The following is a 55387-nucleotide window of genomic DNA, read 5'->3' on the forward strand; positions in this document are numbered from 1 at the left end:
CGGGGCAGCAGCAGGAAGAGGAGGGGCACGGGCCCGGGGCGATCATCGTGGGGCCGGAGGGCGCCGCCAAGGCGATGGACCGGCTCCTCTCCCGGGACGAGGAGCGCGTCCACTGGTGCCACGGGACGGTCCTGCCGTCGGACGGGCTGAACGTCCGTACCGGGCCGGGCCTCGGGTACGTGAAGGTCGGTGCCCTGGCGCACGGGACCCACGTCCGGACGGACTGGGACACCATCCAGCGCCGGGACGGGTACCTGTGGGTCCGGATGAGCCCGCAGCGCTGGATCGCCGACTACAAGCTCGGCAACGGCAACGGCAACGGCAAGTGGTACGTCCGGTACTCGGACTGCTGACCGGGCGGGGCCGCCGCCCTACGGGACGGCGGCCCGCTCGCATGTCGCGCAGTTGTAGCGTTGCCGGATGGAACAGGTGCCGTACACCGGCGGGGAGAAGGAGAGCCTGAAGTCGGCTCTCGATCGGCATCGTGATGTGGTGCTGTGGAAGCTTCAGGGGTTGGACGAGGAGCAGGCGCGGCGGGCCATGACGCCGTCCGGGACGAGTCTGCTCGGGTTGACGAAGCATCTGGCGGCCGTCGAGTACTCGTGGTTCTGCGAGACGTTCGGGCGAGAGACCGAGCCGCTGCCGTTCGACGACGACGATCCGGACACCGATCTGCGGGTCAAGCCCGGTGAGACGACGGACGGGATCGTCGCGTTCTACGGGCGGGCGAGGGCGGCGGCGGACGAGGTCATCGAGGAGCTGGACCTCGAGGCGCGCGGGACGGCCTGGCACGGGGCGACGGTGACGCTGCGGTGGGTGCTCATCCACATGGTCGAGGAGACCGCGCGGCATGCCGGGCACATGGACGTCGTCCGGGAGCTGATCGACGGTGCGACCGGTGACCACGCGCGGGACTAGGGGCCGCTAGTACGAGCTGGGCGCCGTCGGGATGTTGCCGCCGGCGAGGACGCCTGCGACGGCGATGGCGGCGGCGATGAGCAGGCCCACGACGGCGATCGCGGCGGCGGCGGCGTACTGGGAGCGGCGCGGCGCGTACGGGGAGCGCGGGGGCTTCATGCCGGTCACGTTAGGGCCGCCCGGCGGCGGGAGCCGCGTGGTTAAGGCGGATTTAAGGCCGCGTTAGGTGCGGGAGTGGCGGCGGCGGCCGACGAGGCGGCGGGAGCGGCGGGCGGGCGGGAGCCAGCGGGTCCGGAACCACATCTGCACCTGGGCGCCGCCGAGGACGCTGCGGTGGATGCGCAGGTAGCCGCCGGTGGACTCGGCGGCGCGGCGGGCGATGTCGAGGCCGAGGCCGGTGGAGCCGCCGCCGCTGCTGCCGCGCTTCAGCGCGGCGTCCGGGTCGGCGATGCCGGGGCCGCCGTCGGCGACGAGGATGCCGGTGACGCCCTGCCCCTGGTGGAGGGTGACGACGAAGCCGGTGCCCTCGGCGGTGTGCCGGAAGATGTTGCCGAGCAGGGCGTCGACGGCGGCGGCGAGCTCGGTGCCGGGGATCGGCAGCGGCGCGGGGCCCTCGGCGCCGATCAGCTCGCAGGAGCGGCCCTCGTCCTCGGCGAGGACGGACCAGAACGCGACGCGGTCGCGCAGCACCTTGGACGCGTCGCAGCTGCCGCGCCCGGTGGGCCGCCGGACGGTCCGGATGATCTGGTCGACCTCGCGCTCGATGCGGTCGACGGCCTCGCGGGTCTGCTCGGCGACGGGGCCGTCCCCGAGGGCCTCGGCGTTGAGGCGGAGCGCGGCGAGCGGGGTGCGCAGGCGGTGCGACAGGTCGGCGGCCATCTCGCGTTCGGCGGACAGCAGCTGGACGACGTGGTCGGCCATCGCGTTGAACGCCAGGCCCGCCTCGACGAGTTCGGGCGGCCCGTCCGGTTCGATGCGGACCGACAGCTCGCCGTCGCCGAACGCGCCCGCGGCCTCGGCGAGCCGCCGGGTGGAGCGGATCATGCGGTTGCCGAGCCGGTCGGCGACGGCGACGGACCCGGCGACGAGCGCGCAGGCGACCGTCGTCATGACGAGCCACGCCTTCCAGACACCGCGCGACAGGTCGTCGTCGGGGAGGAACACCTCGACGACGGCGGTGCGGCCGGCGTCCAGCGACACCGGCTGGAGCAGGGCGTACCCGCCGTTGACGCGGGCGGTGTAGGAGCGGCCGCGGCGCCCGGCCTCGGTGAGCTGCTCGGGACGGGCGCTGAAGTCGCCGTGGGCGTCGCGCGGGACGAGCCCGCCGTCCGGCAGGTGCACGGTCATCCGCCCGGCGGCGCCGGCCTGGGTGCTGGCGACGGCGCGTTCGAGGGCGGCGGGGTCCTCGGTGACGACGAGGACGGGCCCGAGCGCGCTCGCCTGGCGCTCGGCGGTGGTGAGGGCGCGGTCCCGGGCGATCTCCCGGACGGTCAGCGCGAGCGGGATCAGGAACGCCAGCGCGACCATGGAGGTGACCGCCAGGGACACCAGGACGAGCGTCTTCCTCATGACCGCGGGTCGGGCTCGGCCAGCCGCACGCCGACGCCGCGGACCGTGTGCAGGTAGCGGGGCGCGGCGGCGGTCTCGCCGAGCTTGCGGCGCAGCCAGGACAGGTGGACGTCGATGGTCTGGTCGTCGCCGTACGCCTGCCGCCACACCTCGGCGAGCAGTTCGCGCCGGGCGACGACCCGGCCGGGGCGGGCCGCGAGGTAGGCGAGGAGGTCGAATTCGCGGCGGGTGAGTTCGAGCTGCTGGCCGTCCAGCATCGCCTCGCGCCGGTCGAGGTCGATGTGCAGGCCGCCGACGCTCAGCTCCGCGGCCGGCCCGGAGCGCGCCGACCGGCGCAGCACGGCGGCGAGGCGGGCGCTGAGGTGCTCGATGGAGAACGGTTTGATCAGGTAGTCGTCGGCGCCCGCGTTGAGTAACCGGACGATCTCCGGTTCGTCGTCGCGGGCGGTCGCGATGATGACCGGGACGTCGGAGATGCCGCGCAGCATCTTCAGCACCTCCGCGCCGTCGAGGTCGGGGAGCCCGAGGTCGAGGACGACGACGTCGGGCGGCGACTGCGTGACCTCGCGCAGCGCGTCCATCGCGGTGCCGACGCTGCGCACGACATGCGACCGCACGCTCAGTTCCCGAATTAGGGCGGTCCGGACATTCGCGTCATCCTCGACCACCAAAACACTCGCCATGGCGGAACCGTATGCCACCATGTGCCCATGCGTCGCGCGATGTCGTATGTTGCCCCGTGGGCCGGGGTGACCGCGCTCGCGGTCGCCTTATCGTGGCTCGGGGTGCGCGACGTCGTGCGCGGCGCGGTGTCGGAGCGCTCGGCGCCGCCGCCGATCGCCGGGCCGGTGATCCACTCCAGCCCGGCGGCGCCGCCGGGGCCGCCGGCGATCGGATCGCCGACCGCGCGGCCGAAGCCGCCGGACGGCGCGGACCGGGCGCCCACGCCGACGAAGTCCGCGAAACCGCCGCCGCCCGGCAAGCCCTCCAAGACCCCGCCGAAGACGCCCGACAACGTGCGCAGCTACGCGACCCGGGGCGGGCGCGCCGCGATGTCGATCGAGAAGGACCGGGTGCGGCTCGTCTCGGCGACGCCGAACCCCGGCTACGAGACGCGCGTGACGCAGGCCGAGGGCTGGCTCCGCGTCGACTTCCTGGACGACGAGCACACTTCGTCGGTCATCGCGTCCTGGTACGAGCACGAACCGATGGTGAAGGTGTACGAATATTGAGCCGAGCCGGGGAAGGACGACGCCATGCCCATCATTTCGCGAGGTTTCCGCGGACGGCGTCCCTCCGGGGACCACGAGCTCCCGCCCGGCCAGTACGAGACGTCCGATTTCCCGGTGCTGTCGGCGGGTCCGACCCCGCAGGTCCCGCTGGACGAGTGGGAGTTCACCATCAGTACGGAGAGCGGCACCGACCACCGGTGGAGCTGGGACGACCTGATGGCGCTGCCCGCGGAGACGCCCACCGTCGACCTGCACTGCGTCACCAAATGGTCAAAATTCGACACGGAATGGCGAGGCGTTTCTTTGGACGTCCTTTTCGAGGACGTGGAGAGCGCCGCCGATTTCACTCTCGTCCACTCCTACGGCGGCTACACGACGAATCTGCCGCTGGAGGATCTGCTCGACGGCAAGGCATGGATCGCCTACGGCTATGACGGCGGAGAACTGCCTCCGGAGCACGGCGGCCCGGCCCGCCTCCTCGTCCCGCACCTGTACTTCTGGAAGTCGGCGAAGTGGGTGCGCGGAATCCAGCTCGGTCTAGAGGACGAGCCGGGGTTCTGGGAAAGCGCCGGCTACCACGACTACGGAGACCCATGGCGGGAGCAGCGGTACCAGGGCGACTAGGCGGGCGGCTGCGCTGGCACACCGCCGAGCTGGTGGAGCGGCGCGCCGAGTCGGCGACGGCCGCGACGCTGGTGTTCGACGTCGCCGGGTGGCCGGGCCATCTGGCGGGCCAGCACGTCGACGTCCGGCTCACCGCCGAGGACGGCTACAGCGCGCAGCGCAGCTACTCGATCGCGTCCGCGTCCGGCGGCGGGCGGGTCGAGCTGACCGTGCAGCAGGTCGCGGACGGCGAGGTGTCGCCGTACCTCGCCGAGGAGATGGCGCCGGGCGACCTCGCGGAGTTCCGCGGGCCCGTCGGCGGCTGGTTCGTGTGGCGGACCGAGCAGACCGAGCCGGTGCTGCTGGTGGCGGGCGGGTCGGGCCTCGTCCCGCTGATGTCCATGGTCCGGACGCGGCGGGCCGCCGGGAGCCGCGTCCCGTTCCGGCTGCTGTACTCGGTGCGCGGCCCCGACGACCGGCTCTACGCGCGCGAGCTGGCGCACACCGACCCCGGCCTGGACGTGACGCTCCTCTACACGCGCACGTCACCGGACGGCCAGCCGCGCAAGCCCGGCCGGATAACCCCGGAAGACCTCGTCCAGTACGGATGGCCCGCCGACTTCGAGCCGTCCTGCTACGTGTGCGGCCCGACCGGCTTCGTCGAGAAGGCCGCCACGTACCTGGTCATGCTCGGCCACGCCCCCGAAAGAGTCCGGACCGAACGCTTCGGCCCCACCGGCGGATGACCCGCCGGCGGACGGCCTGGCGGGCGGACGACCCAGCGGAGGATGACATGACCGCCCTCGACGACCAGGACGACGCCTTCACCGACGGCAACGCCCTCGCGGGCGCGCTGTCGGAGGTCTTCGCGGTCGACCTGACCGCCGCCGAGAGCCGCTGCGCCAACTGCGGGCGCACCGGGCCGGTCGGCGCGCTGCGCGTCTATGCACGCGCGCCCGGGTTCGTGGCCCGCTGCCCGGGATGCGGCCACGTCGTGCTGCGCCTGGTGCGCGGCCCCGGCACCGTCTGGCTCGACCTGCGCGGGGCGGTCGCGCTCGCCGTCCCGGTGGACGACTGACCGCGACGCTTCGGCGATTTCTACCGTTTCGGCGGCGACCCCGGCGGGAAACAGCAGATCACAACTCCTGGGGCCGGCGGGGGCGGTCGGAAAGGTCAGAGCTCCCATGGTCCTGGATCCCGGAGAGGCCGGCCGCGCCCGCGCGGCGGACGCCGGCGAGCGGCGCGCGCAGGTGCGCAAGGCCGCCGCCGCGAGCGTCATCGGCACGTCTATCGAGTGGTACGACTTCTTCCTCTACAACACGGCCGCGGCGATCGTCTTCAAGGACGTGTTCTTCCCCGAGTCGAGCGACTACGCGGGGACGCTGTCGGCGTTCGCGACCTACGCGGTCGGGTTCGCGGCCCGCCCGATCGGCGCGGCGATCTTCGGGCACTGGGGCGACCGGCTCGGCCGCAAGGCGACGCTGATCGTCACGCTGGTGCTGATGGGGGTGTCGAGCGCGCTGATCGGCGTCCTGCCCGGCACGGAGACGATCGGCTGGGCGGCGCCCGTGCTGCTCGTCGTGCTGCGCATCCTGCAGGGCATCGCGGTCGGCGGCGAGTGGAGCGGCTCGGTGCTGCTGTCCATGGAGTGGGGAGACCGTAAGCGGCGCGGGCTGATGGCGAGCCTGCCGCAGCTCGGCGTCCCGATCGGGCTCATCCTCGGCACCGGCATGATGACGGCGATCGCGCTGTCGGCGGAGGACGCCTTCAAGGACTGGGCGTGGCGCATCCCGTTCCTGTTCAGCCTGGTGCTCGTCGCGATCGGGCTGTGGGTGCGGGTCCGGGTGATGGAGACGCCGCTGTTCGCCGAGGTCGTCGCGCGGAACGAGGTCTCCCGCGTCCCGGTGGCCGAGGTCGTGAAGCGGCACCCGCGGGAGATCGTCCTCAGCGCGCTGCTGCGCTGCTCCGAGCAGATGCCGTTCTACCTGTTCACCTCGTTCGCCCTCACCTACGTGGACGACCACCTGGAGATGGCGGAGGGCCTCGCGCTCAGCGCGGTGACGGCCGCGGCGGTGCTGGAGCTGTTCACGATCCCGGCGGCCGGGCACCTCGGCGACCGGATCGGCCCGCGCCGGGTGTACGCGGCGGGGTCGCTGCTCGTCGCGGTGTTCGCGTTCCCGTACTTCCTGCTGCTGAACACCGGGATCGCGGCGCTGATCGTCGTCGCGGTGGTGGTGGCGCAGATCCCGCACGCCGTGCAGTACGGGCCGCAGGCGTCGCTGATCGCCTCGGTGTTCCCGACCCGGCTGCGGTACGGCGGCGCGGGCATGGGGTACCAGCTCGCGTCGGTGTTCGCGGGCGGTCCGGCGCCGCTGCTGGCGACCTGGCTGCTGCACGACTACGGCTGGCAGGCGATCTCGATCAGCATGATCGTGGCGTCCGCGCTGACGCTGACGGCGCTGAGCCTGCTGCCCGCGCCCGCCGCCGACCACGCCGCACCGGCGACCGCGAAGGCGTGACCCCCGCCGCCCGGGCGGCCCGCGCCGCCCGGGCGGCCCGGGCGGGCCGGGTCAGGAGTGCGGGACGAACCGCTGCGGCATGATGAACATCGCGGTGGCCTCCACCGTGACCCGGCCGTCCGGGCCGCAGATCGTCCCGGACGCGTAGACCTTGCGCCCCTCCACCCGGCTCGCCTTCGCCTCCACCGAGAGCGGGACGCCGAGCGGCGTCGGCCGCCGGTAGCGGGTCTCCAGGGTCGCGGTCATGCCGGGCGTGCCGGACGCGGCCGCCGCCATGCCGAGGACCTGGTCGAGCACCATCGCGGACACGCCGCCGTGCACGTAGGACGGCGGCCCCTCGTAGACGGTGCTCAGGGTGAACTCCCCGCGGACGATGCCGTCCGAGCTCACGGTCAGCTCGACCGGCGGCGCGAGCGGGTTCAGGGCGCCGGTGACCGGGTTGCCGATCTGCCGGTCCATCCGGCGCTCGCCGGACGGGACGAACGGCGGCGCGTCCCGGCGCGCGGCGGCCAGCCGCGCGGTCAGGGCCTCGACCTCGGCGGCGACGGCCGCGGCCTCCGCGGCGCCGACGCTCGTCAGGACGGTGGCCTCGGCCAGCGCGCGGACGCGGGCGGCGAGGCCGCTCAGGGCCGCCGCCTCGTCCTCCGCCAGTACCGGCCGCTCCATCGGGATCCCGCTCATTCAGCCTCCTCGCGGGGCGGTCCCCCGTGCCGCCGCCCCATAGCCGAACGAAATTCTAAAATAGCGCGCCGACCGCCGCGGACGCGGGTCCCGCTCAGCGGTGCGGCGGCCGCGCCCGCTCAGGACCGCGAGACCGGGCCGGCGACCGTCCAGCGGCCTCCCGCCCCGCAGAGACCCGCGTCGGCGAGCCCGATTGAGATAGATTCCTGCAGTATCTCCCATCGAGGCACCGCAGAGCGCGAGGACAGTACGTGACGGACCAGCCCCCGCCGCCACCTCCCGAGCAGCCGCCGCCCGGTCAGCCACCCCCCGGCCAGCCGCCGCCGTACGGGCAGCCGTACGGGCAGCCGCCGGGCGGCTACGACCCGCGGTGGGGCTACGGCCCGCCTGGCTCCCCCTACGGCGTGCCGATGCAGGGCCCGTCCGAGGAGACGACCTGGGCGATCTTCGCCTACATCGGGAACGCGATCATCGGGTTCCTGCCCGCGCTGATCATCTACCTGGTGAAGAAGGACACCTCGCCGTTCACCAGGTTCCACGCGGCGCAGTCGATGAACATGCAGCTCACCATGCTGATCCATCTCCTGGCGGTGCTGGCGGTGTGCGTGCCGCCGGCGATCGTCATGGAGGCGCCGGCCTTCCTCGCCCTGCTGCTCTTCCCGTACCTGGAGCTGCTGATCGCCGGATGGACGTTCATCATCCTCGGCGCGGTGAAGGCGGGGAAGGGGCAGTACTACCGCTTCCCGACCTTCTTCTGCTACCGCATGATCCGCTAGCTCACAGGTAGGCGCGGGCGTACCCGTCCAGCACCGGCAGGACGGCCTCGCGGTCGCCGGCGGGGACGCGCAGCACGACCTCCTCGATCCCGAGCGAGCCGTAGTAGCCGAGCTTCTCCGGGGTCGGCAGCGTCCCGAACGGGATCACGGGGACCATGGCGCGTCCGGCGTCCGCGCAGGCGCGCCGCAGGCCGGGCAGCGCCTCGCGGATGCCCGCCCCGCCGATCGGCAGCCACCCGTCCCCGTACTCGGCGATGTGCGCGAACAGCGTCGGGCCCGGCGCGCCGCCGAGCAGCACCGGCACCCTGCCGGCCGGCTTGGGCCACGACCAGGACGCCTCGAAGCTCACGAACTCGCCCTTGAAGGACGCCTCCTCGTCCGTCCACAGGGCCCGCATCGCGAGGACGTGCTCGCGCGCCACGGCCCGCCGCCGCTTCCACGGCACCCCGTGGCCGGCGCCCTCCTCGGCGTTCCAGCCGTACCCGACGCCGAGCGCGACCCGTCCGCCCGCGAGCCGGTCGAGCGTCGCGACGGCCTTCGCGGTGACGATCGGGTCGCGCTGCGCGGGCAGCAGGATGCCGGTCCCGAGCGTGATCCGCTCGGTCGTCACGGCCGCCGCGGCGAGCGCCACCAGCGGGTCGAGGGTCCGCGCGTACTCCTCGGCGAGGGTGTCGTCCCCGGTCGGCGGGGGCGTCTCGCGGGCCACCGGGATGTGGGTGTGCTCGGGGACGTAGAGGGAGGCGAAGCCGCGCTCCTCGGCCGCCCGCGCCAGCTCGTGCGGCGCCATCGTCCGGTCGGTGGCGAACATCGTGACCCCGAGCCGCATGCGGGCCCTCCTTCTCCCGGTTCCCCGGCACCCTACAGAGGCGGGGTCAGACGAGGACGGCCCGGTCGTCCACGCGGGCGACGGCGCGGACGGGCGCGCCGTCGGCGCCGGCCAGCGCGATGGGGAACAGCGAGACCTCGATCGCGCAGCCCGCGTCCTGGGCCGCGACGAGCCGGTCCAGCCCGGTGAGGTTCTCGGCGATCACGGCGCCCGCGCCGCACAGGACGCGGTGCGCCGCCAGCGAGAACTCCTCGGACCCGGGCGGCGGGGTGCGGTCCACGCTGAGCGCGTCGACGGCGACCGTGCGGACGCCCGCGGCGACGATCGCCTCGGCCGTCTCGGGCGCCGGGTACGGATGGGCGAGGTAGCCGCCGGTGCCCCAGTGCTCCGACCAGCCGGTCGCGATGACCAGGACATCGTCGGGTTCGAGGCCGGGCGGGAGCGCGTCCGGCGGGATGGGCACGCGGGGCGGCAGGCCGCGGACGTCCATGACCACGGCCGGGCCGGTGAAGCGGGTCAGCGGCAGCTCGTCCAGGCGGGGCAGCGCGTCGTCGACGTGGAACGGGGCGTCCACGTGCGTGCCCGTCTGCGAGCCCATGTGCAGGCGCAGGACGTTCACCCCGTCGCGGGCCGCGGTCAGCGCCGGCACCGCCTCCATCTCGGGGTCGCCCGGGTAGACCGGCATGCCCGTGGTGATCGGCACGGACAGGTCCAGCAGCTCAACGCCCATGTAATGGATTATCCCGCGCGGACCGCCAGCCGATAGCGTTGCGACGTGTTGCCACATGTGACGGCCATCCGATACGTGACGCCGCTCCGCGAGGGCGGCTCCCTGCCGGGCGTCGTCGAGGCCGACGACCTCGGCACCTACGTCATGAAGTTCCACGGCGCGGGGCAGGGGCGCAAGGCGCTGATCGCCGAGGTGATCGCGGGCGAGCTGGCCCGCCGGCTCGGCCTCCGGGTGCCCGAGCAGGTGCTGATCGACCTGGACCCGGCGATCGGCCGCCACGAGCCCGACCCCGACGTCCAGGACCTCCTCAAGGCCAGCCCCGGCTGGAACCTCGGCGTCGACTTCCTGCCCGGGTCGCTCGGCTTCGACCCGCTCGGCTGGACCCCCGACCCGGACTTCGCGTCCCGGGTGCTGTGGTTCGACGCGTTCATCGGCAACGTGGACCGCAGCTGGCGCAACCCGAACATGCTCGTCTGGCACGGCGACGTGTGGCTCATCGACCACGGCGCGAGCCTGATCTTCCACCACGCGTGGGCGAACGCCGCCCGGCTGTTCGCCGGCGCGTACGACGTCGACGACCACGTCCTCACCCCGTACGCGTCCCGGCTGGAGGCGGCGGAGGCCGCGTTCGCCCCGAAGATCACCGAGGGCCTGCTGCGCGAGGTGGTCGCGCTGGTGCCCGACCGGTGGCTGGAGGGCGAGCCCGGCTTCGCCGGTCCGGAGGCGCTCCGCGACGCCTACGTCGAGATCCTGCTGCCGCGCGCCGGCAAGCCGCGCGACTGGCTGCCCGACCTCGACGTCGGCGGCCGCGCTCCGGACACCTCGGCGCGGCGGGGGGAGAACCGTCCCGGATGGCTGGGTGGTCCGGCATGAGCGAGGCGAACCGGGGGGCGCGGAGGGCCGTCCCCCCGCAGGACGCGCCCACGACGAACATCAGGGCGGCAGGTGAGCCGACGGTGTTCGAGTACGCGGCGCTGCGGGTCGTCCCGCGCGTCGAGCGGGGCGAGTCGATGAACGTGGGCGTCGTCGTGTACTGCCGGGCGCTCGACTACCTCGGCTGCCGGACGCACCTCGACGAGCGCCGCCTGCACGCGCTGGACCCCTCGCTCGACCTGGAGGGCGTCCGCGCCGCGCTGAAGGGCGTGGACGCGGTGTGCTGCGGCGGCGAGCGCGCCGGGCAGGCCGCGGCGGAGCCGCCGGGGCGGCGGTTCCGGTGGCTCACGGCGCCGCGCAGCACGATCGTCCAGCCGGGGCCGGTGCACGCCGGGCTCACCGCCGACCCGGCCGCCGAGCTGGACCGGCTGCTGCGCCTGCTCGTCCTGTGACCGCGCTCGCGCGCTAGTCCCACTCCCAGCGGATGCCGTGGTAGCCGGCGGCCATGCCGAACTCGATGAAGTGGACGCTGTGGTAGCTGGACAGCCGCAGGTCGGCGGAGTCCTTGAGCGCGGTGTGGCCGTCGGGCCGCCAGGTCCGGTGGCAGCGGGCCGGCAGCGCGGACGGGTGGAACCGCACCTCGATCAGGAACTCGTGCTGCGGGGTGCGGAAGCCGCGGCCCTCCTCGGTGATGGGCGGGCCGGTCTCGTCGAATCCGAAGCCGTACTCCAGCAGGTAGGTCTCGCCGCGGCCGAGCGCCCGGTCGAACAGCAGCTCGGCGGCGATGAGGCCGCTCGCCTCGTCCATCCGGACGCGGCCGAACCGGCAGCCGCGCACGGTCCGCGACGACGGCAGGACGCCCTGCGGGTGGTGGTACACCGCGATCCAGCGGTCGACGCCGCGCTGCTGGGCCTGGAACACCGCCCGGCAGCGGACCTCGCGCAGCTCCCGGCGGCGGCCGACGACGTACTGGTCGTGCAGGCTGAGCCCGGTGAGCAGCCGCTCGCCGCGGTCGCCGATCTCGTCCAGCAGGTCGCGGACGCCCGGCTCCGGGCACAGCTCCTCGACCGGCAGCCACGGCCCGGCGGTCCGCTCCGTGGTGGGCTTCAGCAGCGTCAGCAGCGAGTGGCGCGGCAGTTCGAGGATGACCTCCAGGCCGCGGACAGCGCGCAGCGAGTCGGCGCGCTCGGGCCTGGTCCGGCCGCGCTGCCAGTAGCTCAGCGTCGACAGGCTGACGGCGATGCCCTGCTCCTCCAGGCGGCGCCGCAGCGAGTCGAGGCTGAGGCCGCGCGCCTGGATGGCGGCGTGGAGGGCGACGTTGAACGGCCCGTACTGGAGGACCTGTAGGAGATCGTCCTCTGCGACACTCTGCACCTGCGGCCTCCGGATCTGCTCCGGCCGGCCCCCGTCCAACGGCCTTGACTCCTGCGATTGCAACTTCCGCGCTCACTGTAAAGCGGTTGGTCCCCGTTGCCAACAGGCAACTTGTCACAACCAGGGGTCCACGCGCTAGTGCCACTCCCATTCGATCCCGACTATTCCCCGCCTTACGGACCCGACCGCGATGTTAGCGCTGCCGGACGTGCCGACCCACAGCTCGCCGAGGCGGCGGCGCGGGGCCTGCGAGCTCTCGGCGGTGAACCCGTAGCAGCGGGCGGGCAGCCGGTCGCCGTCGAACTGGATGATCGCCACGTAGTCGTGGACGGGATGGGCGAAGCGGCGGTCGTAGCTGTCGGACGGGGACTCCGCCGCGGGCCCCAGCTCGTACTCGACGACCGCCGTGTCCCCCGCCGACAGCACCCGGTCGAAGACGAGCTCGAACGCCATCAGGCCGCCCTCGGCGCGGACCCGGCCGGGCCGGCAGTACCGCACGTCGGCGAGCCCGGCGGGGGCCGCCGGGGCGGGGCCGCCGGACACCTGGCCGCCGGACACCTGGTGGACGCAGACGATGCGGTCGATGTCGTCGCCGGCGGCGCGCACGACGGTGCGGACCGACAGCGTCCACGACCGGCGCACCTCGTCCAGGCGGTAGACGTCGTGGATGCTGAGCCGCTCCAGCCGGTGGTCGCCGGACCGGTCGAGCTGCCCGACGAGGAAGGCGTACCGCTCGGGATCGGGCCACAGGTCGCGCACGCTGCGGGCCCGGTCGCCCGCGCCGCCCGGCCCGGCCCCGGCCCCGCCGCGCCCGGCCGGTCCGCGCGGGGGCGCCGCGGTGGGCGCGGGGTCGTCCAGCAGTTCGGTGAGGGTGCCCGGCGGCACCTGGAGGATCTCCTCCAGCGCGACGACGACGGTGCGCGAGCGGGGCCTGCTGCGGCCCCGCTGCCAGTAGCTGAGCGTGGCGACGCTGACCGTCAGGCCGCGCCGCCCGAGCCGGTGGCGGATCCGCTCCAGCGTCAGCCCGCTCGCCTGGACGGCCTGCCGCAGTGCCCCGGCGAACTCCACGGCGGGATGGTACCCGCCGCGCAAGATCAAATCAGGGATCAGGGCAGATCAGTCACGCACCGACAAGCCGGACGCAGGTCAGAACAAGATCGACATGAAGGAGCCGAGCTCGCCGAACCCGACCCGGCGGTAGGCGGCCCGCGCCCGCGTGTTGTAGTCGTTGACGTACAGCGACACGGTCGGCGCGACGCTGCGCAGCGCCTCCCGCACCACCGCGGACATCCCCGTCTCCGACAGGCCCCGGCCGCGAAGGTCGGGCGGCACCCACACGCCCTGCACCTGGCAGGCGCGCGGGGTGACGGCGCCGATCTCCGCCTTGAACGTGACGCGGCCGTCCTCGATGCGGGCGAACGCGCGGCCGTCGCGGATCAGCTCGGCGACGCGGGCGCGGTAGAGCACTCCCCCGTCCCCGGCGTTCGGCGACACCCCGACCTCTTCGGTGAACATCGCCACGCAGGCCGGGTAGACGATGTCGAACTCCTCCATCCGCACGCGCCGGACGTGCGGGTCGGGCGGCACGTCCGGGACGGCGGAGGTGGCCATCACCGGCTGGGACGCGCGCACGGCCCGGGGCGGCCCCCAGTACGGCGCGAGGATCTCCCACAGCTCGCCGACCGCGTCGACCGGCCCGACGATGGACGAGCAGCGCCGCCCCTGCGCCTGCGCCCGCTCGGCGAACGCGCGGATCGCCTCCGGACCGGCCGCCACCGGGATCAGGTTGGCGCCCGAGTAGCACAGCGAGACGAGCCGCCCGTCGCGCAGGTACCCCCACATCTGCGCGCCGAGCCGCCGCGGGTCGAGGCCCGCGGCGTGCACGCGCGAGCTGACGAACACGTTGGACACCGGGTCGGCGTCCAGGATCGCGAGGGCCTCCGCCCGGTACCGGTCGTCCAGCACGCGCACGGGCATCGAGCCCAGCATGCGCATGGCTACCGGTCCCTCGACGGGAGGGGCCCCCGTTCGGCCCTCACCACTGAAAGCTCCACGTGGACAAGCCTATGCGGTCCGGTGCCCGCGCACCGCCGCGGCCCGCACACCGGCCCGGCCGCGAAAGGTCAGTGCCGCGCGGCGCCCTCGTCGTCGCGGTGCCGCTTCTTGCCCGCGCCGGGCTCGGGCGCCGCCGGGGCCTGGCACTTCGCGTCCGGTCCGGGCCTGCTCGCGGGCAGCCGGCCGTTGCCGAGGTAGGCGGCGACGGCCTTGTCGACGCAGTCGTCACCGGACAGGGCGACGCCGTGGTTGCGCCCGCCGGCCTGCACCAGAAGCCGGGACGTGGGCAGCGAGCGGTGCGTCTCCAGCGCGCCCGGGTACGGCGTGGCCGCGTCCTTCGAGGCTTGGACGAGCAGGATCGGCGGCAGCGTCGAACGCCCCTGCACGCGCGGCGGCGGGCCGCCCTGCACCGGCCAGAACGCGCAGGGCGCGTTGTACCAGGTGTTGCTCCAGGTCTCGAAGCGGTTGCCGGTGCGGTAGAGGCGCTCGCTGTCGGCGTGCCAGCGGGCCCAGTCGCGCGGCCAGGCGGCGTCGCGGCACTGGACGGCGTTGTAGACGGTGTAGTTGTTCTGGTCGAGCCGCGACGGCGGCTGCCACACCTTGCGCAGCGGGCCGGGGTCGTTCCGGACGGCGAACGCCGACAGGGCGCGCGCGTGCGCCGGCCAGGCGAGGTCGGCGTAACCGTCGGCGAGGAAGGCGTCGTCCAGTTCGGACGGGCCGATCTTCCCGTCGATCGGCTTCGCCTTGAGCGCGGCCCGCGCCCTCGCGTAGGCGGCGGCGACCTTCTGCTCGGTGTCACCGAGCTTGTAGACCGCGTGGTGGCGGGCGATCCAGGCGAAGTAGGCGCGGATGTTCTTCTCGAACGCCACGTTCTGGTCGAGGTTGTTCTGGTACCAGACGCCGCTGGGCCGCACGACGCTGTCGAGGACCATGCGGCGGACGTGGCCGGGGTACATCGTCGCGTACACGGCGCCGAGGTAGCTCCCGTACGAGTAGCCGAAGTAGCTGATCTTCCGCTGCCCGAGGGCGCGCCGGATCGCGTCCATGTCGCGGGCCCAGTCGGCCGTCCCCATGTACGGGAGGACCTCGCGGTACCGGCGGGCGCAGTCGTCGGCGAACCCCCGCGCCCTCGCCGTCCAGGCGCGCTCCTCGGCCGGACCGGCGGGGACCGTGTCGGGGCGCGCGCGGCCGGGGTCCTGGTAGGCGGGGTCGCAGATCAGCTCGGGCTTGCTGGCGCCGACGCCGCGCGGGTCGAAGCCGATCCAGTCGTAGGACGCGGCGACCTTCTCCGGCAGCGAGTCCCGGAAGAAGCCGGGCAGGTCGCGCCCGTGGGCGCCGGGACCGCCCCGGTTCAGCAGCACCGCGCCGTTCGACCGGGCCGCGGTGTGCCGGGCCCGGGTCAGCGCGAGCGTGATCTTCTTGCCGGCGGGCCGGGCGTGGTCGAGCGGCACCCGGAGGGTCGCGCACTCCAGGCCCTTGAGCTTCCCGCCCTCGACGGGGTCCTTGGCGGGGCACGGCTTCCAGGCGAGCCCGCGCGGCGCGGGCGCGGCCTGCGGCGCGGGGCTCGCGGCGGCGGCCGCGGGCACTCCCATGGCGGCGGCCCCGAGCGCGACCGCGGCGGCGGCCGTCCGGGCGGCCGCCCTCCTTCCAGCGTCGTTCAGCACCCCCGCTTTCTACCGGCCGGGCGGCGCGGAGCGCGGGACCCCGGATCGCGCGATTCCGGGGTAAGCAGGGGCACCGGCCCCGAAACGAACCGTGGCGTGCCCGCCCCCGGGGAGGAGGCGGGCACGCCACGGGACGGCGTGCTATCCGGGTCCTACGGGCGTCCGACCGGAAGGTCCTTGCCCGCGGTGGTGCGGGCGGCCTTCAGCGCCATGGCCGTCGGGTCCGGGTCGTTCAGCGCCGGGACGGCCTTGCAGTAGGCGTCCGGGCCGCGGTGGCTCGCCGGCAGCGCGCCGGTGTCGAGGTACGCCGCGACCTTGTCGTCCAGGCAGGCGTTGCCGTTGAGCGTGTTGGCGTGCGTCTTGCCGCCGACCTCGAACACCAGCCGCGAGGACGGGAAGACCTTGTGCATCTCCAGCCCGCCCGCGACCGGCGTGGCCGCGTCCTCGGTGGACTGGACGAGCAGCATGCCCGGCAGGTTCTTGGCGCCCTTGAGCCGGAACTCGGGCCCGCCCTTGAACGGCCAGAACGCGACCGGGGCGTTGAACCAGACGTTGCTCCAGGTGTTGAAGCGGTAGCCCTGCTGGTGGAGCTTCACCGCGTCCCGGTGCCACTTGCTCCAGTTGCGCGGCCAGCGGGCGTCGGCGGCCTGGACGGCGTTGTAGACGGCGAAGCCGTTGTCGTCGCCGCCCATGCTCATCCAGTCGAGGAGCCCGGAGGCGTCCTCGTCGTTGACCCAGGCGGAGAGCGCCTCAGCGAAGGGGATGTAGTAGCCGGTGTTGTAGCCGGCGGACAGGACCGTGTCGTCCAGCTCGTCCGGGCCCATCTGGCCGCCGATCGGCGACTTCTTCGCCGCCGCGCGGACGGCGTAGTACTTCGCCTCGACGGCCTTCTCGGTCTTGCCGAGGTGGTAGACCGAGTCGTACTTGGCGATCCAGGCCCACCAGGCCTTCATGTTGTGCTCGAACGCCTTGTCCTGTTCGAGCTGGGCGTCGTACCAGACCGTCTTCGGGTTGACGTTGCCGTCCAGCACCATCCGCTTCACCCGGTTGGGGAAGAGGGTGGCGTAGGTGGCGCCGAAGTAGGTGCCGTACGAGAAGCCGTACCAGCTGATCTTGTCCTGGCCGAGGGCGGCGCGGATCACCTCGACGTCGCGCGCGGCGTCGGTGGTGCGCATGTGGGGCAGCAGCCAGCCGAACTTGTCGGCGCAGTCCCGGGCGTACTTCTTGGACTTGGCGATCCAGGCCTGCTCCTCCTTCCACGAGCTCGGCACGTAGTCCGGGCGGATCGGGTCGGAGTAGTTCGGGTCGCAGGTCAGCGCCGGCTTGCTGGAGCCGACGCCGCGGGGGTCGAACCCGATGATGTCGTACTTGGCCGCGACGTCCGCGTGGCCCGTGCCGCCGATCCAGCGGGCGAGGGCGGGCGAGTAGGCGAGGCCGGAGCCGCCGGGGCCGCCCGGGTTGACGAACAGGACGCCCTGGTAGTTCTTCTCGTCGGTGTGCTTGAAGCGCGACACCGCGATGGAGATCTTGCGCCCGTTGGGCCGGCCGTGGTCGAGGGGCACCTCGACCTGCGCGCACTGGGCCTGGTTCATCGGGTCGTTCGGGCCGCTGACCTCGCACTTGCCCCAGTCGATGGACCGGACCGGGGCCGCGGCGGCGCCGGCCCGGCCGGTGTCCGCGCTCGCGGAGGCGGCGACCGCGGCGCCGCCCCCGGTCGCCACGACCACCGCGGTCGTGACGAGAACGATCTTTCTCACGTGACCCCCTCAGATCGGCGGGTCCGGCCGCCCGACTGGGCCGGAGGGGGAACCGCGCCGATACGTAGCGGATGCGGATTGCGTGGCGATTGTGGCGGTTATGTCGTTTATGACGGCAGTCCGCCGCACGACTGGATGCCGAATCGTGACAAGATCAACGGAACTTCGTGATATCGCCGCGCGTTTGCCGCGTTCCGCGCCCGGAACGCGCGCGGGCCCCGGGGATCGCTCCCCGGGGCCCTCATGAAGCCGGCCGATCGCCGGCCCTCCGGCGTCAGCGGATGACGTCGGCCTCCAGCCGGGCGGCCTTCGAGGCCGCCGAGCCGCTCAGCGTCCGGGCGGTCGCCTGCGACGGCGGGACCGGGTCACCGAGCTGCGGGACGTGCACGGTGCGCTTCGCCGGCCGCTCTCCCCGCAGGAAGTAGGCGTCGAAGTAGGCGTCCACCACGGCGGAGCCGCGGTGGACGATGCAGTGCGTGCGGTCGCCGTCCTGGACGACCAGGCGCGAGCCCTTGAGCCGGCGCTGCATGTCCAGCGCGCCCTCGTACGGGGTGGCCGCGTCGGCGGTCGACTGGAACATCAGGATGTTGTCCGGCAGGTCCCGGGTGTGCCCGATGTTCACCGGCGTGCCGGCCTTGGCGGGCCAGAACAGGCACGGCGCGTTGAACCAGGCGTTGCCCCAGGTCTCGAACGGGTGCTTGCGGTTGATCCGGGTGTTGTCGCGGTGCCACTTGGCCCAGCTCGTCGGCCACTGGACGTCGGTGCACTCGGTGGCGAGGTACATCGCGGTGCCGTTGTCGTCGGACTCGCCGGTCGTCGGGGCGCCGAACGTCCCGGCGAACGTGGCGGTGTCGCCGGTCTTGTAGGCGGCGAGCCCGGCGGCGTAGCCGTGCCAGATGGCCTGGCTGCGGCGGTAGCCGGCGTTCAGGATGACGTCGGTCAGCTCGCTCGGCCCGACGGCGAGGGTCTGCCCGCTGTCCTGGTCGGTGTAGTAGACCGGCTTGTCCTTGAGCTTGGCGCGCAGCCCGTAGAAGAAGTCGCGCACCTGGCGCTGGGTCGTGCCCAGGTGGTACACCGAGTCGTACTTGGCGATCCAGCCGAAGTAGTACTCGATGTTCTTGTCGAACGCGACGTCCTGGTTGAGGTTGGCGTCGTACCAGGCGTCCGACGGGCCGACGTTGCCGTCCAGCACCATCCGGTCGACCCTCTTCGGGTACATCGTGGCGTAGGCCGACCCGAGGTAGGTGCCGTACGAGGCGCCGTAGTAGTCGATCTTGTCGTTGCCGAGCGCCTTGCGGATCGACTCGATGTCGTTGACGGAGTCGATCGTCTTGACGTGGTTCAGCAGCCCGATCTCGTCGTTGCGGGCGCAGTCCTCGGCGTAGCCCTTGGACTTGCGCAGCCAGGTGGAGACCGACTGCCGGTCGCCGGTGCCGTAGTCCGGCCGCGGCGCGTTCGACCACGCCGGGTCGCACCGGAGGGCCGGGACGCTCATCCCGACGCCGCGCGGGTCGAACCCGATGACGTTGTAGGCGTCGCGCATCGGCGCGGAGTTCTGCGCGAACACCCGCGGCCCGAAGAGCGCGCCGCCGCCGCCCGGGCCGCCCGGGTTGACGATGATGTCGCCCTTGGCCGGGCCGTCGCCGGTGTGCGGCGTCTTCGTGAGCTGCACGGTGATCTTCGTGCCGTTCGGCTTGGCGTAGTCGAGCGGCACCTGGAGCTCCGCGCACTGCACGATCTTCGAGACCGGGTACAGGCCGTCGTAGAGATCGTGCACCGTCTGGACGAAGTCCGCGGGGCAGGCGTGCCACTGCGCCGCGGCGGGATTGAAGGCTCCGGCCGTTCCGGCGGAGGGGCCTGCGGCCTGCGCGCTTGTGGCGCCCACGCCGGTGAGGCCGAGCCCGGCCACCGCGGCCATGACAACGATCCTCTTCACATATCCCCCTATCGTGCTGACTCCGGTTGAGTCAGACATACGGGTAAAAGACAGGTGATTCTGGCGTCTTTGCGGCGAGCCTCGACAGGGCCCCTCATGAGTGGATGCCGAATCGTGACAAGATCAGCGGAACTCTGTGACAACCCCGGTCGTCTCCGCGCATGCGAAAGGCCCCGGGTTCGCACCCGGGGCCCTGTTCGGCGCTCATGCCGGACCGGCCGGCGGCGGCCTGGTCAGCCGACGAACATGCGGGTCAGCCGACGACGACCTCGGCGCCCGGCCCGCTGACCGAGCCGTCCTCGCCGATCTCGATGCCCATGTCGTCGGCGATGCGCATGGCCTCCTCGATGAGGGTCTCGACGATCTGCGCCTCGGGGACGGTCTTGATGACCTTGCCCTTGACGAAGATCTGGCCCTTGCCGTTGCCGGACGCCACGCCGAGGTCGGCCTCGCGGGCCTCGCCGGGACCGTTCACCACGCAGCCCATCACCGCGACGCGCAGCGGGACGGGGAAGTCCTTCAGACCGGCGGTGACCTGCTCGGCGAGCGTGTAGACGTCCACCTGCGCGCGCCCGCAGGACGGGCACGACACGATCTCCAGGCCGCGCTGGCGCAGCCCGAGCGACTCCAGGATCGCCGTGCCGACCTTGACCTCCTCGACCGGAGGCGCCGACAGCGACACCCGGATCGTGTCGCCGATCCCCTCCGCCAGCAGCGCGCCGAACGCCACCGCCGACTTGATCGTGCCCTGGAACGCCGGGCCCGCCTCGGTCACCCCGAGGTGCAGCGGGTAGTCGCAGGCCGCGGCCAGCCGCCGGTAGGCGTCGATCATCACGACCGGGTCGTTGTGCTTGACCGAGATCTTGATGTCGCGGAAGCCGTGCTCCTCGAACAGCGAGCACTCCCACAGCGCCGACTCGACCAGCGCCTCGGGGGTGGCCTTGCCGTGCTTCTCCAGCAGCCGCTTGTCGAGCGAGCCGGCGTTCACGCCGATGCGGATCGGCACGCCCGCGTCCGCGGCGGCGCGCGCGATCTCGCCGACCTTGTCGTCGAACTTCTTGATGTTGCCCGGGTTCACCCGGACGGCGGCGCAGCCCGCGTCGATCGCGGCGAACACGTACTTGGGCTGGAAGTGGATGTCGGCGATCACGGGGATCGGCGACTTGCGGGCGATCGCCGGCAGCGCGTCGGCGTCGTCCTGCGACGGCACCGCGACCCGGACGATCTGGCACCCGGACGCGGTCAGCTCCGCGATCTGCTGGAGCGTGGCGTTCACATCGGCGGTGAGGGTGGTGGTCATGGACTGCACCGAGACCGGCGCGTCGCCCCCGACCGGGACGCTCCCGACCATGATCTGCCGGGACTTGCGGCGGGGCGTGCTCAGGCCCTGCGCCCCCGGCCCGTCGCCCTCGCCGCGGACATTAGGCATTCCCAGTGAAACGCTCATCCCTCTCCTCTGACTTGCGGCCCCGTACAAAGCCTAAGCGCCCCGGGAGGCGGACATGACGCCGCCCGGTATCGAAGAGTGTGCCCATCCGGCTACTCTTCGTGAACATCCCGTGTCACTCCGGTAGCCGGAGCGGGTTGAACAGGTCGGCGAGGATCAGCAGCACCCCGAACCCCACCAGCAGCAGGACCGCCAGGTACGTCAGCGGCAGCAGCCTGGTCATGTCGACCGTGCCCGGATCGGGCCGCCCGCGGACGCGGTTGACGCCCGCCCGGACCCGCTCGTACGCGACGACGGCGAGGTGCCCTCCGTCCAGCGGCAGCAGCGGCAGGACGTTCAGCGCCCCGAGGAAGATGTTCACCGACACGACCAGCGACAGGAACAGCGCGACCTTGTCGCGGGCCGTGTCCTCGGAGGAGAAGATCTGGCCGGACACCTCGGTCGCGCCGACCACGCTGCCGACCTGGCCGCCGGGCGAGCTCTCCCGCTCGGGCGAGAACAGCCGCGGGATCGCGCTCGGCAGGTCCGCCGCGACCTTGCCGATCCCCTCGACGGTCCGGCCGATGCCGCGCCCGGCGAACACCGCCGCGTCCACCGGCCCGGCCCGGTCGTACCCGCCGCCCGCGATCCTCGCGGAGACGCCGACGAACGGCTCCCCGCCCACGTCCGCGAGCGTGACCGGCAGCGTGACCTGCCCGGCGCCCGGCCGCTGGACGGTCACCTTCACCGTCTCCCCCGGCCTCGCCTTCCCGATCGCGGCGGTGAGGTCGTTCCAGTCGGAGACCGGCGCGCCGTTGAACGCGACGACCCGGTCACCGGGCCGCAGCCCGGCCCGCGCCGCCGGCGAGGGCGGCCGGCCGTCGCCGCAGCCGCCGCGCATCGTGGCCGGGACGCAGGAGGTGACCCTCTCGACCGTGCTGGTCACCGTGCCGGGCCGCGGCTCGCCGATCGTCATGGCCATCGCCATCAGCAGCACGAACGCGAACACGAAGTTCGCGACGACGCCCGCCCCGATCACGATCGCGCGGCGCCCGGCGGGCTGCCGGTAGAACGCGCGGTCCCGGTCGGCGGCGTCGATCTCCTCCAGCGGCGTATAGCCGACGATCTTGACGAAGCCGCCGAGCGGGATCGCCTTCACCCCGTACTCGGTCTCGCCCCGGCGGGTGGACCACAGCGTCGGCCCGAAGCCGACGAAGTACTGGGTGGCCTTCATCCCGAACCGCTTGGCCGTGAGCAGGTGCCCGCCCTCGTGGAGCATCACCGATGCCAGCAGCGCGACGACGAACGCCGCCGCGCCGAGGAAGAAGGCCATCCGGGTCCCCTCGGGCTCGTGCCCGGGGTACCCGGGTCAGTCGGTTCCGGTCAGTTCCCTGCTCCTGGCGCGGGCCCACCCGTCGGCCGCGAGGACGTCGTCCAGCGTGAGGTCCCCGGGCGTGCCCGAACCGTGCTCCTCCACTACCCGCGCGACGGTGTCGACTATCCCGAGGAACGGGAGCCGTCCGGCGCGGAACGCGTCCACACATTCCTCGTTCGCGGCGTTGTAAACGGCCGGCACGGTCCCGCCCAGCTCACCGGCGTGCCGTGCCAGCGCGACGGCGGGGAACGCCTCGTCGTCGAGCGGGAACAGCTCCCAGGTGTGCGCGGCCGTCCAGTCGACGCCGGGCGCGGCGTCCGGGACGCGGTCGGGCCAGTCGATGCCGAGCGCGATCGGCAGCCGCATGTCGGGCGGGCTCGCCTGCGCGAGGGTGGCGCCGTCGGTGAACTCGACCATCGAGTGGATGACCGACTGCGGGTGCACCATGACCTCGATCCGGTCCATCGGGACGTCGAACAGCAGGTGCGCCTCGATGACCTCCAGCCCCTTGTTGATCAGGGTCGCGGAGTTGATCGTGACGACCGGGCCCATGTTCCACGTCGGGTGGTTCAGCGCCTGCTCGGGCGTGACGTCCCCGAGCTCGGCGCGGCTCCGCCCGCGGAAGGGGCCGCCGCTCGCGGTCAGCACGAGCCGCCGCACCTCGTCCGCGCGGCCGCCGCGCAGGCATTGGGCGAGCGCCGAGTGCTCGGAGTCGACCGGGACGATCTGCCCCGGCCGCGCCCGCTCCTTCACCAGCGGGCCGCCCATGATGAGCGACTCCTTGTTGGCGAGGGCGAGCGTCCGGCCGGCGTCCAGCGCGGCGAGCGTCGAGGCGAGGCCGAGCGCGCCGGTCACCCCGTTCAGCACCACGTCGCACCGCCAGGCGGCGACCTCGGCGACCGCGTCCGGCCCCGCGACGATCTTCGGGATGGCGAAGTCGCCGGAGGCGTAGCCGCGCCGCTTGGCCTCGGCGTAGAACGCGAGCTGCAGGTCCTGGGCGGCGGACGCCCTGGCGACCGCGACGATCTCGGGCCGGAACTCCAGCGCCTGCGCGGCGAGCAGCTCCACCCGCCCGCCGCCGGCGGCGAGCCCGGTCACCCGGAACCTGCCGGGGTTGCGGCGGACCACGTCCAGCGCCTGGGTGCCGATCGAACCGGTGGAGCCGAGGACGACGACCTCGCGCGCGGCCGCGCCGCCGCCGGAGGTGTCGGTGCTTGAGGGAGACATCACGGCTCCATTCTCGGGCACCGGCCCGCTCAGGTCTCCCCCGCGTCGTAGGCGCGGCGCGCCCGCTCCACCTTCTCCAGGTTCTCGGCGGACCATTCGGACAGCGAGGCGAACAGCGGCGCCAGGCTGCGCCCCAGCTCGCTGATCTCGTACTCGACGCGCGGCGGGACCTCGGGGTGGTAGGTGCGGACCACCAGCCCGTCGCGCTCCAGCTGGCGGAGCCGCTGCGTCAGCACCTTCGGCGTGATCGTCGCGATGCGGCGCTGCAGCTCCACGAACCGCTGCCGCCCGTACTCGTGGAGCGTCCACAGGATCGGGGTCGTCCAGCGGCTGAACACGATGTCGACGACGGGCGCGACCGGGCAGGCCAGCTCGGGGTCGACGATGTCCTGGGTGCGGGTGTCGGCCACTGGGTCCTCCGGGCGGTCGCCTTCTGCCGGGTTCCGACTGTATCCGCCGGATCAGCGGGCGCGCGGCAGCCGGAGGACGAGGCGCGCGCCGTAGGCGCCGTCGGCGACGTACAGGTCGCCGCCGTGGGCGACGGCGATCTGCCGCGCGATCGGGAGCCCGAGGCCGCTGCCGCCCTTGTCCCGGCTGCGCGCCGCGTCGAGCCGGGCGAAGCGCTCGAAGACCCGGTCCCGGTCGTCGAGCGGGATGCCGGGGCCGTCGTCGTGCACCTCGACGACCGCCTCCTCGCCGAGGCCGCGCGCCACCACCTCGATCCTCCCGGCGGCGTAGCGCTCGGCGTTGGTGAGCAGGTTGCCGAGGGCGCGGTCGAGCCGCGACCGGTTGCCCATCACCTCGATGCCCGGTTCCGCCTTCACGGTCACCGGCACGGCCGGGGACCGCCGGGCGACCAGCCGCTCCACCAGCGCGCCGAGGTCCAGGCGCTCCCGGGCGGGCAGGTCGCCGGAGTCGAGCCGGGCGAGGACGAAGAGGTCCTCGACGATGCGGTGCAGCCGGTCGACGTCGTCGAGGGCGTGCTGCAGCATGTCGCGGAGCTCGGCGTCCTCGGGGTCCCCCAGCGCCAGCTCGATGCTGGTCCGCAGGCCCGCGAGCGGGGTGCGCAGCTCGTGCGAGGCGTCGGCGATGAAGGCGCGCCGCTGCGCGGCCGAGGTCTCCAGCCGGTCGAGCAGCAGGTTGATCCGGCCGGCCAGCCGCTCGACGTCGTCGCCGGTGGCGGGCACGGCGACGCGGCACCCCGGCTCGGCGGCGGGGAGGTCGGCCAGTTCCTCGCGGAGCCGCCGCACCGGGCGCAGCGCCCGCGCGGCGGCGCGGCGGGCGCTCACCACGGTCAGCGCGGCCACGGCGAGGGCGAGCGGGCCCATGACGCCCGCGAGCACGCGGGTGCGGCCGGTGCGCAGGCGGTGCAGCACGGCGGCCGACACGCCCACCGCGACCACCGGCGGGATGCCGTGCATGGCGATCTCGAGCGTCCCCGCACGCTCCCGTGCGGTACCGGGGCCGCGCGGCCGGACGGGCGAAGCGGCGCCGTTCCGTGCCGACATGTCTCCTTTGTACTCACAAGAGCGCCAAACAACAGCAAAGCACCTGACCCGCGGACGCATAGCCCTGGTCTGCAAAGGCCCTGGCCGGACGGGTCGCGCCCCCCGCGCCGCGCATAACCCGCCCGATCTCCGTCGGGCGGGCGACACGGGCAGGCTTTGCCGCCCTTTTCACCTTCGGTAACAGTGGCAACACCCGTCCCGGCCTATAAAGGAAGGCACGTGAAGGCGACTCCCTCCAGGGGGATGGGACATGGGCCAGACAGGCGAGCCGACGATCGACCCGGATGGGCTGACCGCAGCCCAGCTCCTGGGCGACGCCTGCGTCGTCTGCCGGAAGAAATGGCCCCGGCCGCGCGTCCGCGTCGGCCGCCTGCCGGACTCGACCGGGGTGTTCGCGTGCGACGACTGCGCACCCGCCCCGCCGGCACCCCGCCCGCGGCGGGGCCCACGGGAGCCGCGCACGGACGCCGGACGGCCGGTCGGGGAGCCGGCGCCGGCGAAGGCGGCGGGCCTCGCGTCCGTCGTCGTGGAGGTCTCTCCAGGGAGAAGGGTGACCCGGGCGTTCGGGGGGAAGTCCGGGACCACCCCGCAGGCGCGTCCGGCTGGGGGCGGCCGGACGCGCCGGAGAGACCCCTAGCGCCGCGGGCCGCGGGCGCCCACGGGCCGGTCTAGGGCTTGGCCTGCGGCTTGGCGGCCTGCGGCCGCGTCGCCTCGATCCAGGTCCTGCGCCACTCCGCGTAGTCGGTGCAGTCGTTCTTCTCCGATTCGCCGCCGCACGCCTTCGACGGCGCGTGCGCGAAGAGGATGCCGTCGAGGTAGTCCCGGTCGCCGACGTGGTAGGCGGCGCAGAAGCCGGACCTGAGCCGGTCGCCCGAGCACGCCTGCGGGTTGGCGGGGGCGACGCCGGTCCACTCGGCGACCTGCTGCTGCACGTCCGGGGACGCCGTCCACTGCAGCCACTGGTACATGCAGTTCGGGTGCTGGACGCGGGCGCCGATCATCCAGGCGTCCATCCAGCCGGTCACGCCCTCCGCCGGGATGACGCCCCGCACCGCCCGGCCCGCGCGGTTCAGCACGTCCACCTGGTAGGGCCACGCCTGGCCCAGCACCGCGCGGCCGCCCGCGAACGCGCTCACCGCGTCGGCCGGGATCTCCCAGTACTCCCCGACGTGCGGGCGCTGCTTCGCCAGCACCCGGCCGGCGGCCGCGAGCTGCCGGGGCGTCAGCGAGTACGGGTCGCGGATCTTCAGCTTGCGCTCGGCGCCCTTGAGGTAGAGCGCGGCCTCGGCGATGGCGAGCGGGCTGTCGCGCATGACGATCCGGCCGGAGTGGCGGCGGGCCTGGTCGGGGGCGAAGAGCGCGGCCCAGCTCGCCGGCGGCGGGACGGTCCGGGTGTCGTACATGAGCAGGTTCGAGCCCCACACGTACGGGATGCCGTAGTGCTTGCCGTCGCGCTCCAGCAGCCCGCGCAGCTTCGGCTCCAGCTTCTTGTAGCCGTCGACCAGGTCGGTGTTGACGGGGGCGACCTGGTTCTCGGCGATCAGCCGGCCGGCGACCTCGGGCGGCGCCGCGACGCCGTCGTACCGGCGGTCCTTGTCGCGCATGAGGCCGGCCATCTCCTCGGGCGTGGCGGCGACCTTCAGGCCGACCTTGCAGCCGGTGCGCTCCTGGAAGGGGGTGACCCAGTCGACGCGCGGGTCGGTGCGGCCGCTCTCGATGGAGCCGGGCAGCGTGACGAGGTTGAGCATGCCCTCGCCCGGCCCCAGGGTGCTCGCCACCCTGGCGGCGCCGGCCGGCTCCTTCGGGCCGTCGTCGCTGCAGCCGGCGAGGCCCGCGGCGGCGACGGCGGCGGTTCCGAGCAGGGCCACCGCGGCCTTCGTGCGGGCCGTCCCGGCCCGTGCCACCCTCGCCCGTGCCGCCGTGACCCGTGCCGTGGCCGTCCGCCGCATGTCGCTCCCGATCCGTGCCCTGGGCCCTCCCCCTCGTGAGGCCCATCGGCGCAGCGTAGCGCCTCCGGCTCCGCGGGACGGCCCGCACTCGCCGGATCCGGGCGCCGCCGGACCGGCCGCGCCGCCATTCCGTCCGGCCCCGGCGGGTCCGCACGATTCGATCGCCGGTCTGCGCCGAATTTTCCGCCGGTGCGCGCCGGGGCAGCGGGAAATTACCGAAGATCACGACTCGGCCACGCGCCCCGGGGGTTTCTTATCGGTAAGAACTACCTGACCATTGCCGCACCATTATGTGCGGCATTCTGGACGGGGTATCGGCGGAGGGACCGCCGGGCCCCGGCGGACGGCGGGTGCTGGCGTCCGCGCCATACACGGAGGTTGCCGGAGAGGGGTATGGCGCGGGCTGCCGTCCGGACCGGGGCCGCGGCGGCACCGGCGTCGCGCGGCGTGGGTGGGGAACAGCGGATCACCGTGCGGTGCTGCCCGGCCACGCGATCACCGGTACCCGGCCGGACGGCGGCGGTGTGACGCCCTCGAGACGGAGGAGGTTCGAGGGACGCCGCACGTCCTGCCGGGTGTCGCGGGACGGCCGCCGAGGGCCGTCGTCGTGCTGGAGGGCCGGCCCGCGGGCCGGCGGCCGCCTCGGCGCGGCGCGGGTGACCACCTCGATCCGTGCGATGAGCCGCTGCGGGGTGTCGGCCTCCAGGAAGTCGCCGACGTCGCGGTCGCGGGGCGGCAGCGCCCACCAGTGCCCGGTGCTCGGGCCGAACCAAATGGTCCAGCCCGGAAATCGCCGTCCGAGCGCGTCCACCTCTGCTGCGTGGTCGCCTGCGGCCATGGCGCGACTCCCTTGACTGCCGACCCTGACTTTCAATTCCGGCTCAATTAATTGAGTCAGTGCGATTGTGTCGCCGGACACAGAGCACGTCAACGGATGTTGGCATTATTCATGCCGCCGGGCGCGGCGGAAATTAACGACGGGAGAGGCGGCCGGTGGGAAAGTCCCAAACGGCCGCCGGCCTGCGCGGACGTACGGCCGGCGCCCGGGGGCGGCCGGCCGTACGTCCGATATGTCACCCGTTGGTGGGGAATCCGAGGTTCACTCCGCCATGGGACGGATCGAGCCATCGCGCGGTGACGGCCTTCGTGCGGGTGTAGAAGTGCACGCCCTCCATGCCGTGGGCGTGGCTGTCGCCGAACAGCGAGTCCTTCCAGCCGCCGAAGGAGTAGTACGCCATCGGCACCGGGATCGGCACGTTCACGCCGACCATGCCGACCTCCACCTCGTTCTGGAAGCGGCGCGCCGCCCCGCCGTCGTTGGTGAAGATCGCCGTGCCGTTGCCGTACGGGTTGGCGGAGATCAGCTCCATGGCCGCGTCGTAGGAGCCGGCTCGCACGACCGCCAGCACCGGGCCGAAGATCTCGTCCTTGTAGGCGTTCATCTCCGGGGTGACGTGGTCGAGGACGCTCGGCCCGAGCCAGAACCCGCCGCCCGCGCCGCCGAGGACGTCCGCGTCGCGCCCGTCGATCGCGAGGACGGCGCCCTGTGCGACACCGGAGTCCAGGTAGGACGCCACCTTGTCGCGGTGCGCGCGCGTGACGAGCGGCCCCATCTCCGCGTCCGGGTGGTCACCGGGACCGACCTTCAGCCCGGCGACCCGCTCCCGGATCTTGGCCATCAGCTCGTCGCCGACCGGGTCGACGGCGACCACGACGGAGATCGCCATGCACCGCTCCCCCGCCGACCCGAACCCGGCGGACACGGCGGCGTCGGCGGCGAGGTCGAGGTCGGCGTCCGGCAGGACCAGCATGTGGTTCTTCGCGCCGCCGAGCGCCTGCACCCGCTTGCCGTTCGCGGCGGCCGTCGCGTAGATGGACCGGGCGATCGGGGTGGAGCCGACGAAGCTGACCGCCTTGACGTCGGGATGGCGCAGCAGCCCGTCCACCGCGGCCTTGTCGCCGTGGACGACGTTGAACACCCCGTCCGGCAGGCCCGCCTCGGCCCACAGCTCCGCCAGCCGGACCGACGCCGACGGGTCCTTCTCCGACGGCTTCAGCACGAACGTGTTCCCGCACGCGATCGCCACCGGGAACATCCACATCGGCACCATCGCCGGGAAGTTGAACGGGGTGATCCCGGCGGCCACGCCGAGCGGCTGCAGGATCGAGTACGCGTCCACCCGCGTGGAGACGTTCTCGGAGAACCCGCCCTTGAGCAGGTGCGGGATGCCGCAGGCGAACTCGACGACCTCCAGGCCGCGGGCCACCTCGCCCGCCGCGTCCAAGACCACCTTGCCGTGCTCGGCGGAGATCAGCCGGGCCAGCTCGTCCCGGTGCGCCGCGACCAGCTCGCGGAACCGGAACAGCACCCGGGTGCGCTGGGAGAGCGAGGCGTCCCGCCAGCCCGGGAACGCCGCCTTTGCGGCGGCCACGGCCGCGTCGACCTCGTCCCGGCCGGCGAAGTCGACCGTCCCGGCGAGGCGTCCCGACGCGGGCTCGTAGATCTCGCCGCGCCGTGCGGACTCCCCGATGAACGGCTTGCCGCCGATCCAGTGCGTGACGCGCTTGTCGGTCATGACGCGGCTTCCTCGTTGACGGCTTCCAGAGACGCGATCAGGATGCCGAGCCCCTCGGCCGCCTCGGCGTCGGTCAGGGTCATCGGCGGCGCCATGCGCACCACGTTGCCGTACAGGCCGCCCTTGCCGATCAGCAGCCCCCGCGCGCGGGCCGCCTCCATCAGCGCGGCGGCGAGCGGCGGGCTCGGCTCGCCGGTGCGCGGGTCGGCCAGCTCGACCGCGAACATCAGGCCCTTGCCCCGCACGTCCCGGACGACCGGCAGCCGCCCGGCGGCGCCGCGCAGCCCGCCGATGAGCGTCGCGCCCTGCCGCGCCGCGTTGGCCTGGAGGTCGTGGTCGAGCAGGTAGTCGAGCGTCGCGTTCGCCGCGGCCATCGAGACCGGGTTGCCGCCGAAGGTGGAGATGCCGAGCGCGGGCAGCGCGTCCATCAGGTCGCCGCGCGCGACGACGCCGCCGACCGCGAAGCCGTTCCCGAGGCCCTTGGCGAACGTCATCATGTCCGGGGTGACGCCGTGGTTCCCGATGCCCCAGAAGCTCTCGCCCGTCCGCCCCCACCCGGTCTGGACCTCGTCGGAGACGAACAGGATGCCGTACTCGTCCAGGACGCTCTTGTAGGCGGCGAACAGGCCGTCCGGCGGCATCGTGAACCCGCCGACGCCCTGGACCGGCTCGGCGATGAGCGCGGCGACGTCCCCGCCGGTCGCGGTCGCGAGCACGTGCCGCAGGTCCGCCGTGCACGCGTCGATGTACTGCGCGTCGGACATGCCGGCGAACTGCGGGAGGTGCCGGTCGGCGCCGTGCAGGAAGTGCACGTCCAGCGGCGAGAACGACAGGTTCCGCCAGGCGCGGTTGCCGGTGACGCCCGCCGCCGCGAACGACCGGCCGTGGTAGCTCTGCCGCATCGCCAGCACCTGGTCGCTGCGCCGCGCGTACGCGGCCAGCAGCAGCGCCGTCTCGTTGGCCTCCGTCCCGGAGTTGGCGAAGAACACCTTCGCGTCCGGGATGCCGGACAGCCGGGCGATCTTCTCGGCCAGCTCGACCTGGCCGCGCAGCAGGTAGGCGGTGGAGGTGTGCACGACGCCGGTGGCGAGCTGCCGCTCCACCGCGTCCCGCACCTCGGGGACGTCGTAGCCGAGCATGTTCGTGAGGATGCCGGTGAAGAAGTCGAGGTAGCCGTTCCCCTCGGCGTCGGTCACGCGGGCGCCCTTGCCGCCGACGATCTCGATGGGGTCCGTGTAGTTGAGCGCCATCCAGGACGGCATGACCGCCCTGTGGCGCCGGAGCAGGTTCGCGTGTTCCGACATGGCACAAGTCTCGGCGGCCCGCACCGTCCGGGCCACCCCCAGAGTGTCAGGACCGGGCGCCTCCCGTTAACGGTCTGCTGGCGGCCGGCACCCTGGGACGATGTGATCATCTCCGCCGGCAGGGCGCCGGATATCATGCGGCGATGCTGCCCACCGTCGACGACGTCCTCCAGCTCGACGCGGTGCGCCGCGGCCAGCCGCGCGTCGTCGCGGGCGCGGACCGCACCTCCAACCGCGTCCGGTGGGTGCACGTCGCCGAGGTCACCGACATCGCGCACCTGCTGCACGGCGGCGAACTGGTGCTCACCACCGGGATCGCGCTGCCGGACGAGCCGGAGCGGCTGCGCGCCTACATCGCCGACCTCGCCGAGGTCGGGGTCAGCGGGCTGATGATCGAGCTGGGCCGGCGCTACGCCACCGTGCTGCCGCCGGCGCTGACCGCCGCCGCCGAGGACCACGGACTCCCGGTGATCGTCCTCGCGCACGAGCCCGCGTTCGTGGACATCACCGAGGCGGTGCACGCGCGGATCGTCCGGGAGCAGTTCGCCGAGCTGCGCGCCTCCGAGCGGCTGCACGAGATCTTCACCCAGCTGTCGGTCGAGGGCGCCTCCACCGAGGAGGTCGTCCGGCAGGTCGCCGCGCTCGGCGGGCACCCGGTCGTGCTGGAGAACCTCGCCCACCAGGTGCTCGCCGCCGACGCCGGCGGCACCGACCCGGCCGAGCTGCTGTCGGCGTGGGAGACCCGGTCGCGGGCCGTGCGGCCCGGCCGCCGCACCGGCTACGATCCGGTGTCCGGCTGGCTGGTCACGATGGTCGGCGCCCGCGGCGAGGACTGGGGGCGGCTGATCATCGACCTCGGCGCGCCGCCGTCGCCGCGCGACACCGTGCTGGTCGAGCGGGCCGCCACCACGCTCGCGCTCGGCCGGCTGCTGGACCGGCACGCCGAGAGCGTCGAGCGGCAGGCGCACGGCACGATCATCGCCCGGATCCTCGCGCACGCCTACTCCGACCCGCAGGAGGCCGCCGCCCGCGCCCGCGCGCTCGGCGTGCCGCTGTCCGGCCGCCGGCTGCTCGGCGTGGTGCTCCGGCACCGCGGCCCCGGCACGCCCGCGCCGCCGGTCGGGGAGCTGTCCGCGCTCGCCGAGACGGCCGCCGCGGCCTGCCGGGACGCCCGGCTCGCCGCGCTGGTCGGCGTGCTGGACGAGGGCGGCCCGCACGCCCGCGTCGGCGTGCTCGCCTCGCTGCCCGCCCGCGCGGACGTGGAGACGGCGCTCACCGAGGTCGCCACCGGCGTCCGCAAGCGGTCCGCGGACACGGTGATGGCGGCCGGGTCGGTGGTGGAGACGATCGCCGACGTGCGCCGCTCGTTCCTGGAGGCCGAACAGGTCGCCGGCGTCGCCGCCCGGGGCTCCGGCGCCCGGCTGTTCTACCGGCTCCCCGACCTGCGCCTGCGCGGCCTGCTGCACCTGCTCCGCGACGACGCCCGCGTCCAGACGTTCGTCGAGCGCGAGCTGGGGCCGCTGCTGGAGTACGACGCCCAGCGCGGCAGCGACCTCACCCGGATCCTGGAGCTGTACCTCGAATCGGGGCGCAACAAGGCCGTCGCGGCGCAGCAGGCCCATCTGTCCCGTCCCGCCTTCTACGAGCGGCTGCGGCGCATCGAGCGGGTCCTCGACGCCGATCTCGACGACGTGGAGTCGTGCGTGTCGTTCCACGTCGCGCTGCTGGCGCTGAGCTCCGTGCGGTGGGAGCGTCCCTGACCGGTGCCGTGTGTCCGGTGGCGCGTGACCGGTGAAGGACGTCCGGGACGTCCCGCCCGCGCATACGCTTCACTCCATGACGGACGCGGCGTTGCATGTGCATCGATATGGAGACCCGGCGGGAGCGCCCGTCGTGCTGCTGCACGGTGTCACGGGGCATGGGGCGCGGTGGCGGCGGACGGCGGAGGCGTACCTGGCCGACCGGTCCGTCCTGGCGCCCGACCTGCGGGGGCACGGCCGGTCGCCGCACGAGCCGCCCTGGACGGTCGAGCGGCACGTGGCGGACGTCCTGGCCCTGCTGGACGCGGAGGGCGTCGAGCGGGCCGACCTCGTCGGGCACTCCTACGGCGGGATGATCGCGCTGCACCTGGCGCGGACGGCGCCGCGCCGCGTCCGGCGGCTGCTGCTGCTCGACCCGGCGATCGGGCTGGCCCCGGACGAGGCGGCGCGGCAGGCCCGCGGGTACCTGGCCCCGGTGTCGTTCGGCGACGTCGCGGCGGCCCGCGCCTACCGGGCGGCGCGCTGGTCGGAGTCGCCGCCCGAGGCCGTGGACGACGAGGTCGCCGACCACCTCGAACCCACCCCGGACGGGCGGCTGCGCTGGCGGTTCGAGCCGGCGGCGGTGGTGACGGCGTACTCGGAGATGGCCCGGCCCCATCTGACGCCGCCGCCGGACATGCCCACCCATCTGGTCATCGCGGCGCGGGCCGACCTCGTCCGCCCCGAGTTCGTGGTGGACTGCCGCACCGCGCTCGGCCCGCGCCTCGCGATCAGCGAGATCGACGCCGGGCACATGCTCTACGTCGACCGCCTGGAGGAGACCGGGACGCTGCTCGCCGGCTGGCTCAGCGGAGCAGCCGCCGCCCCGTGACCAGCGGCAGGGTGAGCGGCGTGTGCAGGCCGGGCGGCGCCTCGGCGACCGCCGGGACGGCGTTCACCATGCGCAGCGCGGTGGCGTCGGGGCCGTCGGCGCCGGCGAGGTCCAGCCGCACGGCGGGCTCGCCCGCGATCTCGACGCGGTGGCCGCGGGCCGCGCCGGGCGGCGGGGCGGGCCAGTGCGGGGCGAGGTCCGGGCGCGCCCGCAGCACGCGCTCCACCGTGATCACGGTCCGGCCGCGCAGCACCCCCGCCACCTGGAACCGCAGGCCGGCCAGGGTGCCCTTCTCGATCCGCCCGCCCGGCACGTCGATCGCCTCGGGCGCCGGGCACGTCTCGTAGGTCTCGGTCAGGTCGTCCAGCGGGACGGCGAGGTGCCGGGCGAGGAGCCGCACGACCGGGCCCCAGCGCCGGGCCGGCGCGCCCGGCCGCACGAGCGGCGGGCGGCGCCCGATCGGCTCCCCGAACCCGGCCCGCGGGCCGGCCGCGCCCCGGAACTCGGTGATCGTGATCGACTCGATCCGCCGGCAGCCGCCGCTGAGCAGCAGCGGCAGCACGTCGTGCACCGCGCCGGGCGCCACGGCGAGGCAGCCGGCGCCGCCGGTGGCGCACGCCGCGCGGAGCCGCCGGACCAGCGCGGGATCGGCGGACGGCGGGTCCGCCAGGGCGGGCAGGACGTGCGTGACCACGCCGGCGCCCGCCGCCAGCACGCGGCACAGGTCGCCGGCGGAGCCCCCGGTGAAGCACACGACCCGGGGCCGGCGGTCGAGGAGCCCGGCGGGGTCGGCGGTGACCGGCACCCCCAGGGAGCGTCCGGTTCCGGCCAGTTCGGCGGCATCCATCCCGCTATGGCGGGGATCGTCCGACACGACGCCGGCGAGTTCGAGGTCGGGGTGCTCGATCAGGGCCCGGAGCGTCCGCGTGCCGACGGCGCCGAGGCCCCACTGGCCGACGAGATAGGACATACCACCAACTTTCGACCAAGCGTCAGGTCAAGTGCGGGGCGCATTGTAGGCACGGACCTCCGACCAGGAGGATTGCCTCCGGGGACGTACAACCCTGCACTCCCGGGAAGGACATCCTGGTGACAGTGCACACGGGTCCGCGCACGTTCGGGGTGGAGGAGGAGCTGCTCCTCGTCGACCCGGCGAGCGGTGCGCCGCAGGCAGCCTCCGGTTCCGTCATCCGCTACGCCCGGCGGCACGACGAGCTGTTCCTCACCGGCGGGCGGCGGTCGAAGTCGCTGGAGACCGAGCTGCAGCGCGAGCAGCTGGAGACCGCCACGCCGGTCTGCACCTCGCTCGGCGAGCTGTCCGAGCACGTGCGGACGGCGCGGCTCGCGGCGGCCAAGTCGGCGGCCGGGGTCGGCGTCGCCGTCGCCGCCCTCGCCACGTCGCCGGTCAGCGTCCGGCCGTCGCCCACCCCGTCGCACCGCTACCTGCGGATGCTGGACGCCTACGGGCCCGCCGCGGGCGAGCAGCTCACCTGCGGCTGCCACGTGCACGTGGGCATCGACTCCCCGGAGGAGGGCGTCGCCGTCCTGGACCGGATCCGGCCGTGGCTGCCCCCGCTGCTCGCGCTCAGCGGCAACTCCCCGTTCTGGCAGGGCACCGACACCGGCTACGACAGCTGGCGGCACCAGGTGTGGAGCCGGTGGCCGTCCAGCGGCCCCACCGAGCTGTTCGGCTCCGCCGCCGCGTACCGGGCCACGGTGGACGCGCTGCTCGCCACCGGCGCCCTCGTGGACGAGGGCATGGTCTACTTCGACGCCCGGCTGTCGCGGCACTACCCGACCGTGGAGGTCCGGGTGCCGGACGTGTGCCTGGACGCCGACGACGCCGTGCTGATCGCCGCGTTCGTCCGGGCGCTGGTCGACACCGCCGCCCGCGCCTGGCGCCGCGGCGAGCCGCCCGCCCCGGTGCGGGCCGACCTGATGCGCCTCGCGATGTGGCGGGCCGGGCGGTCGGGCCTGCGGGCCGACCTCGTCCACCCGTGCACCGGCCGCGCGGCCCCCGCGACCGCCGTCGTGGACGCCCTGCTCGACCACGTGGCCCCGGCCCTGGACCGCGCCGGCGACCTCGGCGCCGTCACCCGGCTGCTGCCCAGCCTGCTGGAACGCGGCAACGGCGCCCGCTTCCAGCGCGACGTCCACACCCGCACCCACGACGTCCCCGCCGTGGTGGCGGCCGCCGCGGACCGCACCGTGACCGTCTGACCGCACCGTGGCCGTCTGACCGGGGCGGGAACCGGGCGGCGGGTGCGCGGCAGGGGGAGGTCGCGGACCCGCCGCCCGGGGGTCAGGACGCCCTGCGCTGGAAGGGCAGGTAGCGGTCGGCGCGGCGGGGGCGGGCGCGCAGGCCGGTGGACTCGACGGCGAGGATCCGGTCGAAGCGGAAGGCGCGGACGCCGCGCCGCATCCGGCACCAGCCGACGAGGTACCAGTGGTCGCGGTGGACCAGGCAGGTGACGGGCTCGACCTCGCGGATCGTGACGTTGGCGCCCGCGTCGCCGTAGCAGAGCCGGACGACGCGGTGGTCGGTGACGGCGGCGGCGATCACCCGGGCGCGGTCGGAGGTGGAGGCGTCCAGGGGCGCGGTGAGGGTGGCGAGGGTGGTGGTGACGACGTCGTCGTGGGGGGTGGCGTCGAGGAGGGTGTGCAGGGCCCGGCGCGCGGTCGTGGCCTGCGGGCCGGTGCCGAGGTGCGCGAGGGACAGCGCGAGGGCGGCGATCTCGGCCGCGGTGAGCGGGGCCGGCGCGGTGGGCGCGGTCTGGGGGTGCGTCGCAACGTTCGCCATGGTTCGATCATACGTTCGAACACTGACATTTTGGAGCCTTCGGGCACGGCCGGATCGCGTCGCGTGACGCACCGGCAACGAAGATCGCCGCCCGGTTGAGAAGGCGGCCGTGCATGCGGAAAACTGAGGCTCCACAACGTGCTCTATTCGGGGGAATCGGGGGCGAACATGGTTCAACCGCGGAGCGGCGTTGAGTGACGCGCGCGTGACCGGCCCCCCACTGAGCCGCGAGGAGGTCGACCGGACGCTGGCACGGCTCCGGGACGAGCGCGAGCGGATCGGCGCGGCGCTGCTCGAACTGGAGGCCCACCAGGGGTACCAGCTGCTGGAGGGCGCCGCCCTGACCGGGGAGACCCGGCGCGTGCAGGCGGACGTCCAGTCCCGCGCGGCGTCCCTGTGGACGCTGTTCGACCTGTACGGGCGCGCCGTCGACGCGGCCGAGGAGCTGAGGGCCCGCCACGGACGGCCGGGGCAGGCGCAGCTCGCGGAGCTGACCCGGCTGCTCACCGGGCCGTCGGTGGAGCTGCCGGTCCGCGAGGTCCCGCTGGAGCGGCGGACGCTGCTGGCCGTCCCGTCCGGCGAGCGGCTCACGCTGCGGGCCGCGGTCGACCGGATGACGGCGCTGTACGAGGAGATCGCGCGGTCGGTCGCCGCGCTCGACACGGTCTGGTCGACGCTGCTGTCCCGGCTCGCCGAGGTCGAGGCGGAGCGGCGGGGTGCCGCGGAGCTGCTGGAGTCCCTCGGCGGGACCGACCCGGAGTTCGACCGGCTGCGCGCGGAGCTGGAGTCGGCCGCGGCCGTGGTGCGCGGCGACCCGCTGGCGCTGGCGCGGGACGGGCGGGCCGACACGGCGCGGCTCGACGCGATCCGCACCGGCCTCGCCGGGGTGCGGCGCGGGCTGGCGGAGGCGGAGCGGCTGCGCGACGGCTTCGCCGACCGGATCCGCGGCGTCGCCGCCGCCGTGGAGCGGCTGCGCGAAGCGGAGGCGGAGGCGCGCGCGGTCCGCGACGAGGTGCTCGTCAAGATCGCCTCCCCGGCGCTGCCGGACCTGCCGGAGGCGGCGGCGGTCCTCGCCGACCGGCTCGCCGCCGTCGGCGCGCCGCCGCGCGGCGGCTGGCACCGGCTGGCCGAGCGGATCGCCGACCTGGAGCGCGCCGCCGCGGCGGCGCTGGAGCGGGCGCGCGAGACCACCGGCGTGATCCGCGGGCTGCTGGACCGCCGCGAGGAGCTGCGCGGCCGGCTGGAGGCCTACCGGGTGAAGGCCGCGCGGCTCGGCCACGCCGAGGACGCCGAACTCGCCCGCGTCTACGAGCAGGCCCGCGAGCTGCTGTGGACCTCCCCCTGCGATCTGCGGAAGGCGACCGTGTCGCTGTCCGGATACCAGCGGGCCATCATGTCGCGGGCGAAGGGAGCGGAACGATGAGCCAGTGCACCGAGCCGGGCTGCGGCGGAACCGTCGACGGCGGCTACTGCGTCCTATGCGGCGTGGCAGCCTCGCCCGGAACCCCGGCCCCGCCCCCGACTCCCCCGCCGTCCGCGGCCGGCGGGTGCGCGCAGCCGGGCTGCGGCGGGACGATCGTCGACGGCTACTGCGACGTCTGCGGCAGCCCGCCCGCGAGCCCGGCGCCGGCGGTGCCCGCGCCCCGCCCGGCGGCCGAGCGGCCCGACGACGCGTGCGGCCAGGCCGGCTGCGGCGGGACGATCATGGACGGCTACTGCGACGTCTGCGGCTCGCCGCCCGCGCACACCTCCCTCGTCGCGGGGGGCAGCGCCGGCGGCCGCACGGGCAGCACCAGGACGGGCAGCACCAGGACGGGCAGCACCCGCACCGGGTCGTCGCGCTCGTCCGGCCGCCGGGGCATGCTCGGCGCCGGGCTGGTCGAGGTGCCGCGCGTCCCCTACCGGGACCCGTCCAGCGCGGTGATGAGCGACCCGCAGGTCGCCGAGACCAAGCGGTACTGCAGCAGCTGCGGCGAGCCCGTCGGCCGGGGGCGCGGCGACCGGCCCGGCCGCACCGAGGGGTTCTGCCCGAAGTGCGGCACCCGCTTCTCCTACACCCCGAAGCTCAACCCCGGCGACCTGGTCGGCGGGCAGTACGACGTGCTGGGCTGCCTCGCCCACGGCGGCCTCGGCTGGATCTACCTGGCCAAGGACCGCAACGTCAGCGACCGCTGGGTGGTGCTGAAGGGCCTGCTGGACAGCGGCGACGCCGACGCGATGGCCGCCGCCGCGGCCGAGCGGGCCTACCTCGCCGAGGTCGAGCACCCCAACATCGTCAAGATCTACAACTTCGTGCAGCACGACGGCGACGGCTACATCGTCATGGAGTACGTCGGCGGCGAGTCGGTCAAGGACATCCTGCTGCGGCAGCCGCAGCAGCCGGGCGAGAAGCACCTCCCGCTCGCGCAGGCCATCGCCTACGGTCTGGAGGCGCTGCGCGCGTTCGACTACCTGCACGCGCAGGGCCTGCTGTACTGCGACTTCAAGCCGGACAACGTGATCCAGTCCGAGGAGCAGCTGCGGCTGATCGACCTCGGCGGCGTCCGGCGGCTGGACGACCCGGACGGCGCCATCTGGGGCACGGTCGGCTACCAGGCGCCGGAGATCGCCGACGACGGGCCGTCCATCTCCTCCGACCTCTACACGGTCGGCCGCGCGCTCGCCGTGCTGAGCTTCCCGTTCCGGGGCTACACCCGGACGTACGTCGACTCGCTGCCGCCCGCCTCCGAGGTCCCGGTGTTCCAGCGGTTCGAGTCGTTCCACCGGTTCCTGCTGCGCGCGACGCACCGCGAGCCGGACGAGCGGTTCCAGGACGCGGCGGAGATGGCCGAGCAGCTCACCGGCGTGCTGCGGGAGGTCCTCGCCGCCGAGGACGGCACCCCGCGGCCCGCCCCGTCCGGGCTGTTCGGCCCGGAGCGGTTCACGGGCCGGATCGCGGGCGGCGCGGCGGACGCCCACGCGCTGCCGCCCGTCCCGCCGGAGGTGGCCGCGGCGGCGCTGCCCGTCCCGCTGGTGGACGGGTCCGACCCCGCCGCCGGGTTCGTGTCGGGGCTGTCGGCGCTGGAGCCCGCGCAGGTCGCGGAGGCGGCGGCGAACGCGCCCGCGCGCACCCCCGAGGTGCGGCTCGCGCTCGCCCGGGTGAAGATCGAGCTCGGCGCGGTCGACGAGGCCGACGCGCTGCTCGACGAGCTGGACGCCGAGCGCCCCGGCGACTGGCGGACCTTCTGGTACCGCGCGGTCGCGCTGCTCGCGCGGGGCCGGGTGGCGGAGGCCGAGCCGCTGTTCGACCGGCTGTACGGGCTGCTGCCCGGCGAGGCGGCGCCCAAGCTGGCGCTGGCGTACTGCAAGGAGCTCTCGGCGCCCGCCGACTCCGTCCGCCTGTACGAGACGGTGTGGCGCACCGACCAGAGCTATCTCAACGCCGCGTTCGGCCTGGCGCGCGTGCATCTGGCGGCCGGCGACCGGGCCGCGGCCGCCGCCGCGCTCGACTCCGTCCCGAAGATCTCCATCCGGTACGTGCCCGCGCAGGTGGCGGCGGTCGCCACGGCGGTGCGCGGCCGGCCGCCCGCGGAGCTGTCGGCGGCCGAGCTGGTCGCCGCCGGGAACCGGCTCGCCGCCCTCGACCTGGACGCCGAGCGCCGCGACCGGCTCGCCGCCGAGGTGCTGGAGGCCGCGCTCGACTGGCTCCTCTCCGGTTCCGGGACGGGCGGCGCGCAGGGCGGGTCCCTGCTCGGCGCGCCGCTCACCGAGACCGCGCTGCGCCGCCTGCTGGAGGCGACGTACCGGGAGCTGGCGCGCCGCACCCGCGACCGGGACGAGTGCCGCCGGCTCGTCGACTCCGCCAACGCCGTACGCCCGAGGACGCTGCTGTGACCGACGACCGGACCGCCGGCGAGCACGCCGCCGCCGAGCACGCGAAGGCCGCGGAGCTGTCCTGCCCCGCCTGCGGCGAGATCGTGTACGCGGAGGAGGTCTACTGCGAGGAGTGCGGGCACCGGCTGACCGACGCGCCGCCGCCCCCGGCCGCCGCCCCGGAGCCGGAGCCCGCGGCCCGCCCGTGCACCGGCTGCGGCCGGACGGCCATCGACGCCGACGGCTACTGCGAGCACTGCGGGCTGCGCCAGCCCGCCGAGCGCGACCACGTCGAGCTGGAGCTGCCCGCCCCCGGCGGCCGGCCCGCGGTGGCGGCGGGCGCCAGCGACCGGGGCCGCCGCTACAGCCGCAACGAGGACGCGCTCGCCCTCGCCGCACACGCCGCCGGGGTCGCCGCGGTCGTGTCCGACGGCGTCGGCTCCTCCCAGCGCCCCGAGGACGCCTCCCGCACCGCCGCCGACACCGGCGCCGCCGAACTGGTGGCGCGGCTCGACGCCGGCGAGGACCCCGAGGACGCCACCCGGCACGCGGCGCTGCGCGCGGCGGCGGCCGTCGCGGCGCTCGCCACCTCCCCGGCGGACGCGCCGTCCTGCACCTACGTGTCCGCGGTGACGCGCGGCGCGACCGTCACCGTCGGCTGGATCGGCGACAGCCGGGCCTACTGGCTGTCGGCGGACGGCACCGCCGAGCCGGGCGAGAACGGATCGCGGGAACCGGCGCCCGGCGCCGGCGCCGGGGACACCCCGGACGCACCCGACGCCGCCGAGGTCAGCACCGGCGACCTCGCCGAGCTGGGCGCCTCCCGGCGGCTCACCGAGGACGACTCGTGGGCGGCCTTCATGGTCGCCGAGGGCTCGCTGACGGAGGCGGAGGCCGAGGCGCACCCGAACGCGCACGTCATCACCGCGTGGCTCGGCGTGGACGCCGGCGAGGTCCAGCCGCACGTGGCGACGTTCCGCCCCGCGGGCCCCGGCACGCTGCTGGTCTGCAGCGACGGCCTGTGGAACTACTTCCCGGCGGCCGGCGACCTGGCCGCGCTCCTCGCCGGCGCCTCCAACGGCGCGGCGGGCGGCGGCGCGCACGACCCGACCGCGGACCCGCTCGGCACGGCCAAGGCGCTCGTCCAGCACGCCCTCGACGCCGGCGGCCGCGACAACATCACCGTCGCCGTGATCCCGCTCCCGTCCCCCGCTGCCCCCGCCTCCCCCGCCGACCCCAGTCCCACCGCCCAGAGCCGCGACACACCGCGCAGCACGGAACCGCCGAGCACGGAGCAGCCCCGATGAGCGAGCACCCGCAGTTCACCGTCAAGATCGACCAGAACCGGTACCTGCCCGAGGGCGGACGCGAGGTCCACGCCATCGTGTCCGTCGAGGCGGCCGCCGCGGACGGCGTGCCCGTCCCCTCCACCGCCCGCGCGTCCGAGGTGATCATCATCGACACCTCGGGCTCGATGTCCTACCCCGACACCAAGCTGCGCGCGGCCGTCGCGGCGGCGCAGGTCGCGATCGACACGCTGCGCGACGGCGTGGAGTTCGCGGTCGTCTCCGGGTCCAACACGGCCAAGATGATCTTCCCGAAGCATCCAGGGCTGGTCGCGGCGAGCCCGGAGACCCGCGGCGAGGCCAAGCAGGTGCTGGGCCGGCTGACCGCGTCCGGCGGCACCGCCATCGGGTCGTGGCTGCGGCTCGCGAGCCAGCTGTTCGACACGGTGCCGGGCGGGATCCGGCACGCGATCCTGCTGACCGACGGCAAGAACCAGCACGAGACGGCCGAGGAGCTGGACGCCGCGCTCGCGGCCTGCGGCGGCCGGTTCGTCTGCGACTGCCGCGGCGTCGGCACCGACTGGGAGGTCGCGGAGCTGCGCAAGGTCGCCTCCGCGATGCTCGGCAGCGTCGACATCGTCGCCGACCCGGCCGGGCTCGTCGCCGACTTCCGCGCGATGACGGAGGCCGCGATGGGCAAGTCCGTCGCCGACGTCGCGCTGCGGGTGTGGACGCCGCAGACGGCGACGCTCCGGTTCGTCAAGCAGGTGATGCCCTCGGTGGAGGATCTCACCGCCAAGCGCGTCGACTCGGCGCCGCAGGCGGGCGACTACCCGCTCGGCGCGTGGGGCGCGGAGAGCCGCGACTACCACATCTGCGTGGAGGTCACCCCCGGCCAGGTCGGCGGCAAGGAGCTGCGCGCCGCGTGGGTGCGGCTCGTCGTGCCGGGCGGGCCGGGCGAGGAGGCGCAGGTCCTCGCGTCCGGGAACGTTCTCGCCCAGTGGACGGACGACGAGGCCCAGTCCACCAAGATCAACGAGCGGGTGGCGCACTACACCGGGCAGGCCGAGCTGGCCGCCGCCATCCAGGAGGGGCTGCAGGCCCGCCGGGACGGCGACCTCGACACCGCGACCGCGCGGCTCGGCCGCGCCGTGGTGCTGGCCGACGAGGCGGGCAACGACGCGATCACCTCGATGCTGCGCCGCGTCGTGGACGTCGTCGACCCGGCGACCGGCACCGTCCGGCTGAAGCGCAACATCGACAAGGTCGCCGAGATGGAGATCGAGACCCGGTCCACCAAGACGGTCCGGACCCGCAAGGACGAGACCGTGACCACCCGGCGGGGCGAGGGCTGAGCATGCCGAGCTGCCCCAGCGGACACGTCTCCCAGTCGGCGGACTACTGCGACGTCTGCGGCGAGCACATGGGCGGCGGCTCGTCCGCCCCGGCCGGCGGGGCCGCGGGCGGCGCGGCGCCGCAGCCGCAGCCGCAGCCGCAGCCGGCCGGCGGCACGCCCTGCCCCGACTGCGGGACGCCCAGCATCGACCGCTTCTGCGAGATGTGCGGCTACGACTTCGCGACCGGCGGCGGCCTGCCCACGCCGCGGACGGCCCCCGCGCAGCCCACCCCGCCGGGGCCGCCGACGCAGCCGTTCACGCCCCCGCCCGCCCCGCCGCACCGCGGGCCGTCCGAGCCGCCGCCCGCGCCGCCGCTGCCGTCCCCGCCGGTCCCGGCGCCGCCAGTGCCGGTGCCGCCCGTCCCGCAGCCGCCCGTGCCCGGAGCGGTCTGGACGGCGGTGGTGACGGCCGACCGCGAGTACTTCAACACGGTGATCGCCGAGGAGGGGCCCGACTCGGCGTCGCTGTCGTTCCCCCCGTACGCGCCCGAGCGGCGGATCCCGCTGGCCGGGCGGGAGGTCCGGATCGGGCGGCGCAGCTCGTCCCGGCCGTCCCCGCCCGAGATCGACCTGCGCGAGCCGCCCGAGGACCCCGGCGTCTCCCACGTCCACGCCGTGCTGCTGGCCAAGCCGGACGGCACCTGGACGCTGGTCGACCCCGGCTCCACCAACCGGACCTGCGTCAACGGGTCCACCGAGCCCATCCCGTACAACGTGGAGGTCCCCGTCGCCGACGGCGACCGCATCCACGTGGGCGCCTGGACCACCATCACGCTCATCCGAGGCGAGGCGACATGACGGCCGTGCAGCAGGCTCCCCCGGCGGGGACGCCCGCCCCCTCCGCGCAGGCGTCCCCGCCGGCCCGGCAGGGCCCCGCCGGCGGGCGGCTCGCGCGGGTGGACGACGCCCCGCCCACCGGGGTCGCGCGGCTGCTCCCGCGCACGGTCGCCGCCCGCGTCCGGACGCTGACCGCGCTGTCGCTCGTGCTGCTGGTGGCCCTGCTCGGCATCGGCTGGGCGGCGATCGCGAACGCCCGCGAGGGCGTGCGGGTCATCGGGCACGACGCCGGCCCGCAGGTCGTCGCCACCGGCGACCTGTACCTCCAGCTCAGCGACATGGACGCGCAGCTCGCGAACGCGCTGCTGATCGGCAACGCGCCGGGCGGCGGGCGCGACCAGGCCCTCAAGCGCTACGACGACAACCGGCAGAAGGCCGGGGACGCGCTGCTGAAGGCCGCCAAGCTCGCCGACGAGACCACCGAGAACAACACCGCCCGCGACCTGCTGGACGCGCTCGGCCGCTACGAGCGCCTCGCCGGGCAGGCGCTGCTGCTCGACCGGCAGACCCCGCACGCGTCCGGGCCGCCCTCGCAGCAGGTCATCGACCTGTACCGGCAGGCGACCGACCTGATGAAGCTCGACCTGCTGCCCAAGGCGTACAACCTGACGCTCGACAACGGGACCCTCGTCCGGCACACCTACGAGGACAAGCGGTCGGCGGTGCTCACGGGCCGCACGGGCCTGCTCGTCGCGGGCGTGGTGCTGCTGGCGACCCTGGCGGGCCTCCAGGTGTACCTGGCCAGGCGCTTCCGCCGCCTGCTGAACGTGCCGCTGGCGGTCGCCACGCTCGGGACGCTGGTCCTGGTCGCGGCGGGCGCCCTGATGCTGACCGGCCAGGCCGACCATCTGCGCAAGGCCAAGGAAGAGGGCTTCGACTCGATCCTGGCGCTGTCGCGGACGCGTGCCATCAGCAACAGCGCGAACGCCGACGAGACCCGGTTCCTGCTGGACCCCGGACGCGCCGACGCCTACGAGCAGGTGTACCTGAGCAAGTCCCAGACCGTCCTCTATCTGAAGGCGGGCAACCTGACGCAGTACAACGCGGCCGTGCAGAAGGGCCTGTCGTTCGAGCCCGGACGGGCGCCGTTCCTCGGCTTCCTCGGCACCGAGGCCAACCGTCCGGCGGAGTCCGCCGAGCAGAAGGCGCGGCTGGTGGACGTCATGAACAAGGCCCTGGGCGCGTACCAGAAGGTCCAGGCCAACGACCGGCGGATGCGCGACCTCGTCAAGGCCGACCAGCGCGACCAGGCCGTCGCGGCGCGCGGCACCGCCGCCGCCGACTACACCCAGTACGACCGCGCCCTGCAGCAGCTGAGCGGCATCCACCAGGACGCGTTCGACGAGGCCGTGAAGGACGGCGACGGCGGGACGAGCGGCTGGTACGCCGTGCTGCCGATCGCGGGTGTGGCCATCGCCCTGCTGATGCTCGCCGGGGTGCGGCCCCGGCTGGCGGAGTACCGGTGGTCGAAGTGAGGGCGCGGCGCCTCGCGGCGGCCGCCTTCGCCGCGCTGGCGGTCCTCGGCGCGGGCGCGGCGTGCGGCGTCGCGGACGCCGGGGAGGTGTCGGTCGCCGACAAGGACGCGCTCGTCATCGGCGTCAACGGCGACCAGCCCGGCGTCGGCATGCGCACCGACGGCGGCGCCTACGAGGGCTTCGACATCGACATCGCCAAGGAGATCGCCGAGCGCCTCGGCGTCCGCGGGCCGGGCGTGCGGTTCAAGCCGGTGTCCTCGGCGACGCGCGAGGACATGCTCCAGCACGGCGACGTCGACCTGGTGGTGGCGAGCTACTCCGTCACCCCGGAGCGCAAGGTGAAGGTCTCGTTCGCGGGCCCGTACTACGTCGCGCACCAGGACATCCTCGTCCGCGCCGCCGACGCCCGGAAGGTCCGGAACATTCACGACCTGCAAGGACGGCGGCTGTGCAAGGTGCGCGGGTCGGTGTCGTTCCCGCGCATCCACGACGAGCAGGGCGTCGCCGCGCTCCCGGTCGAGGAGGACGGCTACTCCGACTGCCTCACCGACCTCGTCGAGAACCGGCTGGACGCGGTCTCCACCGACGACCTGATCCTCGCGGGCCTGGCGGGCAAAGCGTCCGAAAGCGGCCACAAGCTCACGGTCGTCAACGCGCCGTTCACCGACGAGCCGTACGGCGTCGGCATCCGCAAGAGCGACGTGGACGGCTGCGAGGCGGTGAACAAGGCGATCACGGGGATGTACCAGGACGGCACGGCGGCGCGCCTGCTGACGCGGTGGTTCGGCACCTCCGGGCTGAAGATCACCACGACCGTCCCGCAGTTCGAGGGCTGCGTCTGAGCGGGCCGGGGCACGGGCCGCTGATAGCACGGAGCCGCTCGCGGCACGCCGTGAAGCGGGGTTGTCACCACCGTCCGGTCATAGAGATCAGTCGGTTGCGTAAGTTCCGGTCGGCGCGCGTGATCGTAAGTTATGGTCGCGATCAAAACCCGGCCCGGCAATCACCGTCACCCCCCCCCGAGGAGCACCATGACGACGGTCATCCTGGTGGTGATGTGCGTCGTGGTGGCCGCGTTCGAGCTCTACGCCGGCAAGCAGAGCCGGGACCAGGCCAACGCGTTCACCCGCCGGATCGACGAGCTGAACGACCAGGTCACCAAGCAGAACAACGTGCTGGTCACGGTGGGCGAGCAGCTCACCGCCGAGCTGTCGCGGGTCAAGCAGGACGTGCTGCCCGCGCTCGACGGCCGGCTCCGGCAGAACACCGGGCAGGTGGAGGAGCTGGCGGGCCTCGTCCACCAGGCCGACGACTACCTGCGCGCGCAGGCGGGCCGGCTGCGCGAGCTGGAGCAGCAGCGGGTCACGCTGGCCGCGCTGCGCCGCAAGCTCGGCGAGGTCGAGACCTCGGTGCGCGCCGTCACCAAGGCGCACGGCGAGTCGGCGTCCGGGAAGGTCGACGCGGCCCTGGACCGGCTCGCCGACATCGAGCGCGGCGGCGCGGAGATCCTGGAGCTGCAGCGCACCCTCACCCGCACCCTGGAGGGCGTCGAGGACGTCGTCGCCGAGCTGCTGCAGTTCACCGAGGGCGAGCTGGACGACACCGTCACCGCAGCGCTCACCGGCCGCCCCCGCGCCCACGGCGACGCCGTCACCGCCACCGGGCGGCTGTGGACCCGCGACGACCAGCTGGAGGACATCCTCACCGAGATGTACGAGCGGTGCGTGCGCGCGAGCCGGCTGAACGTCCGGTTCCGCACCGCCGAGGGCGCGAACGGCACCGCGCCCGGCGGGCCGGAGCGCCGCCGCTACTTCCTCGGCGGACACGCCTCCGAGGACCTCGCCGGCGTGTTCAGCGCGCTGCTCATCTCCACCGGCGCCGACCTGCCGCACAACGGCGCCCACGAGTCCCGGCGCGGGCTCGCGCGGGTCGAGCCCGGCGTCCCCGCGGGCGTGGAGCCGCCCCGCCCGCCCGAGGACGAGGCGGCCCTGAAATCGCTGCTGCGGACGCTAGCGGAGAGCTCGGGCGCCGTCGCGCAGATCGGCCCGCTGCTCGCCGTCCGGACGCGGGACGAGCTGCTGTGCGCCGTGCTGACGGCCGCGCAGTCGCTGGAGCTGGAGAGCGACGAGGTCTTCTGGGACCCGGCCGCCGCGACCGTCCGGCTGCGGCGGCTGCCGTCCCATCAGCTCTGGGACCTCACCGCCTGGTCCGCCCCGTAGGGCGGGGCGCCGTAGACGCGCACCGTCCGCTCCGCGGGGCCGCCGAGGCGCACGTACAGAGGGCACGCGGCGGTGCGGGTCAGCGGATCGACCTCAGCGCACAGCCCGATCCCCGCCGCGCGGTCGAGGAACACCACGTTCTCCACCGCCCGCGCGCCGCGCACCGCGTACGGGACGGAGTCGGCGTCGCCGGTGTCGAACAGCTCGTCGAACGTCAGCCGCCGCGCGAACCGCATCAGCGCGCCCGCGTCCACGACCCGGCTCCCGATCGCCGCGGCCGGGCCCGCGGCGACGATGCCGAAGCTCGGGTTCTCCCGGCCGCGCACGTAGATCTCCCGGTCCGGTTCGAGGCCGCGCCGGCGGTCGGGCACCTGGACCCCGAACCCGGCGTCGCCCGTCAGGTAGGCGGGCGGGCCGAACCCGCCGGCCGCCGCCGTCCCGTGCCGGACCCGCACCGCGCCCGCGGGCATCTCCCAGCCCGGCAGGTACACGCCGAGGCCGCGCAGCAGCAGCCGCCAGATGGGCCGTCCCGTCACGTCCGGCGCGAACTCCATGGCGACCATCATCCGGTGCGCCGGCTTCCGCCGACAAGATCCTCTCGGGGGGCCAGAGCCCTTACCGCGCCGCCGCTGCGCGCCCGGCACCGCGTCGGCTACCGTTGGACCACCCGGATCATGACGAGGACGCCGCCGTGAATCTGCAGGACATGATGGTGCACCGCGACACCTCGTCGCGGACCGTCGACAAGTACCTGATGTCCTACGAGGGACGCGTCATCGCGGTGCGCCGGCATCCCGCCGTCCTGCTCCCGCCCGCCGCGATCGTCGTCGCCGGGCTCATCGCGTGCGGCGCCGCGAGCGCGTGGACCGGCATCGGCTGGCTCTGGGCGCTGTGGCTGATCGCCGTCGGCTACCTCGCCTGGAAGGTCCTCGCCTGGTCGATGGAGTTCTTCCTGGTCACCGAGCACCGGGTGATGGTGGTCAAGGGCGTCCTCAACCGGGACGTCGTGATGATGCCGCTGTCCAAGGTCACCGACATCACGCTGAACCGGTCCATGGTCGGCCGCCTGTTCGGCTACGGGGAGTTCCGCACCGAGTCCGCGGGCCAGAAGCAGTGGCTGAAGAGCGTCAACTTCATGCCGTACCCGGAGCAGCTCTACCTGGAGGTCTCCTCCGTCATCTTCGGCACGACCGACGCCTCGCCCGACTGAGCGGCCCGGCGCCGCGTCCGGCCCGGCGCCACGTCCGGCCGCCGCCTGCCGCCTGCCGGCGGTCGTCAGGAGTCGAAGCCGAGGCCCAGGCGGTCGAGGGTGCGGAGCCAGAGGCCGCGGCGGCCGGCGTTGCGGTCGGCGCGGGCGATCTCGCGGCGGGTCAGCTCGATGACGCCGTACCGGAGCGGCTCCGGCGGGAACGGGACGGGCTTGGACCGCACCATCGCCAGCCGCGTCCGCTCGGTCTCCTCGCCGGGCGCGAGGCCGACGCGCAGGAGGTCGAGCATGACGTCCGCGCCGAAGCGGGTGGCTCCGACGCCCAGGCCGGTGTAGCCGGCGGCGTAGGCGAGCCTGCCGCCGTAAGCGGTCCCGAAGAACGCACAGAAGCGGCTGCACGTGTCGATGACACCGCCCCAGGCGTTGGTGAAGCGGATCCCTTCGAGCTGGGGGAACGTCTCGAAGAAGTGCCGCGCGAGCGTCTCGAACGTGGCGGGACGGTCCTCCAGCGCCGGCTTCATGCCGTTGCCGTAGTGGTAGACGGCGTCGTAGCCGCCCCACAGGATCCGGTCGTCGGCGGTGAGCCGGTAGTAGTGGAACTGGTTGGCGCTGTCACCGATGCCCTGGCGGTGCCGCCAGCCGATGGCGTCGCGCTGGGCGGCGGTGAGCGGCTCGGTCATCAGGGCGTAGTCGTACACGGGGACGACGAAGTTGCGGAGCCGCTTCACCAGCGGCGGGAACGCGCCGGTGCCGAGCGCGACCCGGCGGGCGGTGACCGTCGCGCCGTTGGGGGTCGTCAGGCGGAGCATGCGCCCCTCGGAGCGCACACCCGTGACGCGGGTGCCCTCATGGACGCGGACGCCGAGAGACCGGCACGCGTCCGCGAGGCCCCAGGCGAGCTTGGCGGGATGCACCATCGCTGTGGAGGCCGGGTTCCACAGGCCCGCGTGGTAGGTCGGTGAGTCGACCTCGGCACGGACGGCGTCCCGGTCCAGGAGGACGGGCTTCCAGCCGAGCCCGGCCGCCGTCGCCGCGGCCTCTTCGAGCGCGGGGACCTGCCATTCCCCGGTCGCGACGTCCATCTCGCCGGTGAGCTCCCACTCGGCGTCGATCCCGTACCGCGCCAGGGTGGCGCCGATGGCGGCGAGGTTGTCGCGGCCGAGGCGTTCGAGGACCGGCATGTCGTCCGGCCAGCGTCCCGCGCCGTTCTCCAGGCCGTGCGTGAGGCTGGCCGAGCAGAACCCGCCGTTGCGCCCGGACGCGGCGGCGCCGATCCGGCCGGCCTCCAGCACGACCACGTCCAGGGACGGGTCGCGCTCCTTGGCGAGCAGGGCCGTCCAGAGCCCGCTGTAGCCGCCGCCGATGACGGCCAGGTCGCACGTCAGTGCTTCCTGCAACGCGGGCTCGGCGGCGGGGTGTGCTTCGTCCTGGAGCCAGAACGGCCGACGCTCGGCGTCGGCGAGCGCCCTCACGATGTCCATCTCGTCCCCCGGTGTCGGCGTCGTCAGGTCATGCGGTGTCGCGAGCGGTATCCCCGGCGGGGCGGCGCCGTCAGCGGGCGGCGCGGATGTTGCGGCGCGCCGAGATGACCGCGATGACGACGCCGACCGCGAAGATGAGCGTGCCCATCACGTTCACCTGCGGCGGCGTGCCCGTCCGGGTGGAGCCGTAGATCCACAGCGGGAAGGTGACGGTCGCGCCGCTGGTGAAGTTGGTGATGATGAAGTCGTCGATCGACAGCACGAACGCCAGCAGCGCCCCCGCCAGCACCCCCGGCATGATCATCGGCAGCGTGACGAGGCGGAACCGCGTCCACGGTCCGGCCCCGAGGTCCTGCGCCGCCTCCTCCACCGCCGGGTCGAGGCCGACGACGCGGGCCCGGACGGTCACGGCGACGAACGCGATCGAGAACATCACGTGCGCCACGAGGATCGTCAGGTAGCCGCGCGGCAGGTTGAAGGTGACGAACATCGACAGCAGCGACGCGCCCATCACGATCTCCGGGCAGGAGATCGCCATGAACAGCACCAGGTTCGTCGAGCCCTTGCCGCGGAACCGGTAGCGGCCGAGCGCGAGGCCCGCGAACGTCCCGAGGACCGTGGTGATCAGCGTGCTGAGCAGGGCGATCGTCAGCGAGTTGACGACGGCGGTGGTGAGGTCGCTCTTGTCGAACAGGTGCCGGTACCACTTGAGCGTGAAGCCCTGCCACTCGAAGTTCTGCTTGCTGCGGGTGTCGTTGAACCCGAACAGGATCATGATCGCGATCGGCAGGATCAGCCAGGCGATCAGCACGAGCGTGTAGACGTGCAGGCCCGAGACCTTCCGGCGCGGGCGCGCCGCCGGGGGCTTCTCCCTCACGTCCGGGGTCTCCGGGGTCTCCGGGGTGGTGAGCGTCGTCATCGTCCCGCCGCCTCCAGAACGTCCTGCGTGCCGAGGGTGCGCGCGTAGGCGAAGATCCCGACGAGCAGGATCGCCATCAGCGAGAACGACAGCGCCGACGCCATCGGGTAGGCGCTGTTGTTGAAGTACTCGGTCTGGATCACGTTGCCGATCATGGTGTTCTGCGGGCCGCCGAGCACCTCGGCGTTGACGTAGTCGGACGACACCGGCACGAACGTCATGATCACGCCGGCGAAGACGCCGGGCAGCGACAGCGGCAGGATCACCTTCGCGAACGCCTGCAGGCGGCTCGCGTACAGGTCGTAGGCCGCCTCGACCACGCGGTGGTCGATCCGCTCCAGCGCCACGTAGATCGGCAGCACCATGAACGGCAGGAAGTTGTAGGTGAGCCCGGAGACGACCGCGAGGCCCGTGTCCAGGATGTGGAAGTCGTCCGGGACGATCCCGCTGTGCCGCAGCGGCCCGAGGACGGGGCCGTTGTCGGTCAGCACCAGCTTCCACGACACCGTCCGCAGGATGAACGAGACGAAGTACGGGAGCAGGAGCAGGAACAGGTACGTCGACTTGTGCCGGCCGCCGCGGAACGCGATCCAGTACGCGGCCGGGTAGGCGATCGCGATGCACGCCGCCGTCGCCAGGAACCCGTACCAGAGCGACCGGACGAACTTGTCGCCGTAGGTGTGGAGCCCGTCGACGTAGTTCTGCCAGTGGAACGTCTGCCGGAACCCGTCGATCAGGTTGCCCGTCTGCAGCGACAGGGACACCATCAGCACCATCGGGACGAGGAAGAACGCCGCCATCCACAGCCCGCTCGGCAGGATCATGAGGTACGGCGCGAGCCGTCCCCGGCCCGGCGGTCGGCCCCGCTCCCCCCGCGCCATCACGACCCCTTGGCGATGGGCTCGAAGATCTTCTGGTACTCGGCCTCCTCGGCCTTGGTGAGCCTGCGGTAGTGCCGCAGCTTCGCCAGGTCGTCCTGCGTCGGGAAGATCAGCGGGCTGGTGCTGAGCCGGGTCAGGTCCTTCTTGTCGTCGCCCGTGGCCGCGGCCGCCTTCTGCTTCAGCAGCTCCTGCGTGGACGGGATCGGCGGCATGTAGTTGATGAACTCGGTCAGCGGGACGTTGTTCTCCGGGACGTACAGCCAGTCCATGAGCGCCAGCGCGTCCACCGGGTTCTCGGCCGTCTTCGGGATGCACAGGTTGTCGGTCCAGATCGTGCCGCCCTCCTTGGGCACCACGAACTTCACGTCCGGACTGGTGAGGCTGTAGACGTCACCGGACCACGCCATCGTCATCCACACGTCGCCCTTGCTGACGGCGTCCACGTAGTCCTGGCTGTAGTACTTGCGGACGATGCCCTTGTCGCGCTGCTCGCGGAGCTTCGCCGCGGCCTTCTCCCAGTCGGCCTTCGTCGACTTCTCCGGGTCGACGCCGAGCAGGAACATCCCGAAGTTCCCGAGCTCCTGCGAGTCGGCCATCATGCCGACCTTGCCCTTGTACTTCGCGTCGAAGAGCTGCGCGATGCTCGTGATCTCCTCGTCGACGTACTTGGTGTTGTACGCGATGCCGGTGACGCCCGACTCGTACGGGATCGTGTGCGCGTTTCCGGGGTCGTACGACGGGTTCTTGAACGACTCCCCCGCGTTCTTCTGGAAGTTCGGCAGCTTCGCCAGGTCGAGCGGCGCCAGGTAGCCGAGCTGGCGGCACTGCTCCAGCTGGATGCCGTTCGTCATCACCATCAGGTCGAACCCGATGGACTGGCCCGCCGACAGCGGCGCCTGGATCTTGCCGAACCACGGGCCCATCTCCTGGATGACCTCCTTGTAGGTCACCTTGATGCCCGTCTCCTTCTCGAACGCCTTGATCGTCTCCCGGTCGTCCTGCATGTAGCCCGGCCAGTTCGCCCAGTTGAGGCTGCCCTTCTTGGCCTTGCCCGCCCAGAACTCCTGCACGTCGGTCTGGCTGACCTTCTCCTTGCCGCCCTGCCCCTGCACGCCGCAGGCGGACAGCGCGAGGCCCGCCCCCGCGGCGCCCATCATCCGCAGGACGTCCCGCCGGGCGTAGCTGGACCGTGCCAGGCGCGGCCGCGTGAGACCGCGCAGGAAGGCGGGATCGATGTTGCTCACTGGGGGGCTCCTATGGCGTAAGAGTGGCGCGGGTCCCACGACAGCCAGACGGTGTCGCCCCGGGCGGCGATGTCGTCGGCGGACGTGGCGTTCTGCAGGAACACGACGACGTCGGCTCCGGCGGCGGTGGTGATGTTGTAGTTCGTCGACGTCCCGAGGTACACGACCTCGGTCACGGTGCCGCGGACGCCGCACAGGCCGTCCGCCGGCCGCTCCGGCCCGATGCCGATCTTCTCGGGCCGGACGGTCAGCTCCAGCCGCTCCCCCGCCGCGACCGCCAGACCGTCCCGCACCGGCACCTCGATACGGCCGTCCGCGCCGTAGGAGATCACCGCGGTGCCCGGCCCGGTCTCGGCGACCTCCCCGCCGAGCAGGTTGGACGTCCCGATGAACCCGGCCACGAACCGCGACGCGGGATGCTCGTAGATCTCCCGCGGCGTGCCGAGCTGCTCGATCAGCCCGTCGTTCATGACGGCGATGCGGTCCGACATCGTCAGGGCCTCGCCCTGGTCGTGCGTCACGTACACGAACGTGATGCCGACCTCCCGCTGGATCCGCTTCAGCTCGACCTGCATCGCCTGCCGCAGCTTCAGGTCGAGCGCGCCGAGCGGCTCGTCCAGCAGCAGGGCGCGCGGCCGGTTCACCAGCGCGCGGGCCAGCGCGACCCGCTGCTGCTGGCCGCCGGACAGCTCGGCGGGACGGCGCTTCTCCCGTCCCGCCAGGTCGACGATGCCCAGCATGTCGCCGACCCGCCGGGTGATCTCGGCCTTCGGGACGCCGCGCCGGCGCAGCCCGAACGCGACGTTCTCGAACACGCTCATGTGCGGGAACAGCGCGTAGGACTGGAACACCATGTTCACGTCGCGCCGGTTGGGCGGCACGCCGGTGACGTCCCGCCCGTGCAGGCGCACCCGGCCCGCCGTCGGCTCCTCGAAACCGGCGATCACGCGCATGGTCGTCGTCTTGCCGCAGCCGGACGGGCCGAGCAGCGAGAAGAACTCGCCCTGCGCGATCTCCAGGTCGACGCCGCGGACCGCGGCCACGGTCTCGCCATGGGCGTGGTACGCCTTCTGCACTCCCGCGAGCTCGATGGCGGGGAGGGTGCGCCCCGGGTCTTCGCGCGCCGGGGCCTGCTGGGTCTCGGTCATGGCGGGTCTTCCTTCACGGGCTCGTACGGACGGTCAGCCGCCGATGTAGTGCATGACGTGCTTGACGCGGGTGTAGTCCTCGATGCCGTACATCGACATGTCCTTGCCGTAGCCGGAGTGCTTGAAGCCGCCGTGCGGCATCTCCGACACGAACGGGATGTGGGTGTTGACCCACACGGCGCCGAAGTCGAGCGCCTTCGTCATGCGCATGGCGCGGCCGTGGTCCCGCGTCCACACGCTCGCCGCCAGGCCGTACTTGACGCCGTTCGCCCAGGCGACGGCCTGCTGCTCGTCCGAGAAGCCCTGCACCGTGATGACCGGCCCGAACACCTCGTTCTGCACCATCTCGTCGTCCTGCTTCAGGCCGCCGACGACGGTCGGCGCGAAGAAGTAGCCGCGGTCGCCGACGCGCTCCCCGCCGGCCAGGACCTCCGCGTGGCCCGGCGCCCTGTCGATGAACCCCTGCACCCGGGCCAGCTGGTTCTCGTTGTTGACCGGCCCGTAGTAGGCGTCGGCGTCGCTCGGCGGCCCCACCACCGTGCCCTTGGCGGCCTCGACGAGCGCCTCGGTGAACTCGCCCCGCAGCCGCTCGGCGACGAGCACCCGCGTCGCGGCGGTGCAGTCCTGCCCGGCGTTGAAGTACCCCGCCTCGGCGATGCCGGTCGCGGCGGCCTCGACATCGGCGTCGTCGAACACCACCACCGGCGCCTTGCCGCCCAGCTCCAGATGGACCCGCTTGAGGTCCTTGGCCGCCGCCGCGGCGACCTCCATCCCGGCCCGGACGCTGCCGGTGATGGACACCATCTGCGGCGTCGGGTGCTCCACCAGCGCGCGGCCGGTGTCCCGGTCACCGCAGATCACGTTGAAGACGCCCGGAGGCAGGAACTCGGCCGCGATCTCCGCCAGCATCAGCGTGCTCGCCGGTGTCGTCTCGGACGGCTTCAACACCACCGTGTTGCCCGCCGACAGCGCCGGACCGAACTTCCAGACCGCCATCATCATCGGGTAGTTCCACGGCGTGACCTGCGCGCACACCCCGATCGGCTCGCGCCGGACCGACGACGTGTGGTCCGCCATGTACTCGCCGGTCGCCTTGCCCTCCAGGACCCGCGACGCCCCGGCGAAGAACCGGA

The 55387-nt window shown here is 73.7% G+C and carries 52 protein-coding genes (2 of these 52 running past the window's edge); 22 read left to right on the plus strand and 30 right to left on the minus strand.

What is annotated here, in order from left to right; translation table 11 throughout:
- Window positions 1–353: the 3' portion of a hypothetical protein gene (locus ACGFI1_RS04260; protein WP_392782761.1), read on the plus strand. The gene continues 103 nt to the left of window position 1, outside the view; the window shows 353 of its 456 coding nt (coding positions 104–456); its start codon lies beyond the left edge, outside the window; the stop codon is at window positions 351–353.
- Between the two features lie 67 nt (window positions 354–420).
- Window positions 421–918: a DinB family protein gene (locus ACGFI1_RS04265; protein WP_392782764.1), complete on the plus strand. Its 498-nt coding sequence runs from the start codon at window positions 421–423 to the stop codon at window positions 916–918.
- Between the two features lie 6 nt (window positions 919–924).
- On the opposite strand, the gene ACGFI1_RS04270 is transcribed toward ACGFI1_RS04265, so the two are convergent.
- The 3 genes from ACGFI1_RS04270 to ACGFI1_RS04280 all read right to left on the minus strand — a co-directional run bounded on the left by ACGFI1_RS04270 (window position 925) and on the right by ACGFI1_RS04280 (window position 3170).
- Entirely contained in the window at window positions 925–1077 is a 153-nt protein-coding gene (locus ACGFI1_RS04270; protein WP_392782767.1) for a hypothetical protein, read from the minus strand.
- Window positions 1078–1140: 63 nt separating this feature from the next.
- The gene (locus tag ACGFI1_RS04275; RefSeq protein WP_301175978.1) at window positions 1141–2487 is read right to left on the minus strand and encodes a sensor histidine kinase; all 1347 of its coding nucleotides are present in this window, start codon (window positions 2485–2487) and stop codon (window positions 1141–1143) included.
- Complete coding sequence (locus ACGFI1_RS04280; RefSeq protein ID WP_171069396.1) at window positions 2484–3170, minus strand: response regulator transcription factor; 687 nt, start codon at window positions 3168–3170, stop codon at window positions 2484–2486. Before ACGFI1_RS04280 ends, ACGFI1_RS04275 begins: the two co-directional genes overlap by 4 nt.
- Before the next feature lie 27 nt (window positions 3171–3197).
- On the opposite strand from ACGFI1_RS04280, the gene ACGFI1_RS04285 reads away from it, so the two are divergent.
- From ACGFI1_RS04285 to ACGFI1_RS04305, 5 genes are all read left to right on the plus strand, one after another.
- Window positions 3198–3719: a hypothetical protein gene (locus ACGFI1_RS04285; protein WP_392782771.1), complete on the plus strand. Its 522-nt coding sequence runs from the start codon at window positions 3198–3200 to the stop codon at window positions 3717–3719.
- Window positions 3720–3743: 24 nt separating this feature from the next.
- Window positions 3744–4343: a sulfite oxidase-like oxidoreductase gene (locus ACGFI1_RS04290; RefSeq protein WP_386867217.1), complete on the plus strand. Its 600-nt coding sequence runs from the start codon at window positions 3744–3746 to the stop codon at window positions 4341–4343.
- On the plus strand, window positions 4313–5068 hold the full coding sequence (locus ACGFI1_RS04295) for a ferredoxin reductase (protein ID WP_386867219.1): 756 nt from the start codon (window positions 4313–4315) through the stop codon (window positions 5066–5068). Before ACGFI1_RS04290 ends, ACGFI1_RS04295 begins: the two co-directional genes overlap by 31 nt.
- 47 nt (window positions 5069–5115) lie before the next feature.
- A complete protein-coding gene (locus tag ACGFI1_RS04300) occupies window positions 5116–5400 on the plus strand; it encodes a DUF6510 family protein (protein ID WP_138641000.1) in 285 nt (94 codons plus the stop codon).
- 106 nt (window positions 5401–5506) lie between these two features.
- On the plus strand, window positions 5507–6841 hold the full coding sequence (locus tag ACGFI1_RS04305; protein ID WP_392782775.1) for an MFS transporter: 1335 nt from the start codon (window positions 5507–5509) through the stop codon (window positions 6839–6841).
- A 51-nt stretch (window positions 6842–6892) separates the two neighbouring features.
- On the opposite strand, the gene ACGFI1_RS04310 is transcribed toward ACGFI1_RS04305, so the two are convergent.
- The gene (locus ACGFI1_RS04310) at window positions 6893–7522 is read right to left on the minus strand and encodes a PaaI family thioesterase (protein WP_392737304.1); all 630 of its coding nucleotides are present in this window, start codon (window positions 7520–7522) and stop codon (window positions 6893–6895) included.
- A 251-nt stretch (window positions 7523–7773) separates the two neighbouring features.
- On the opposite strand from ACGFI1_RS04310, the gene ACGFI1_RS04315 reads away from it, so the two are divergent.
- Window positions 7774–8298 (plus strand): DUF4870 domain-containing protein, encoded by a 525-nt coding sequence (locus ACGFI1_RS04315; RefSeq protein ID WP_387067701.1) that lies wholly within the window; start codon window positions 7774–7776, stop codon window positions 8296–8298.
- A gap of 1 nt (window position 8299) precedes the next feature.
- Here the strand turns inward: ACGFI1_RS04315 and ACGFI1_RS04320 are convergent, their stop codons facing one another.
- Together ACGFI1_RS04320 and ACGFI1_RS04325 are read right to left on the minus strand one after the other, a co-directional pair.
- On the minus strand, window positions 8300–9124 hold the full coding sequence (locus ACGFI1_RS04320) for a TIGR03619 family F420-dependent LLM class oxidoreductase (protein WP_392782779.1): 825 nt from the start codon (window positions 9122–9124) through the stop codon (window positions 8300–8302).
- 46 nt (window positions 9125–9170) lie between these two features.
- Window positions 9171–9854, minus strand: coding sequence for a cyclase family protein (locus ACGFI1_RS04325; protein WP_392782782.1), 684 nt, complete (start codon window positions 9852–9854; stop codon window positions 9171–9173).
- 45 nt (window positions 9855–9899) lie between these two features.
- Between ACGFI1_RS04325 and ACGFI1_RS04330 the strand changes: the two genes are divergently transcribed.
- Together ACGFI1_RS04330 and ACGFI1_RS04335 are read left to right on the plus strand one after the other, a co-directional pair.
- Window positions 9900–10727: a HipA family kinase gene (locus tag ACGFI1_RS04330; protein ID WP_392782785.1), complete on the plus strand. Its 828-nt coding sequence runs from the start codon at window positions 9900–9902 to the stop codon at window positions 10725–10727.
- Window positions 10724–11179 (plus strand): DUF3037 domain-containing protein, encoded by a 456-nt coding sequence (locus tag ACGFI1_RS04335; protein ID WP_392782788.1) that lies wholly within the window; start codon window positions 10724–10726, stop codon window positions 11177–11179. The genes ACGFI1_RS04330 and ACGFI1_RS04335 overlap by 4 nt, the downstream gene beginning before the upstream one ends.
- Window positions 11180–11192: 13 nt before the next feature.
- Here ACGFI1_RS04335 and ACGFI1_RS04340 read toward each other — a convergent pair whose 3' ends face one another.
- The 15 genes from ACGFI1_RS04340 to ACGFI1_RS04410 form a co-directional block, all read right to left on the minus strand.
- Window positions 11193–12101, minus strand: coding sequence for a hypothetical protein (locus tag ACGFI1_RS04340; RefSeq protein ID WP_138636215.1), 909 nt, complete (start codon window positions 12099–12101; stop codon window positions 11193–11195).
- A gap of 135 nt (window positions 12102–12236) precedes the next feature.
- Complete coding sequence (locus tag ACGFI1_RS04345; RefSeq protein WP_138636214.1) at window positions 12237–13169, minus strand: helix-turn-helix domain-containing protein; 933 nt, start codon at window positions 13167–13169, stop codon at window positions 12237–12239.
- 78 nt (window positions 13170–13247) lie between these two features.
- A complete protein-coding gene (locus tag ACGFI1_RS04350; RefSeq protein ID WP_138636226.1) occupies window positions 13248–14090 on the minus strand; it encodes a GNAT family N-acetyltransferase in 843 nt (280 codons plus the stop codon).
- A 134-nt stretch (window positions 14091–14224) separates the two neighbouring features.
- Window positions 14225–15820: an alpha/beta hydrolase gene (locus ACGFI1_RS04355; RefSeq protein ID WP_392782790.1), complete on the minus strand. Its 1596-nt coding sequence runs from the start codon at window positions 15818–15820 to the stop codon at window positions 14225–14227.
- A gap of 152 nt (window positions 15821–15972) precedes the next feature.
- Window positions 15973–17577: an alpha/beta hydrolase gene (locus ACGFI1_RS04360; protein WP_387067719.1), complete on the minus strand. Its 1605-nt coding sequence runs from the start codon at window positions 17575–17577 to the stop codon at window positions 15973–15975.
- A gap of 274 nt (window positions 17578–17851) precedes the next feature.
- The gene (locus ACGFI1_RS04365) at window positions 17852–19495 is read right to left on the minus strand and encodes an alpha/beta hydrolase (protein WP_392782793.1); all 1644 of its coding nucleotides are present in this window, start codon (window positions 19493–19495) and stop codon (window positions 17852–17854) included.
- Window positions 19496–19766: 271 nt separating this feature from the next.
- On the minus strand, window positions 19767–20960 hold the full coding sequence (gene ispG / locus ACGFI1_RS04370; protein WP_392737290.1) for a flavodoxin-dependent (E)-4-hydroxy-3-methylbut-2-enyl-diphosphate synthase: 1194 nt from the start codon (window positions 20958–20960) through the stop codon (window positions 19767–19769).
- Window positions 20961–21075: 115 nt separating this feature from the next.
- On the minus strand, window positions 21076–22272 hold the full coding sequence (locus ACGFI1_RS04375) for a M50 family metallopeptidase (protein WP_392782796.1): 1197 nt from the start codon (window positions 22270–22272) through the stop codon (window positions 21076–21078).
- 36 nt (window positions 22273–22308) lie between these two features.
- Complete coding sequence (gene dxr, locus ACGFI1_RS04380) at window positions 22309–23541, minus strand: 1-deoxy-D-xylulose-5-phosphate reductoisomerase (protein ID WP_138636211.1); 1233 nt, start codon at window positions 23539–23541, stop codon at window positions 22309–22311.
- A gap of 29 nt (window positions 23542–23570) precedes the next feature.
- Window positions 23571–23951 carry a winged helix-turn-helix transcriptional regulator gene (locus ACGFI1_RS04385; protein WP_386867243.1) on the minus strand — a complete coding sequence of 127 codons (381 nt, stop codon included), beginning with the start codon at window positions 23949–23951 and terminating at the stop codon, window positions 23571–23573.
- Between the two features lie 51 nt (window positions 23952–24002).
- Complete coding sequence (locus tag ACGFI1_RS04390; RefSeq protein WP_386867245.1) at window positions 24003–25049, minus strand: sensor histidine kinase; 1047 nt, start codon at window positions 25047–25049, stop codon at window positions 24003–24005.
- 668 nt (window positions 25050–25717) lie between these two features.
- Complete coding sequence (locus ACGFI1_RS04395; RefSeq protein ID WP_392782802.1) at window positions 25718–26917, minus strand: ABC transporter substrate-binding protein; 1200 nt, start codon at window positions 26915–26917, stop codon at window positions 25718–25720.
- Window positions 26918–27464: 547 nt separating this feature from the next.
- Complete coding sequence (locus ACGFI1_RS04400) at window positions 27465–27836, minus strand: hypothetical protein (RefSeq protein WP_386867249.1); 372 nt, start codon at window positions 27834–27836, stop codon at window positions 27465–27467.
- Between the two features lie 235 nt (window positions 27837–28071).
- Window positions 28072–29574, minus strand: a complete 1503-nt coding sequence (locus ACGFI1_RS04405) for a CoA-acylating methylmalonate-semialdehyde dehydrogenase (protein ID WP_392782805.1) — start codon at window positions 29572–29574, stop codon at window positions 28072–28074.
- Window positions 29571–30878 (minus strand): aspartate aminotransferase family protein, encoded by a 1308-nt coding sequence (locus ACGFI1_RS04410; protein ID WP_392782808.1) that lies wholly within the window; start codon window positions 30876–30878, stop codon window positions 29571–29573. The genes ACGFI1_RS04405 and ACGFI1_RS04410 overlap by 4 nt, the downstream gene beginning before the upstream one ends.
- A gap of 143 nt (window positions 30879–31021) precedes the next feature.
- Between ACGFI1_RS04410 and ACGFI1_RS04415 the strand changes: the two genes are divergently transcribed.
- Window positions 31022–32638 (plus strand): PucR family transcriptional regulator, encoded by a 1617-nt coding sequence (locus ACGFI1_RS04415; RefSeq protein ID WP_392782811.1) that lies wholly within the window; start codon window positions 31022–31024, stop codon window positions 32636–32638.
- Between the two features lie 76 nt (window positions 32639–32714).
- A complete protein-coding gene (locus ACGFI1_RS04420) occupies window positions 32715–33509 on the plus strand; it encodes an alpha/beta fold hydrolase (protein WP_392782814.1) in 795 nt (264 codons plus the stop codon).
- Here ACGFI1_RS04420 and ACGFI1_RS04425 read toward each other — a convergent pair.
- Window positions 33484–34479 (minus strand): NAD(P)H-dependent amine dehydrogenase family protein, encoded by a 996-nt coding sequence (locus ACGFI1_RS04425; protein ID WP_392782817.1) that lies wholly within the window; start codon window positions 34477–34479, stop codon window positions 33484–33486. The two genes, ACGFI1_RS04420 and ACGFI1_RS04425, sit on opposite strands and share 26 nt — an antisense overlap.
- Window positions 34480–34598: 119 nt before the next feature.
- On the opposite strand from ACGFI1_RS04425, the gene ACGFI1_RS04430 reads away from it, so the two are divergent.
- Window positions 34599–35729 (plus strand): carboxylate-amine ligase, encoded by a 1131-nt coding sequence (locus tag ACGFI1_RS04430; RefSeq protein WP_240807487.1) that lies wholly within the window; start codon window positions 34599–34601, stop codon window positions 35727–35729.
- An 82-nt stretch (window positions 35730–35811) separates the two neighbouring features.
- On the opposite strand, the gene ACGFI1_RS04435 is transcribed toward ACGFI1_RS04430, so the two are convergent.
- On the minus strand, window positions 35812–36309 hold the full coding sequence (locus tag ACGFI1_RS04435) for a helix-turn-helix transcriptional regulator (RefSeq protein ID WP_386867261.1): 498 nt from the start codon (window positions 36307–36309) through the stop codon (window positions 35812–35814).
- 190 nt (window positions 36310–36499) lie between these two features.
- Here ACGFI1_RS04435 and ACGFI1_RS04440 point away from each other — a divergent pair, with 190 nt between their 5' ends.
- The 8 genes from ACGFI1_RS04440 (at window position 36500) to ACGFI1_RS04475 (ending at window position 47374) form a co-directional block, all read left to right on the plus strand.
- Window positions 36500–37732, plus strand: a complete 1233-nt coding sequence (locus ACGFI1_RS04440; RefSeq protein ID WP_392782821.1) for a hypothetical protein — start codon at window positions 36500–36502, stop codon at window positions 37730–37732.
- 437 nt (window positions 37733–38169) lie between these two features.
- A complete protein-coding gene (locus tag ACGFI1_RS04445) occupies window positions 38170–40182 on the plus strand; it encodes a tetratricopeptide repeat protein (RefSeq protein ID WP_449201648.1) in 2013 nt (670 codons plus the stop codon).
- A complete protein-coding gene (locus ACGFI1_RS04450) occupies window positions 40179–41468 on the plus strand; it encodes a protein phosphatase 2C domain-containing protein (protein WP_392782827.1) in 1290 nt (429 codons plus the stop codon). Before ACGFI1_RS04445 ends, ACGFI1_RS04450 begins: the two co-directional genes overlap by 4 nt.
- A complete protein-coding gene (locus tag ACGFI1_RS04455) occupies window positions 41465–42802 on the plus strand; it encodes a VWA domain-containing protein (RefSeq protein WP_301177590.1) in 1338 nt (445 codons plus the stop codon). The genes ACGFI1_RS04450 and ACGFI1_RS04455 overlap by 4 nt, the downstream gene beginning before the upstream one ends.
- Window positions 42803–42804: 2 nt before the next feature.
- Entirely contained in the window at window positions 42805–43641 is an 837-nt protein-coding gene (locus ACGFI1_RS04460; RefSeq protein WP_392782829.1) for an FHA domain-containing protein, read from the plus strand.
- The gene (locus ACGFI1_RS04465; RefSeq protein ID WP_392782832.1) at window positions 43638–45155 is read left to right on the plus strand and encodes a hypothetical protein; all 1518 of its coding nucleotides are present in this window, start codon (window positions 43638–43640) and stop codon (window positions 45153–45155) included. Before ACGFI1_RS04460 ends, ACGFI1_RS04465 begins: the two co-directional genes overlap by 4 nt.
- Window positions 45143–45997 carry a glutamate ABC transporter substrate-binding protein gene (locus ACGFI1_RS04470; protein ID WP_386867275.1) on the plus strand — a complete coding sequence of 285 codons (855 nt, stop codon included), beginning with the start codon at window positions 45143–45145 and terminating at the stop codon, window positions 45995–45997. Before ACGFI1_RS04465 ends, ACGFI1_RS04470 begins: the two co-directional genes overlap by 13 nt.
- Before the next feature lie 189 nt (window positions 45998–46186).
- Window positions 46187–47374 carry a hypothetical protein gene (locus ACGFI1_RS04475; protein WP_301175644.1) on the plus strand — a complete coding sequence of 396 codons (1188 nt, stop codon included), beginning with the start codon at window positions 46187–46189 and terminating at the stop codon, window positions 47372–47374.
- Here ACGFI1_RS04475 and ACGFI1_RS04480 read toward each other — a convergent pair.
- Window positions 47338–47928 carry a hypothetical protein gene (locus ACGFI1_RS04480; protein WP_240808487.1) on the minus strand — a complete coding sequence of 197 codons (591 nt, stop codon included), beginning with the start codon at window positions 47926–47928 and terminating at the stop codon, window positions 47338–47340. The genes ACGFI1_RS04475 and ACGFI1_RS04480 overlap by 37 nt on opposite strands.
- A 137-nt stretch (window positions 47929–48065) precedes the next feature.
- Between ACGFI1_RS04480 and ACGFI1_RS04485 the strand changes: the two genes are divergently transcribed.
- A complete protein-coding gene (locus ACGFI1_RS04485) occupies window positions 48066–48584 on the plus strand; it encodes a PH domain-containing protein (RefSeq protein ID WP_301175645.1) in 519 nt (172 codons plus the stop codon).
- A 65-nt stretch (window positions 48585–48649) separates the two neighbouring features.
- On the opposite strand, the gene ACGFI1_RS04490 is transcribed toward ACGFI1_RS04485, so the two are convergent.
- The 6 genes from ACGFI1_RS04490 to ACGFI1_RS04515 all read right to left on the minus strand — a co-directional run.
- Window positions 48650–50062: an NAD(P)/FAD-dependent oxidoreductase gene (locus tag ACGFI1_RS04490; RefSeq protein ID WP_392782841.1), complete on the minus strand. Its 1413-nt coding sequence runs from the start codon at window positions 50060–50062 to the stop codon at window positions 48650–48652.
- 70 nt (window positions 50063–50132) lie between these two features.
- Complete coding sequence (locus ACGFI1_RS04495; RefSeq protein WP_392782844.1) at window positions 50133–50981, minus strand: ABC transporter permease; 849 nt, start codon at window positions 50979–50981, stop codon at window positions 50133–50135.
- Entirely contained in the window at window positions 50978–51862 is an 885-nt protein-coding gene (locus ACGFI1_RS04500) for an ABC transporter permease (RefSeq protein WP_392782848.1), read from the minus strand. The genes ACGFI1_RS04495 and ACGFI1_RS04500 overlap by 4 nt, the downstream gene beginning before the upstream one ends.
- Complete coding sequence (locus ACGFI1_RS04505) at window positions 51862–53106, minus strand: polyamine ABC transporter substrate-binding protein (protein ID WP_392782853.1); 1245 nt, start codon at window positions 53104–53106, stop codon at window positions 51862–51864. Before ACGFI1_RS04505 ends, ACGFI1_RS04500 begins: the two co-directional genes overlap by 1 nt.
- Entirely contained in the window at window positions 53103–54254 is a 1152-nt protein-coding gene (locus ACGFI1_RS04510; RefSeq protein WP_392782857.1) for an ABC transporter ATP-binding protein, read from the minus strand. Before ACGFI1_RS04510 ends, ACGFI1_RS04505 begins: the two co-directional genes overlap by 4 nt.
- A gap of 33 nt (window positions 54255–54287) precedes the next feature.
- Window positions 54288–55387, minus strand: the 3' portion of a protein-coding gene (locus ACGFI1_RS04515; RefSeq protein ID WP_138641861.1) for a gamma-aminobutyraldehyde dehydrogenase. It continues 334 nt past the right edge of the window; the window shows 1100 of its 1434 coding nt (coding positions 335–1434); its start codon lies beyond the right edge, outside the window — the gene reads right to left on this strand; it ends in the stop codon at window positions 54288–54290.

This window comes from Actinomadura geliboluensis (genome assembly GCF_043197915.1).
In the GTDB taxonomy this organism is placed as follows: Bacteria; Actinomycetota; Actinomycetes; order Streptosporangiales; family Streptosporangiaceae; genus Spirillospora; species Spirillospora geliboluensis.

Excerpts from the sequence above, each read along its gene's own strand:
- ACGFI1_RS04305 (WP_392782775.1), top strand. The coding sequence starts at position 5,507 with ATGGTCCTGGATCCCGGAGAGGCCGGCCGCGCCCGCGCGGCGGACGCC.
- ACGFI1_RS04475 (WP_301175644.1), top strand. The coding sequence starts at position 46,187 with ATGACGACGGTCATCCTGGTGGTGATGTGCGTCGTGGTGGCCGCGTTC.
- ACGFI1_RS04310 (WP_392737304.1), bottom strand. The coding sequence starts at position 7,522 with ATGAGCGGGATCCCGATGGAGCGGCCGGTACTGGCGGAGGACGAGGCG.
- ACGFI1_RS04480 (WP_240808487.1), bottom strand. The coding sequence starts at position 47,928 with ATGGAGTTCGCGCCGGACGTGACGGGACGGCCCATCTGGCGGCTGCTG.
- ACGFI1_RS04280 (WP_171069396.1), bottom strand. The coding sequence starts at position 3,170 with ATGGCGAGTGTTTTGGTGGTCGAGGATGACGCGAATGTCCGGACCGCC.
- ACGFI1_RS04500 (WP_392782848.1), bottom strand. The coding sequence starts at position 51,862 with ATGGCGCGGGGGGAGCGGGGCCGACCGCCGGGCCGGGGACGGCTCGCG.
- ACGFI1_RS04405 (WP_392782805.1), bottom strand. The coding sequence starts at position 29,574 with ATGACCGACAAGCGCGTCACGCACTGGATCGGCGGCAAGCCGTTCATC.
- ACGFI1_RS04415 (WP_392782811.1), top strand. The coding sequence starts at position 31,022 with ATGCTGCCCACCGTCGACGACGTCCTCCAGCTCGACGCGGTGCGCCGC.
- ACGFI1_RS04285 (WP_392782771.1), top strand. The coding sequence starts at position 3,198 with ATGCGTCGCGCGATGTCGTATGTTGCCCCGTGGGCCGGGGTGACCGCG.
- ACGFI1_RS04350 (WP_138636226.1), bottom strand. The coding sequence starts at position 14,090 with ATGCTGGGCTCGATGCCCGTGCGCGTGCTGGACGACCGGTACCGGGCG.
- ACGFI1_RS04270 (WP_392782767.1), bottom strand. The coding sequence starts at position 1,077 with ATGAAGCCCCCGCGCTCCCCGTACGCGCCGCGCCGCTCCCAGTACGCC.
- ACGFI1_RS04335 (WP_392782788.1), top strand. The coding sequence starts at position 10,724 with ATGAGCGAGGCGAACCGGGGGGCGCGGAGGGCCGTCCCCCCGCAGGAC.
- ACGFI1_RS04465 (WP_392782832.1), top strand. The coding sequence starts at position 43,638 with ATGACGGCCGTGCAGCAGGCTCCCCCGGCGGGGACGCCCGCCCCCTCC.
- ACGFI1_RS04510 (WP_392782857.1), bottom strand. The coding sequence starts at position 54,254 with ATGACCGAGACCCAGCAGGCCCCGGCGCGCGAAGACCCGGGGCGCACC.
- ACGFI1_RS04410 (WP_392782808.1), bottom strand. The coding sequence starts at position 30,878 with ATGTCGGAACACGCGAACCTGCTCCGGCGCCACAGGGCGGTCATGCCG.
- ACGFI1_RS04425 (WP_392782817.1), bottom strand. The coding sequence starts at position 34,479 with ATGTCCTATCTCGTCGGCCAGTGGGGCCTCGGCGCCGTCGGCACGCGG.
- ACGFI1_RS04365 (WP_392782793.1), bottom strand. The coding sequence starts at position 19,495 with ATGGCCGCGGTGGCCGGGCTCGGCCTCACCGGCGTGGGCGCCACAAGC.
- dxr (WP_138636211.1), bottom strand. The coding sequence starts at position 23,541 with ATGTCTCCCTCAAGCACCGACACCTCCGGCGGCGGCGCGGCCGCGCGC.
- ACGFI1_RS04445 (WP_449201648.1), top strand. The coding sequence starts at position 38,170 with ATGCTCGGCGCCGGGCTGGTCGAGGTGCCGCGCGTCCCCTACCGGGAC.
- ACGFI1_RS04265 (WP_392782764.1), top strand. The coding sequence starts at position 421 with ATGGAACAGGTGCCGTACACCGGCGGGGAGAAGGAGAGCCTGAAGTCG.
- ACGFI1_RS04495 (WP_392782844.1), bottom strand. The coding sequence starts at position 50,981 with ATGACGACGCTCACCACCCCGGAGACCCCGGAGACCCCGGACGTGAGG.
- ispG (WP_392737290.1), bottom strand. The coding sequence starts at position 20,960 with ATGAGCGTTTCACTGGGAATGCCTAATGTCCGCGGCGAGGGCGACGGG.
- ACGFI1_RS04325 (WP_392782782.1), bottom strand. The coding sequence starts at position 9,854 with ATGGGCGTTGAGCTGCTGGACCTGTCCGTGCCGATCACCACGGGCATG.
- ACGFI1_RS04320 (WP_392782779.1), bottom strand. The coding sequence starts at position 9,124 with ATGCGGCTCGGGGTCACGATGTTCGCCACCGACCGGACGATGGCGCCG.
- ACGFI1_RS04390 (WP_386867245.1), bottom strand. The coding sequence starts at position 25,049 with ATGTCGGCACGGAACGGCGCCGCTTCGCCCGTCCGGCCGCGCGGCCCC.
- ACGFI1_RS04455 (WP_301177590.1), top strand. The coding sequence starts at position 41,465 with ATGAGCGAGCACCCGCAGTTCACCGTCAAGATCGACCAGAACCGGTAC.
- ACGFI1_RS04290 (WP_386867217.1), top strand. The coding sequence starts at position 3,744 with ATGCCCATCATTTCGCGAGGTTTCCGCGGACGGCGTCCCTCCGGGGAC.
- ACGFI1_RS04460 (WP_392782829.1), top strand. The coding sequence starts at position 42,805 with ATGCCGAGCTGCCCCAGCGGACACGTCTCCCAGTCGGCGGACTACTGC.
- ACGFI1_RS04435 (WP_386867261.1), bottom strand. The coding sequence starts at position 36,309 with ATGGCGAACGTTGCGACGCACCCCCAGACCGCGCCCACCGCGCCGGCC.
- ACGFI1_RS04420 (WP_392782814.1), top strand. The coding sequence starts at position 32,715 with ATGACGGACGCGGCGTTGCATGTGCATCGATATGGAGACCCGGCGGGA.
- ACGFI1_RS04295 (WP_386867219.1), top strand. The coding sequence starts at position 4,313 with ATGGCGGGAGCAGCGGTACCAGGGCGACTAGGCGGGCGGCTGCGCTGG.
- ACGFI1_RS04400 (WP_386867249.1), bottom strand. The coding sequence starts at position 27,836 with ATGGCCGCAGGCGACCACGCAGCAGAGGTGGACGCGCTCGGACGGCGA.
- ACGFI1_RS04300 (WP_138641000.1), top strand. The coding sequence starts at position 5,116 with ATGACCGCCCTCGACGACCAGGACGACGCCTTCACCGACGGCAACGCC.
- ACGFI1_RS04375 (WP_392782796.1), bottom strand. The coding sequence starts at position 22,272 with ATGGCCTTCTTCCTCGGCGCGGCGGCGTTCGTCGTCGCGCTGCTGGCA.
- ACGFI1_RS04275 (WP_301175978.1), bottom strand. The coding sequence starts at position 2,487 with ATGAGGAAGACGCTCGTCCTGGTGTCCCTGGCGGTCACCTCCATGGTC.
- ACGFI1_RS04490 (WP_392782841.1), bottom strand. The coding sequence starts at position 50,062 with ATGGACATCGTGAGGGCGCTCGCCGACGCCGAGCGTCGGCCGTTCTGG.